Genomic DNA, 43,011 nt, shown 5'->3' with positions numbered 1-43,011 from the left:
GAATTGGCAATGGGTTTATTTCATTTTCCGCATCCATTAATGTTAAATAATAAGTGACAGCATAATCTGTATTGCCTCCTGTAATCTCAGTGTTTTTTACGTTTAAATCTATAATTGTAAATCCATCTGGAACTGTATCATCACAAACTTCTAAGGACGTTGGTGGAACTGATAATGGATTAGGGTTAAAGTTTACTGTAAAATTTATTGTAGTTATAAAACATCCCGTTACATTATTAGTAACTCTAACAAAGAAATTTTGACTATTAGAACTTGTTGTGAATGGATTAGTAAGTGCATTAGAATTTGCATTTGCATCTGATTGATTTTCAAAATAAGCTATTGTAAAATCTAAAGGGTTCTGTGTTCCTAAAATGTCAGAATCAAATTGACTTAAATCTACTACCGCTGCATTTGGAGTATCACTACAAAGTGTAAAATCGTTTATTAAATTGTTTTGGGGCAAAGGGTTAACTGTTAAATCTATAGAGCTTATTCCAAAACAATCGTTAGCATTTTCTACACGAACAAAAATAGTTTGAAGAAATGGAACTGTATTAGTGTAATTATCAGGAAGTTGATTTTGCTCTAATTGAGCATCAATAGTAGATTCATAATAATCTACCGTTAAACCAGGCGGCAAAGAGGCAAGTATTATGGCATCTGCTTCGGTTAAATCAAACTCTACAAAACCATCATAATCATCATCACATTCATCTAAATCTGCACCGCTAATATCTGTTGCTGTAACATCTAAAGTTATCTCTGCATAATTAACACAACCTGAAGTGTTGTTTTGAACTCTAATTATTATTGTTTGAGGATTTACAGTATTAGTAAAAGGACTTGAAGCTAGAACATTCGCTTGAGCCTGAGCATCTGCTAAATTCAAGTAATGTTCAAACAAATAATCTCCCACAACTCCTGTTGTAATTACGTTTTCGTTACCTTCATTTAAATTATATACTGTAAAACCATCTGGCACTCCATCTTCATCACATTGAACCAAAGTTGCATTAATTAAAACTGGGATTGGATTAACAACTATATTAAAACTTGTAACCTGACTACATAAAGTTACCATATTTGTTAATCTTACAAAAAGCTCTTGAGTATTTGCTGTTGTATTTGTGTAGGTATTTGGATTTAGTATAGGATTTATGTTGTTATTTGCATCCGTAAAATCTTCAAAATAAATAACTTGAGTATTTGCCTGACCATTAATAACAGTAGCATCTAATGTCGTTAAATCAAATTCTACAAAACCATTTGTATTGCTTCCATCGATATCATTATCACATAATTCATAATCTGGAATTGCAACTATTGTTGGAAGATCATTAACAATTAAATCAAAAAATGTTGTTGAAAAACAAGACTGAGAAACATTGTTTTCAACCCTTATAAATACTCTTTGAGGATTACTTGTGTTTTGGTATGGACTAACTAAAACTCCGGTATTAGCATCTGCTCCTGCTTGTGTTAAATGATATGTAACTGTGTAATCGGCAGCTGACTGAGTCCCTAGAACAGTTGCAGTTTGAGATTCTAAATTAAAAAACTCAAAACCATCGCCAGAAGAATTATCATCGCAAAGTACCAAATCAGCTACTACTTCTGTAGTAGTACCATTTAAACTTAGAGTAAAAGTGTCGGTTACAAAACAACTTTGTGTAGAGACATCTTCAACTCTTACATAAATAATTTGTCCATCTGTACCAGAAAAAATTGTTGGATTTGGAATAGGATTAGCATCGTTATCCGCATCTAATTGGCTAATATGGTAGCTTACCGAATATTCTGTTATAGATTGTGTTCCTAAGGCTAGTGGTGTATTTACAGATAAATCAAACTCTTCTGTTGCATTTTGAGAACATTCTGTTAAGTTATCTAATACCCCAACTGTTGCTGGAGTTACAAACTCTACAACAATTTCATCATTAGCTGTACAAGTAACGTCAAAAATAACATCTACTGAATATATTCCTGCATTAGAAACATCTATAGTTGAACTTACTTCTCCTATAATTTCTACTCCATTAAAATACCAAATATGTGGCACTGTAGAATCTGCTTGTGTGTCTAAAGTTAACGAATTTCCTAAACAAGTAGAATTTCCAGCAGCAATAGTAATATCATCTCCTAAATCTCCTCCCAAATTAAAACTTCCTGCTTCTAAAAAAATTGCAGAATCCCAAGCTGAATCTCCCTGGTCAGCAACGACTAATTTTATTTCATAAGTTGTTCCAGCAACCACATTAGCTGATGCTGTTAAAACCTTAGTTCTTCCATTATAATTTGTCTGACCAACAGTATAACCTTCAAAAAAGGCAGGATTAGACAGACATCCAGGGGCATTATTTATATTCAATACACTTACAGGCGTACCATCTGGAAGCACTGCCAAATTTTGATAAGCAGGAGTACCAACTTCTCGCAACAAAAAGGCAAAACTATCAGCAAAATTACACTCTGTACCTCCATCATACTCTTCTGAAGCCATTATATATCTAAAACTTATATTATCTCCTGTTGGCACAAAATCAAACTTAACAAAAGTTGCATCATTAGTTCCTGTTTGACCTAAAGCTGTTTCCAAATCAACATCTCCACCTTGTCCATTACCAACATCGTTTCTAACCCCTCTAACTGTATTACCTGCCAAACTAGCATTACCAGTAGACAAAATAATTCCTCTTTCAAAAGGAAATCCTAAAGCTCCACCTTGAGTAAAGTAACCATAACTTTTTGTAACTAGGTCATCTGGTTGACCAAAAACTTGTGAACTAAAATTACTAACACCTGAACAACCTCCAGAAACTAAAACCTGATCAATTAGTTCTTCAATAGAAAAACTTGACTCAGGAAAAGCAGCATTGTTTGAGGTAATAATTGCTTCTAAAACCAATACTTCAATCTGAACACTCTCTGAACACCCTAGAGGATTATCATCTGAAACTGTATATGTAACAGTAAACGATCCCGAAGTAGGATAGGTAAAACTTGCATTTTGCGTATTTGCATCTGCACCTGTACCAAAATCCCAATTATAATTAGCGTTAGCTGGAGAATCTGAAAATATCGCACTTCCAAAAAAATCGACATTAACACCAACTGGAACCTCTACAATTCCTGATGCTTGAGCCACTGGACTTGTACTATCTATTGAAGGAGTTATAGTTTGACAAGGTGCAGCACACTGAATATCTGCTGTCCAACCAACAGAATTAACACTTGCATCACTCGTAAAATTTATTGTAAGACAACCTGAAGTATTTGTTGGAGAAGCTATAACTAAACCTGGAGAGCTTGTTGGTCCGCCTGAATAAGTTCCCAAAACTGGAGAAGCAGTAGAATCACCATCATAAATAGTTAAAATATCTGCATTTGCCTGTGTGCTAAAACTTGTAAAGTCTAAAGACATCACTGTTCCTGATGTGTCTGGGCAAATTGTTATTGTAAAATTCTCATCATTACCGTAATTTCCTCCAGATCCTGAATCTGTAAAAACACCAGTACATTGATTAAATGTACCGTTCTGCATAGAAACATCTTGAGAATACATTAGGAATGAGTTAAATACCAAAAAACAAATAAGTAATTTTTTTTTCATAATAATGTTTTCAAAATGATTAACAAAAAGCAATTTTACTTACAAATATAACTTTTTAAGTTGTAACACCATCTTATTTTATAGAGCAAACAACAACAAAAAACGATTAAGTGTATACTTTCAATGTTTTTGATGTCAAATTCAAAAAAGAGCATTTGGGTAAAAAAAAGAATTATATCAAACAAATTTATTAAGTTTGACACTTAATTATATTAGAAAATAAATTTTATGGAATTACAAAAATGGATTGATAAAGGTTACGAGATAATTATAGATTTTGGACCTAAAGTGATTGCTGCTTTTTTAATTTGGATTATTGGATCTTGGATTATAAAAAATGCTCTTAAAGGAGTTAGCAATGTGATGGATAAAAAAGATTATGAAGCTAGTTTAAAAAAATTCTTACTTAACCTTTTAAGTTGGATCTTAAAAATTGTTTTAATATTAGTTGTATTAGGCACACTTGGTATTGAGACCACTTCTTTTGCAGCAATTTTAGCAGCCGCAGGTTTAGCTATTGGAATGGCATTACAAGGTAGTTTAGGTAATTTTGCTGGCGGCGTTTTAATAATGATTTTTAAACCTATTAAAATTGGAGATTTAATTGAAGCTCAAGGCGAAGTTGGAGTTGTTAAAGAAATTGAAATCTTCACTACTAAACTAACTGGGTTATCTAATCGTGAAATCATTATCCCTAATGGTTCTTTATCTAACGGAAATATTATTAATTATTCTACAGAAGGTACACGTAGAGTTGATTTAACCTTTGGAGTTGGTTATGATTCCGATATAAAGAAAACCAAAGAGGTTTTAATGAGTGTTTTAAACAATCATCCTAAAGTATTAAAAAATCCTGCACCAACAGTAAACGTTAGTGAATTAGCAGATAGCTCTGTTAACTTTGCTGTACGTCCTTGGTCTACTTCCGATGATTATTGGGACGTCTATTTTGATATTACAGAACAAACAAAAGAAGCACTTGATGCTGCTGGAATTGAAATTCCTTACCCTCATAGTGTTGAAATACAAAAAGAAGGATAAAAAAATCTATTTCTATAAATAAAAACACCTAAGTTCATTGAACTTAGGTGTTTTTATTTATAATACCAAATTTTAAACTTTTGGTTTAGGCTTTATAGCAACAAAGTCTTTTAAATAGTAAGGTTCAAAATAGGCAACATCTTCAAACATTTTAGATGCAAATTTTTTATATGCTAAACTACTCATTTGATTTGCTGAAGGTAATTTATCATCAATAAATATTGCGTTTTTAGATTTCAATAATGTTTTCATTTTTTCTACACCATTTCCAATAAAAACTACTTTTTGATTTTGTAACTCATTTAAAAATGAGTTTTGATCTAAAACCTGGGCTTTAACCTCTCTTTTTTCTTTTAACTCAAAAGAATATACTGCGGAATACACTTCCATACGTCTTGCATCTAACATTGGCACAATTAAACCAGAGTCTATCTTAACTTGATGCGCTAAAGATTCTAAGGTAGAAATTGAAATTAATGGTATATTTAAAGCATAACACAAACCTTTTGCCGCAGAAACACCAATACGCAAACCTGTGTAAGATCCAGGACCTTTACCAACTGCAATTGCATTTAATTCTGATTTTCCTATACTAGCTTGCTCTAAAACCTCTTCTATGTAAAGATGTAATCTTTCTGCATGAGAATAACCATTTCCATAATTCTCTTTTAACAGCAAAGTCTCACCATTTTTAGATAGTGAGACTGAGCAATTTGTTGTAGATGTTTCTATACTTAATATATAAGCCAAAATATTATTGTGTTATTGGTTTACCAAGATAAAAATCTAATACTTTTGTTTTAAACACAAAATCGTACTTTGCATTAATTGATGCTGTTTGTGCATTTACAAACCTTAAACGCGTTTGCTCTAAATCGAAAGCATTAAATGCTCCTAGATTATATCTATCTTGTGCATTTTGTAAAGCCAACTCTTGAGCTAAAAGTGCTTTTTTAGAAGCTTCAAAAGTCCTATAAGATGCTTTTGCATCTGTAAAAGCTCTTTGTATATTAGACTCTAAAGTTAGTTTAGCTTGATCTAAGTTCAATTTAGCATTCTCCTCTTGTATCTTTGATTTAGCTACACTTGTACGGTTTTGAAATTGAGAAAAAATAGGAACACTTAATCTAAGTCCAAATCCATGACCTTTATTATCGCTAATTTGTGTAAAAAACGAGTTCTCCAAATTTGTTAGATTAGTATAAAACGCATTAGACCCATAATTATAATTCCCAGTCAAAGAAGGGTAATAACCTGATTTTGATATCTCTGTAGAAAGCGCTGCATTTTCAATTTGCTTTTCAGCTAATTTCACTTCATTTCTATTTTTATAGGCATAGTCTAATATTGGCTGAATATTTTCATATAAAACATTAGAACTTGGTTGATTTACATCAATAATTTGCACATCAAAATTAGCAACTGGCAGTTGTAATAATTGCGCCATAGATAGCAAAGATAAATCATAATTATTTTTTGCAACCGTTACATTTTGTTCTTCTTGAAAAACATTAGCTTCTGTATCTAACATATTTGCTCTTGGCTGAACACCTGCATCCACCAATTCTTTTACTTGATCAAATTGTTTTTTTGAAAAGCCTAATTGAATTATTGCTGCATCTAAGTTTTCTTTATTAAATAAAATATTCAAATAAGCGTTTACAACATTTAATGAAATATCGTCTTGAATTCTTGCTAACTCTAACTGATTAATTTCGTTACTTAGTTTAGATTGCTTATAGAGATTTAGAGTTCTAAAACCATTAAATATGGTTTGATTAATTCCTGCACCTAAACTAATAGTGTTAGATGTTCTATCTACAAATTGACCAGCAAACAATTGCTCTGTCCCTATATTTAAATTATAATTAGTACTAAAACTTAAAGTTGGTAAAAATTGTCCTTTTGCAGCAATTACATCTTGTTCTCCAGACAAAATTGCATTTTGACTTTGCTTTACAGATATATTATTCTGAAGTGCATACTCAACAGCTTCTTGCAAAGTCCACTGTTTGTTTTGCGCATAAATTGTAAAACTAAAGCACAGCGCTAATACTAATAAAATTTTATTCTTCTTCTTCATCATTATCGTCTTTTGAAGCTTTGTTCCAAACTTTTATTTTATCCTCTTCTTTTACACCTTCAGTAATCTCTACATTAATCCCATCAGAAAGACCTAGTTCTACATCTTTCTTTTCGAATTTGCCAGTGCTTGTTTCAATCTCTACAAATGGTTTTTCTGTGAAACGATTAAACTGTAATAATGATTCTTTTATAACCATTACACTATCTTTTTGCTCTAATTCTATTTCTGCATTTGCGCTATAACCAGCTCTAATTTTTGTAGACTGTTCCACTTCTACATCTGCTTTAATTGTAAATTGTACTGCTCCATTTACTTCATTTCCTTTTGGAGCTACAAATGTTAGTTTTGCAGGAAACTCTTTTTCATTTATTGCGCCAAGAATTACCTTAATAGCTTTCCCTTCTTCAATTTTTCCAACTTCAGCTTCGTCAACTTTTCCTTCAAAAATCATTTTTCCCATATCAGCAATAGTTGCTATAGTTGTTCCTGCATTAAAACTATTAGACTCTACTACTTGGTCTCCTTCACGAACTGGAATTTCAAGAACAGTCCCAGAAATTTGAGCTGTAATACTTGTATTTGCTGATCCACCACCAGAAAGAGAACCCTTTTTAATAATCTGATAATTATTTTGAGCTTGCCTATATGATTCGTTAGATTGATTTAAAGATAATTCGCTATTTTCAAAATCTTGTTTAGAAATTACACCTTTTTCAAATAAAGCTTTATTTCTATCGTATAAAGTTTTAGCATTATTGTAAGCTAATTTTGCAGTATTAATTTGGCTATTTGCACCAACTAAACTTTGTTCGTTAGGAACAACTCTAATTTTAGCAATTAAATCGCCTTTTTCTACAATGTCTCCTTCTTCTACAAAAATCTTATCTATAATACCACCTATTTGGGGTTTTAACTCTATTTCTTCCTCTGGATTTAGTTTTCCAGTAGCTACAGTTTTTGTGTTAATAGAAGTGAAAAATGGTTGAGATGTTTTAAACTCCTCTACAGATTTTGAGTTTGCATTTTTAAAGTAAATTAAAACTGCAATTAAGGCTACTGCTAAACCTATAATTAAAGTGAATTTAAGTGCTTTTTTCATTGTATTTATTTTTGGTTGTTCTATTCTATTTATTGATTTTTTATCTTTATTCTTCTCTTAAAGCTTCTATTGGTTTTATACTTGTAGCTTTAAATGCAGGAATTAATCCAATTAAACTACCTAAAACAACTAATATAATTAAGGCTACAAAAACCACAGCAATGGAAACTGATGCATTTACTAATACCGCATCTGACCCTTGACCAAAAGCTGAATCTATTGCTATTAAGATCCAACCACCAGTTATTATACCTAATAAACCAGCTAATAAGGTTAAAAAAACCGCTTCAACAATAATTTGTCTTTTAATTTCAAATGGAGTAGCACCTAAAGCCCTACGAACACCTATTTCTTTAGTTCGCTCTTTAACGGTAATTAATAAAATATTTCCAATTGCAAATACTCCAGCTATTAAAGTGGCTATACCTACAAACCAAGTTAAAAACTGCATTCCAGTTAAAAAACCAGTTATTTTAGCAAATTCTTTCCCTAAATTAAAGCTTCCAAAAGCACGTTTATCTTCAGGATGTACTTTATTCAAATTCTTTAATAATAATTTTGCATCTTCTTCTACTTGTTTAATATCTGCTTCAGGTTTCCCTGTTAGCATCATCCAACCAATTCTTTCTCCTTGATTATATATTTGTTGAAATGTAGTAAACGGAATATGTAAATCACTAGTTGGACCCATATTTTGATTTCCGTTTTTAAACATTCCAATAACTCTAAAATTAATACTATTAATTTGAATATATTCTCCGATTACATCTGCATCTTTTTCAAATAATTGTAAATAAATATCTTCTGATATTACAGCTACTTTCTTATTATCATCTATATCAGATTGATTTAAAAATCTCCCGTGAATTAATTTCTTTTTTTGTACCTTATCTAACAATGGATAATCTCCATTTACAGAAAAGGTACCAGATTGAAAATTTCTCACCACTAAACTAGAGTTTTGATTTCTTGGAACTACAAACTCTATTCCTTCAACATTTTCTTCAATTTTTTTAGCATCTGTTAATGTAAGGTTTACCATTCTACCTTCTTGAAAACCTTTAAATGGTTTGCTTGTAGATTGTCCCCAAACAAAAACACTATTAGTAGCAAAATCTCCAAATAACCTGTTAAACGAATTTTCTAGACCTCTTGCTGCTCCTAAAAGACCGATCAGTAATAAAATCCCCCACCAAACACCAATCATAGTCAGTATTGATCTAAGCTTATTTTTAGTTAAACTATCATAAACTTCTTGCCATGTATCTCTTTCAAATAAAAACATCATAATTAATCGTCTCTTAGTGCTACAATAGGTTTTATCTGTGAGGCCTTTTTCGCAGGTAAATAACCAGCAATTGTTCCTGCTATAATTAACGTAATAGTTGCAGAAATAACCAATGTAGTACTCACGCCTGGATCCTTAATAAAATATTCTTTTAAAACTGGTGTAACCAATTCCAAAACTCCAACACCTAACAATAAGCCTATATAACCAGCAATTGTAGTAATAATTATAGACTCAATTAGTATCAAAGACACAATAGATTTTGGTGAAGCACCTAAAGCCTTACGAACTCCAATCTCTTTGGTACGTTCTTTAACAATAAAAATCATTATATTACTAATACCAACTACTCCAGCAATTAAAGTTCCGAAGCCAATAATAACTATTATAACACCTAAAGCACCAGTCATTTGATTAACTTGTTGAGATTCGTTTGCTAAATTTCTAACACGAATAGCACGTTGATCTATTGGAGAAACACTAAATCTATCTTTTAATTTCTCTGTTAATGATCTTGAAAACCCTAGAGCTTGATCAAAATCCAACTCAGGATTATAGGTTAGATTAATTTGATCCACATAATCGTTATTACCATAAATCTGTTGAGCAGTTGTTAATGGCATATAAATCATACGTTCTTCATTATCACCTCCATCATCTTCAAAAATTCCTACTACTTTATATTGTATTCCATTTAGATTTATATACTTTCCTAATGGGGTAGTTTTTAGAAACAAATCTTCATCGACTAAACGACCTATAACGACTACTTTTGTTTTATTAATAATATCTGATTGATTAATATACCTACCAGTTACTACATTTGTTTTTTCTAAAAACTGATGATCTGGATTTACCGCTCTTAATTGGTAATTATTTTGTTCATTTTTGAATGAAGCGCTTACATTTTTATATATTCTAGATGTAATGTATTGTACCTTATTACCATATTCATCTAAAATAAAATCTTGGTCTTCGTTTTTAAGCTGAATCTTTCTACCTGCTTGTAAGCCTTTATGAGCTTTAGTGGTAAAGCCTGTATAAACAAAGATAGAATTAGTCGCGTCGTCTACAAATGCTTCTGCAAATGTATTTTTCAAACCATTTGCAATTCCAAAAAGTATAACAAATAAAAGTATGGCAAATGCTACCGTAAAACCAGACAACAAGCTTCTAGTTCTATTTTTATTTATACTCTGAAATATTTCTCGCCATAGATCTATATCAAACATATTGAGAGGCTCTTACTTGGGTTACAAATTTATCTTCCATAATAACACCATCTTTTAACCTAACAATACGCTTACACATACTAGCGATATCTTCTTCATGTGTTACCATAAGTATGGTTTTCCCTTCATCGTTCAGAGATTGAATAAACTCCATAATTTCATGAGAGGTTTTTGTATCTAATGCTCCAGTTGGCTCATCTGCCAATAATAACTTAGGGTTTGCTGCTAATGCTCTTGCAATGGCCACACGTTGTTTTTGTCCACCAGATAATTCATTTGGCAAATGCTTAGCCCAATCTGCTAAACCTACTTTCCCTAAATGAAACATTGCTTTTTCTATTCTCTCTTTTCTCTTTAAACCTTGATAATACAATGGAAGTGCAACATTTTCTACTGCATTTTTATAATTTATCAAATTAAAAGATTGAAAAATAAATCCTAGAAATTTATTTCTATAAATAGCTGCCTTTTTTTCGGTTAGATTAACTATTGGGACGTTATCTAAAACATATTCGCCTTCATCAGCTTCATCTAACATACCAATAATATTTAATAGTGTAGATTTACCTGACCCAGAAGACCCCATAATGGCAACCATTTCTCCACTTTCAACAGAAAGATCAATCCCTTTTAATACATGAAGACTAGAATCTCCAATTGGATAAGACTTGTGAAGCTTACTTATTTTTAGCATAATTAGTGGTTTTTAGCATTGATTTTTTACTATCAATACCAATTAGACTACAAAGGACTAAATTTGTTACAGTCTTTTTACCAAAAATTTGTTAAAAAATTTAATTAGACTTCTTATTATACTTTTTGTACATAAAATAAGCAAATCCAAAAAATAACACATAAGGTATTATCATTAAATAAACAATACCATCGTTTATTCCCTTTGCGGTAGACTGTCCCTCTTCGCTTTCTAGTACAGCTCTACACATAGCGCATTGCGCACTACTTTTAAGAGTAAAAAGTAAAACTGTAACAAAAAGTATTAATTTATTATTCATAAGACATAGTTCTAGAATGCACCCGAATAGACATTAAAAAAATAGAATTTCTAGTTTTACACGTAATAAGGTGAAATCATTATATAAACCACAACTCCTGTAATAGCAACATACAACCATAAAGGAAATGTTATTTTTGCTATTTTTTTATGACCTTCTATGTTATTAGTTATTCCACGAACAAATGTGATTAACACGAATGGAATAACTGCTATTGACAAAACAATATGTGTAATTAAAATAAAGTAATACACATATTTAATTAATCCTTCTCCCAAAAACTTAGTAGAATCACTTGTCATGTGATAAGCGATATACATTAATAAAAAAGAAATAGACAACGCTATAGCGACTTTAACTAAGCGCTCATGTAAAACTCTATTACCTTTTTTTATTGCCATTACAGCTAAAACTAAAATTATAGCTGTTAAACCATTTACGGTTGCGTAAATTGGCGGCAAAAAAGTTAGTGGTACAACATCAAAACCTAAATCTTTAAGATTAACTCTAAATAGCAGTGCTACTGCTAATGGTATAATAACTGAAAGTGCTACAATCCATTTATTATATTTTTGTTCGTTTTTTATGTTTTCCATTATTAAGTTTTTAATAGTTATTAAACTTTCCTAAATTTTATTAAAAGGTTTAGACTGCGTAAACCAGACATCAATTATTTATTCTTTTAGTAAACTTTTTATATCCTCAACAAGCATTGTTATTTCTTGCTCGTTTCCGTCTTCGTCTATTTTTTCTTGTTCTGATATTATCCCTTTATAAAATATTTTAGGATTACCAAAATTGTCTTTTCGAGACCTTAAATAACCTTGTTTATCTACTAAAGCAAAATCTCCTGAATGTTCAAAATTTTCTGTATCTACAAAAATATTAAACCCTACATTAGACAAATCATAAACTTCGTATTTAGATTTCCCGGTTAACATATGCCAATTAGGATTTTCTACTCCATAGTTGTCTGCATAGGTTTTTAAAACTTCTGGCGTATCTGTTTCTGGCATTATAGAAAAAGACGCAACTCCAAAATCTTTAAACTCGTTTAAATCTTTTAATTTATCTTGAATAGAAACTAGGTTACGATTCATCCTTGGGCAAATTGTAGGACACGTAGTAAAGAAAAATTCTACAATATAAACTTTACCTAAATAATCTTTATTAGTTATCGTCTTACCATTTTGATCTATAAAACTAAATTCTGGAACTTTTTTACGATTACCATTTATTACTAAATACTCTAAATCTGAAGCTACTTTAGTAAACGTTTCTTTAGAGACATCGAAACTTCTAGAGCCATCTCTAGTAACGTCTTTGTTTTTTATACGATCTACAATTTTAGGGACAAAAATAATTCCAAAAAGCAAAATAATAAACGCTATACCAATGTAAGAATAGTTAGATTTTTTCATAATTAATTCGCTTTTAAATCGTCTGCTCTTCGTGTTGTTGAATTAAACTCTCCTTTACGTTTTTGTCTATATTCTGTAAAAATAACTCTAACATCTTCGCTCATTTTATTTTTAAGCACAGCAACTTCAGACATATTATAAGATGTTAATGGATAAACCTGAGCTTCTTTTTTTATTTCAACTTTAGATCTATCATCTAATCTACCACGTTGATTTAACTCTTTATCAATAACATAAACTTCGCTCACAAAACCTTCAAAATTTAAATATTTAGAAGTTCTCAATGTACTAAATAACTTATTTATATCTTCTTGAGATGCATAAACAAACTTCCAGTACTCTAAAGGTTTGTACTTAGTTAATTCTTTACGTAAGCGTTCTGCTTTTTCTTTTGCTTCAACTGGAACTAACGTTACAATTTGAAACTTTTTAAAACCTGTAAATTTATCGTAAACTAACTCTTTAAGATTAGAGGCTTCAGTAATATAATTTTCGGGATTATTACCAATAAAATTTAAAACGGTAATATTATCTTTTAACTGAACTGAGTCATCTTTATTTGAAAGTAAATTTGTTACATCTAAAACATCTGTCTTTACAATCTCCAGAGGTATATAATTATGTTTTGCCGGATATAAAAACAATAAAAAAGTGACAGGAAGAAAGAATAAAATTCCTAAAACAAGATTACGTTTAATAGTTTTTTTTTGCATAGTACAAAAATAAAAAAGGTGGCTTAATTAAACCACCTTTTTAACTCTAATTTTTACACCTAAGTATAAGTATATTTTTTATTTAAAAATCTCTCTTAATAAAACCGTCTTGATAAACATTAAAAACATATCCACCTTCTTGTAATAATATGAATATTAAGTAACAGATTAAGAAAATCCCTGTCCAAACAACTGCACGTCTTAATCCAACAGTTTCATCACGCATATGCATAAAATCCCAAGTAATGTAGTAAGCTTTTACTAATGTTAAGATAATAAATATCCAATTTAAACCTTTCATCCCTAAAATTTGACCTTCTAAAGATTCTGGCTTGTAAATACCTAAAACAACTTCTACTGCTGTAATTAAAGATAAGAAGATTAATACACCCCAAATTTTTTGAGTGTTAGATTTGAATTTCAATAATCCTCTAAATATTGCTAATTTATGTTCGTGTGCCATTTTATATGCTTTTTAGATTCCGACATTAATAATCGAAATGAAAATAATTTTTAATTATACTAAGTAGAAGAATGTAAATACAAATACCCAAACTAAATCTACAAAGTGCCAGTAAAGACCAACTTTTTCAACCATTTCGTAACTCTTACGTCTTTCATAAGTTCCAATAACAACATTAAAGAAAATAATGATATTAATTATAATTCCAGAAAAAACGTGAAATCCGTGAAAACCAGTAATAAAGAAAAAGAAATCTCCAAATAAAGGCGAACCATATTCATTAACTTCCAAATTAGCACCGTGAACAGTACGAACTCCATTTTTAGTTATGGTTTCTACAGAAGCCTCGCGAGATAAAACTAGTTTTTTACCATCTTTTATTTCTTGAGTACGAACGTAAACATTTGGATGAGATTTTATTCCCTCAACAACATCAGACATTTGAAATTCTGGTAAAGATCCTTCGCCAACAAACCAAAGTCCATTTTTATTTTCGTGTTGTACACGTTCTGTAGCAGCTGCAGTAGTAAAATCTGAAATAGCTATACGCTTAAAATCTTTTTTACCATCAACTTCTACTTCTTCAACAAACTGTAAGATATTTCCACCTTTAGTTTGTATAGCTCCATATTCTCCTTTTATAAATGTTGCCCATTCCCAACCTTGAGAACCAACAAATATAATCCCACCAATAATGGTTAAGAACATATAAACAGCAACTTTTTGTTGTTTTAAGTGATGTCCTGCATCTACTGCTAATACCATAGTTACAGAAGACATAATTAATACAAACGTCATAAACGCAACATAAATCATTGGGAAATTCCCATGAAAGAATGGTATGTGCGTAAACACCTCATCGGCTATTGGCCATTCTTTAATAAATTTAAATCTTGAAAATCCGTAAGCGGCTAAAAAGCCTGAAAACGTTAAAGCATCAGAAAGAATGAAAAACCACATCATCATTTTACCATAACTAGCTCTTAGAGGTTCATTTCCTCCAGACCAAGTCTTCCCTTCTGTTCCAGCAGTTGCAACTGTAGTACTCATATATCGTTAATTGGTTCGTGAATATTTAACAAAAATAATCATTTTATTTTTCAAAAGAAACATAGAATCGTAATTTTTAAAATTGTGTTAAAAACTACGCGTAATTAAAGGTATATCTCAATTTTTAAGCGGTAGCTATTAAGCCATAAAATATAAAAACAAAAATAGGTAAACCCAAAGTATATCTACAAAATGCCAAAAAATAGCAGCGACTTCAAAGCCAGTCATTTCATCTGCCGTATACTTTTGTTTAAAATGATTATAAATTACAACTAACAAACAAATTAATCCTGCTACAACGTGTGCAATATGCACCATAGCTATTAAATAGATATAAGACATTGTAACATTACTAGTTGGACCAGTAAAGTTATAACCCATCTCAATAATTTCAGAGAATCCGTTAAATTGATTTATTACAAAGTAAATTCCCAAAGCAAAAGTAAGTAACAACATAGTGGTTGTTAAATTTTTATTGCCTTGTTTTAATCCTTGTCTTGCTACAAATAATGTAATACTACTTGCTAAAATTACAAATACACTAATTATAAAAGCTGTTGGCATTTTAAAATCTACTAACCAATCTGGTCTAGAACTACTTACTATAAAAGCACTTGTTAATCCTCCAAAAGACATAATTAAAGATGCTATACCAAAGTACATCATCATTTTTTTTGATCTATTTGTTTTCTCTTGTAATGTTCCTTCTGTTAAATCCATGATTATCTTATAAATTTATCTAAAACGTAAACAATTTGTATTAATGAAATATAAATAACACTTGCTAACATTAATTGTCTAGCTGCTTTAACACTTCGCTCTTTAAATAATCTTAAAGCGTAATACAACATAACTAATCCTAGTAAAAAGACAATTATTGCAGCTATTATAGTTAACTTAAGTTCTCCTGTAACTCCAAACACAGGGACAATAGAAACTAAAATAGTCCAAATTGTATACATTATAACTTGCACCGCAGTACCTTTATCTTGTTTTCCTGTTGGCAACATAAAAAAGCCGCCACGTTTATAATCTTCAAATAAAAACCAACCTATTGCCCAAAAATGTGGGAATTGCCAAAAAAATTGCAAAGCAAATAAAGTACCTGGCTCAATACCAAAATTATCTGTAGCCGCAACCCAACCTAACATAAATGGAATTGCGCCCGGAATTGCACCTACAAAAACAGCCAAAGGTGTTTTTGTTTTTAATGGCGTATATGCACAAGTATATAAAAAGATTGAAATTGCACCAAATAAGGCTGTTTGCTTATTTATATTATAAAGAATTATTAAACCTAATAAAGTAAAAACTGTAGCAATTACAAATGCAGATGTAACCGACATTCTTCCCGCAGGAATTGGTCGATTTTTTGTACGATTCATTAACGCGTCTAAATCTTTTTCTATAATTTGATTAAATGCATTACTTGCTCCAACCATAAAATAGCCTCCTAAACTTAATAACAAAACCGTAGTCCAATTAATTGCTTCTGCACCTAAAAAATATCCTGCTACAGATGAAAAAACAACACTTAATGCTAAACGCATTTTAGTGATTTCTTTAAAATCTGAAATAATTGAAGGTTTCACTTCTTTTAAAACGTTAGTATTCAAAATATAGGTTTGTTTTTTGCTGGTGCAAAGATACGCCTTAATAGGAATTTGACATAAAAAAACCACAATTTTTAAAATTGTGGTTTTTTATTAAAACTTTTCTAGATAGTTTCTAAAAATCAGAATACCAATTAAACAAGTCAGCTCTAACTCCAAAATTAAACCAAACTGTACTATTATTAAACGCAGATAATGTTTCTGATTCTGGATTAAAATTTCTGTAATTTACGTTTACAAATGCTTTTAAATTAGACGCAGGATTTACCAAATAGCCTATTTGAGCACTCGCATTAATTGTGGTTGTTTTTATCCCTTGACCTATTTCTACTCCAGAATCAAAAGGTCTATCGTCATAATCTTGGTATACGTTTCCTCCATAACTAAAGTTATCTGTTCCGTTATTGTAATCTAATCCTCTAATTCCCCCAACTAACTTTGCTTCACCTAGCCAACGCTTATAATTATAACGTGCTATTAGGATAGCTTCTCTAAAATTTGCTCCCCATAAATGTGCCATTGGCTGATTGTTATGTGCATAATTTAAAACAACTGTATTATGAGAATATGTGTATGGTCTTACTTGATTATATTCAAACTGAAGCATTAAATCTTTTACTTTAAAAGCATTATAATACTTTACTCCTAATTGATAACCAAATTTATTTTTCCAACTTTTGTTTCCTGCTTTTATATCATTTAAAGAAAATTCATCTAAAACAAATTGAGAATAGATATTTATATTATCGTTTATTTTATACTTAGCAGATGCTCCAACAATAGCATTTCCAGCATCTTGTCCTGTCTCAAACTCTATAGCTCTGTAAAAAATTACTGGATTTAAATAATTAACATCAAAACCTCTATCGTTAGTATTTGCCCAAATAACAGATTCAAACAAACCAACATTTAAGCGCTTATTTACATTCCAACTTAAATAATGATTAGCAATATATTTAGTTAAAAATGCACCATCTTCAGTAACTTCTGGCCTTACATCTCTTAACCAAGTCCATGTGTTAGTGTATTGAATATTCCAGAACTTTGTATTCAGTTTTAAATATGGATGTGGACTTGCTACATCACTTTGAAATAAACTTCTATATCCATCTCCAATAAAATTCTTCCCATGTCCAAATTGCACATTTAAAAATTTAGCAGGAGAATAAGACAAATAACCTTCGGCAACAGGATAATCGTAAGCATCTGTTTTAAATCGTTTTGCAATTCCACGACCAGGAATTATAGCTGGATCTGGACCAAAGGCCTTTAAACTTTCCGCATACTGATTAAAGTATTGCGCAAAACGACCTTGACTTTCAAAAACAGAAGCCGAAAAACTAAATTTCTTTCCTAATCCACCTTGAATATATACTCCTCTAGTGTTATTATATGTGTATGAAAAATCCGCATCTGTATCTTTTCCTACCTGTAAATCTAAAACAGGATCTACCGTAAACCAATAATCTGGACCTTGTAATTGTACTAAATGCTCATTCCAAAGTTTACGACCACTCCATGTGTTTGTGCTTTTTTTAAGCGAATCATTTAAAACATTAAAGTCATAATAATCAGCAACCATTTCATATCTATAGGGTTTTGCGGCCGTATGATTGTTTGTTCCTATTAAATTTAATGACCTATCAAATCTTGAATAATTTTCGTGACTAAATGGGATATTAATCTGACTCTTATAAGCATTTCCTTTATATGGTTTAGTTGCTTTTTTAACACTATCAAATTCTTGCTTTGCTTTTTGCTCTAAAACAGTCAACTCATTTATTTTTTTCTCTTTCTGTTGTTCTTCTGAAAGATTATCTACAACATTTACAGGTTGTGATTGATCTTGAAGTGGAATCAATAATTTTATTGAAAATTGTTTGTATGATGCATTTCCGTTATAAGTAGCTGGCTCAATTTTTGGAAATTCTGAAAACACACGTTTTGCTTCATCTTTCAAACTTGTATAAGCTGCATCTACATAAACCACATTAAAAGCTCCTTCTTTATCAACCTCAAACATAATATGTACAGAACCTTTATAATTTAAATCTGTAATCTCTTGAGGTATTTTAAATGTTGTAAATAATGTATTATAAATTTTATTATTAAAACATAGCTTTAACGCTTGGTCTGTTTCATTTTTACATTCTTCAAACTTTGGGTAGATTTCATAGTATGAATCGTTCTGACCAATTAGAACCGTAGAGAATACAAAAAATAATATATATAAATGCTGCTTCATATTGTTTTTAATTAAAGTAGAAATATAAGACTTTTTAAGAACTCCAAATATAAAACTAAAAAAGCTGTTACTATAGTAACAGCTTGAATATTCCTAAGCAATTTAAATTAATTATTGTACATCAAATATAATTGGCAAAGTATACAAAACAGCTACAGGTTTGCCGTTTTGACTTCCTGGTTTCATTTTAGGGATTTTTGATGTAATTCTTGCTGCCTCATTTTCTAATGCAATATGCGGTGCTCTTGAGTTAACTAATTGGATTTCCCCGTTCTTCTTTATTTTAAATTGAACATATATTTTTTGTCGTCCTTCTAAACCTTCATCAGCTGCAATATCTGTATCAAACTTTCTTTGAACTAATTTCGTTAATTTATCCGACATACATTTAACGCGTTGCTTATTATTACTTGCTTTTTCACATCCAGGATATACTGGTACATTTTCAACAAAAGCAACAGGAATAACAACAGGTTGCTCTACAGGTGGAATATCTAAATCGTTTGGGTCTAATGACTTTACTTTTGTTCCTTTATTAACAACCTTAACAAGCACATCAACAATATTATCTGTTTCAGGTTTATCTTGATCGTCATTTTCAATAATTTCAGGATCTATTAAAACTGTTGGATTAGCTTTTTTAGGCTCATTCATAGCCACGTCTTTAATAACAGTAAACTTAGTTGGCACATACATTGTGTCATCATCATCATCACAATCTTGTATTAGTGCTACAGTTGGTATATTGTACTGCTCAAAATTATGCTCTAAAGCAATATAAGCTCCTAATAAGCATACAATTAAACCTATTTGAAAGTACAATGTTGAGTTTTGTTGTAAATTAGCATCATGCTTACCTGATTTCTCTGAAACAGTTGATTGACTGTTTTGATCATTTTTTTGATTTTTCATGTGTTTATAGTTTTATCTTAAACACTAAAAATTAAAAGAGCAATTTACAATTAAGCGTTTGGCTTAGGAATTAAACATTAATTGGTATTTGCTAGATCTCATAATTTTTTAATGTTTAAAAGGTTAATGTGATGAAGAAATATCAAGAAGCATACCAAAAAAAATCCCGTTACACATTGTAACGGGATTTTATATTTTATACTAAAGCTTTTATTACTCAACTTGAAATCTAATAGGAAATCCAAAAGGTACTTTAACTGCTTTACCTCTTTGTTTTCCTGGTTGCATTTTTGGTAAAAGCGCAACAACTCTTTGTGCTTCTTTCTCTAAAGCTGGATGTGGTGCTCTAGCTCTAACATTAATAACATTACCTGTTTTATCAACAACAAAACCAATAGAGATTTTCATTACACCTTCTAAACTATTATCAGCTGCAATATCTGTGTTGAATTTTTTTGAAACAAATTTTTGTATTTTATCAGACATACACTTTCTACGTGCATCATTGTTTTTTTCTCTTTCGCAACCTGGAAAAACTGGTACATTTTCAATAATTGCAAAAGGAACAGAAATATCTTCTTCTACTTCCTCAACTTCAACATCTTCAACTTCAGCAATCACTTCGTCTTGAGTTGTCTCTGTTGATTCAATTACAGTTTCCTCAACCTCTTCTTCATCTTCTACTACCTCAATAACTTCTGGAGCTGCTGGCGGTGGCGGTGGCGGTGGCGGTGTATTTAATATTTCAGTAATTGGAATTTCCTCGTCATCTAAATCTCCAAGATCAAGTAGTCCAATGTCTACAGCTTCTTTATCAAAAGTTTTATAGTTAATACTAAAATAAGATAGTGCTAACATTAATGCTAAACCTACCGCTAAGTATAAAGAACTATTACGTCCTATGTTTGCATTTGGATTTTTTTTAGGTTCCATAATTATAAATGTTTTTAACCGAATGCTAAAATAACCATTATTTTGTCAAAAAAACAAGGTTAATGAAACATTTATCGATCTTTAAATATTAAATTTAACATAAACACTGCTAAAATTGTACCAAAAGTATTTGCTACAACATCAAAAACATCTGCTTGTCTATTATTTGTTAATTGCTCCTGTAAAACCTCTATAATAATTCCAAATACTACAGATAGAATAAAAGTATTTATAGAACTCTTTTTCTTATTAAAATTAAAGAAGAATTTATATGATAAATACCAGAATAGACTGAAAACAAAATAAGCCAAAACGTGAAGTAACTTATCAGTTTGGCTTGGTAATTTTATAGATATTGGTTGTTCTTTTAAAGAAAAAAAAGTTAGTATAGCTGAATAAACTATACTAACAAATACTATTTTGCTTTTATGCGCCAATAAGTGCTTTATAATCATCTGCTGATAAAAGTTGATCTAATTGAGATGCATCTGAAAACTTAACTTTAACCATCCAACCATCTCCATAAGGATCTGTGTTAACTTTTTCTGGCTCATCTTCTAGAGATTCATTAAATTCTATAATTTCTCCAGACACAGGTAAAAACAAATCAGATACTGTTTTAACAGCTTCTACTGTTCCAAAAACCTCTTCTATTTCCAAAGTTTCATCAACAGTTTCAACTTCAACATATACAATATCTCCTAATTCGCTTTGCGCAAAATCTGTAATTCCTACAGTTAAGACATCTTCTTCTATTTTAATCCACTCGTGATCTTTAGTGTATTTTAATTCTGCTGGTATATTCATCTTTTTTTATTTAAATAATATTACAAATGTATTTAATCGATTTGTAATATTATAAGATTGGTGATTTAATTTCCAAAATTATATCTAATTGTAATTCCAGATCTAATTGTTGTTTGAGGAAATGCTGTTGATATAGCATATTCTGAAAATGTATAATCAAAATAAAAAATCCCTGTTAAGTTTTTACTAAAAGAATAATCGGCATTAAACCTTGCTCCCCATATAGTTTGACCATTTGTGATTTGATTATTATCAAAATCTAGATAACGAACTATTGTTTTATTATTTCTAACAGAAACATCTGCTTTTAGATTTAAATCACTTACAATTTTCTTTTTTGATCCTGCCATTTTTGATCGTATTGTTACATCTTTAATCCTATAACCTAGTCCTAAAGTGTACTCATTACCAGTAATTTCAGTCAGCAAATTATTATCAAAACTTAAAGATAACAACCTATCCTTTTTTAACTCTGCTAAAATTTTAATAGAATTTTTCATTTCAAAATCTACTCTAACTAAAGGTGTAAAAAGTTCGGCTATAGTAACATTTCCAAAAAGAGTTTCATTTGTAAAATTACCAGACTGATCTAAATCTTCAGCTGGTTGAGAATCATAATCTAAGGTGTAATCTACACCATCATAATTTAAGTTATTTCTAAACTGACTAATTGTGTAAGTCGATCTATATCCATGTGTTAGAGAAAATCTTTTAAAGTGTTTTTTAAACCATTTCAACTTCATTAACCCAGAATATTTAATATCCCAATTTGGCAATGGCACATCTTTAAAAGCTTTTAACTTTGTTTTTTCAGCATTCTGACCTGAATATGCGCTTGTAAAGGCCGGCAGCAATACTGCTTGACTATTTTTACCAAAACCTTTAGGATAACCTTCTGTATCTAAATTATTAGGATCAGAAATATCTATTCCTCTTTCTAAAGCTAAACGGTTAGCAATTATCAATCGATTAGACCTAAAATCATTAAATGCCTGAGAGCTTATTTCATCACTTTTCCCAAATGCAGTTGGTAATGTAAATACTGAAATAGAATAGTTTCCTGATATATTTGGTGTTAAAGATTGATATTCTAAAGAACCATCATTCTCTAAGTCTTTAACAATATAATTTTCAGAGAAGTTCTTAGCATAAATTCTACTACCAATAATGTCTATTTTGAAATCGTTAAAAGGTTCTAAGCTTGCTGAGACATCTAATTGTCTAGTTTGATTAACAGAGTATTGTTGGTTAAATTCTGGAAACTGAGTTAACCATCCATTTCTTGCTGCTAAATTCCTTACATCACTTTGTCCTCCAAAAGTATAACCTAATGTTGGTTTTAAAGTTCCTAAAAACCCTGGTGTATTTAAATATCCTGGTAAGTATGTACCATTATTTTGAGAATAATTTACTTGTATTCTTTTTATACTTGTCAGTAAACCTATTCCAAAATTACCTAGTTTAGATCCTTTTTTCTTTACTTTAGCTATAGGCTGCTTCGCATTTGATTCAGGGCTAGGAATTGCCATTGCTTTTGGTGTTGCTACGCTATTGTTCTTTGTAACTTTAGACTTTTTAATTCCTAGATATTTATACAACTTACTCATATCTAAAGAAGAATTAAGATTGTGAGTGCTTCCGTTAGAAATTGAATTTCCTAGATCGTAACTCTGTCCATCAGAAGCTGTAATATCACCAAATAAGTCTGACCCCTTTTGCCACTGAAATGTTCCTTGGTAGCTGTAAGTTGACTTTAAAAAGCTAAAAGTTGGAATTTTATGAATTGGAATTTCGTAATTAATCCCTAAGGTTTGAGATTTAAAATTTGGATCTCCAATATCTAACAAACCATCCCAAACCCCTAGCGATGGGTCTTGTTCTCCACTTATTAAGCCTTCTTTAAAATAATTTCTAACTATATTATTATTTGATGAAGTAAAGTTTAAACTTAGTGCTTGTGTTAAGTTCCAATTTATATTATATTGATAATCAAAAGTATAATTTCTTCTAAATAATTCTTCTAATTGAATATTTCCGGCTCCTAGCTCTAAGTCTCTAAATTTTTGACGATTGAATTGTCTATTAAAATCTGTATTTACTGAAATACTAGTAGGTACAGGATTAAAATTAAACTCCTTAAGAAGTCTCCAATATTTCCCTGTAAACAATGAATCTTTCTTCTTGAAAGGTTCTATAGACATAGGTTGAAAATTATATGCATAATTGACACCAGTTCTTAATTGTTTATCCTCTGAATTTTCAATCTCAAAATCCCTATGAATTTCTTTATTATATGAATAATTAAAAGTCAAATTTTCAACATCATAAAAACGAGGCTTAGCATCTCCTGTTCTATTCTTTTTAACACCAATAAAATTAACACTTTGCCTTTTAGTGAAATCCTCAGATTGTTCTCTAATCTGATCAGCTTCTTCAACTGTTTCAGCATTATCAATACGTGTTTGTAATGGAATATCTTTATATTGTTGATCGTATTCTGGTGTAATTAACTCTACACCTTGTCCATAATTAAAAGGCACTTGTATTCCCCATTTTTTTGGTAATAATTGACCTAAATTAATATTTGTAACTACATCATACTGCTTAATATCTTCTCGACTACGTTCGTTTGGCCCTTGGTCTATAGCTCCAAAACCAGCTGTACTCATCCTACCTGAAGCGCTTACATTTGCAAAATCGGCAAAATTAGTATCCATACTTAAAATAGCAGCCCAACCACCTTTATTATCCATATCAGCCAAACGCAATTCGTTAAACCAAGCTTCTCCACAAATATCTCCTGTAGTTCCATTTTTAACACCAACCATTAAATTTCTAACAGCTCCAAAGTTAGGATTACCTTTAATAGCTACACGATGCTGACCTAACACATAATTCTGAAACTCTGTACCTGTTATTGGAACTGGAACTCCATCAATAACATCATAAAATGTTGCGTTCAAACTCGTATTACCTATACTTAATGCTTTAATTTGTTCTAAGACACTTAATGTTAAGTTTATCTCATTTTGCAATGGCCAATAACCTTCTGCAGAAGTAACACCTTGGCTTACTTCTAAAGGTAATTCTATTTGGTAATAATTTTCTGTTAAGTCATTTCCTAAACGAATAAAACCAACCATTTCACCATCATTTAAAGGCGTAGATCCTTCAACAGAATTGGCATGCATAAACATACGCACCTTCTTATATTGGCGCATATCTACATCTAAATTCTTAAAAACACCTCTTGAATCTTCTGGTTCTAATCCACAAACATTAACAACTAAAGCTTGCTCATCTTGATCTATAATAGTATTATTATTATTTAATTGCTCTGGCACTACTCCTGGTGGCGATATATAATCTCCACTATTAATTTGATTACTTACAACTCCAATACTAAAATCTGTTCCATCATCTGTATTGTCTAAATCTCCATCTTGTAATGACAAATCAAATCTTCTCCAATCACTTCTTACTAAATCAAATGTACCAAAACGCATTGTAGTTTGTTCTGTGAAATTTGTCAATGCCAATCTAGCAAATCGAATAGATCTTAAGTCTGAGATACCGTTAATAGATTGCACATGTGTTCCTTCAATTGGTATTCTAAATTGATACCAATCAACATTAAGACTTGTTCCATTTGGAGTAGATCTTTGCGTTGTTTTTTCACTTACTATAAATTGGTTATAGGTAGGTAAATCTGAATCTAAAGTTGCTGGAGTAATATCTAATTTATACTCGAAATAACTATCAATAGTATTCATTGTATTATCTCTATTCACATCTTCAACATCTGGTTCTGCTGTAGAACCTCTATTAGTATCACTAAATGTATCTGGTGAATTTCCATCTACACCATTGTAATTCTGGTAACGTTCTAATACATTTCCTTCTGTATTTAAAAAATATGTGTAATTATCTGCAGATGGATCTTCAGCTGGAAAGCCTGATGGAAAAACTACTTGTTCTTCTTTATCATCATAACCATCAAAACCAACATCTTGATTTATTCTTTGTTCACCTGTTGAGTCAAACGCATAAATTAAAGATTGATTTTGCGGCACTACAGTTCCAAAATCAGTTTGCGGTAATAGGGAAACATTACCATCATCTGGTAAACCATTTTCAAACAATTTACGTCCATCTTTTAAAACATCTTCTGAAATATTCCCTAAATGGATTAACAACTCTCCTCCTGCATTAGTGTTTCCTTCTTGAAAAGGATCTTGTAACCAAAACTCAATATATTCTACATTTGATTGTTCAAAATCAGATGATGTTATTTGTCTTGTAATTCCAGCCCAACTATTATTTGGATTATCTAAAATACCGTCTTCTGCTCCTGGTTCAAAATTATAAGGACCACGTTTTTCAGGGTAATATGTTAAATCTAAAGTATTAACAACAGCTGTTTGTCCTTGTGCAACTTGCTGTGTTGTTATTTCATTTAAAAAAGCACGACTTGTATAAAATCCAGAAACATCTTCATCAGAAATACCACTTGGCCTATTTCCTGAATAAAAAATTTGGTCAATAGAATACCAATTTAATAAAGCTCTACCGTATCCATTTTCAATACCGCTATCATCAAATGCTGTCGTTCCATTTAGGTTTAAAGGTCTACTTGACAAATTCCAAGATAAAGGAGACTTTAAGTCTATTCCTGATTGAGAACCTTCAAAATCATCTATATAAGAAGTTATTTCTCCTTGAAAATCTGTTCCTTTTGGTGCTCCTGGCAATAAATATGCAAATTCTCCTCTTACTGATAGATTAGACGGTGCATCTGTATCTACATTAGGTAATTTATTAGCTAAACGTGTGAAAAACGGGACTTCTGTTGAGTAGTTTCCATTAAAACCAATAATTGTATTATTTATTGGCTCTGTATTATAATTTGCCTTTTGAGTTATTGGTCTTTCGTTTAGGTTTACATATGTAGCTCCTAATAAAAAATCTTTATTAAATTGATGCTCTATATTAAGTCCTGTAAATCGTTTTGTTTGTTGACCAAAAATCGAACTATTTTCTGTTGATATTTCTATTGGTGTATTAGATGCTTTTAAAGCTGGATCAATAATATTTACACGACCTAACTGATAGTTTACGGTATAATCTACTCCTTCGACCAAAACACGTCCGCCGGCTGTTACTTTTACAGAACCTTGTGGTATATTAAATCCTCCTATAGGTATTCCATCGCCTGCTTCAGCTTTATATTTACCCTTTAACAAAAACTTATTTTTCTCTGCTTGGTCTAACGCTTCGGTTTTTGTACTTGAGTATAGAATATCATAAACATACTTAGATTGATTGGCATTAAAAACTGCGTTATTATAATCGGATTCATTATTAAATTCGCCATCGTCATCTAAAATATCAAATAAATAACGCCCAAATGGTTCTGCTTTTGTAAACACAATTTTACCATTTTGGGTTATAACGGTTACACCTGGAACAAAATCAAAAAAACCATCTCCATTGTCTTGAGGATCATTATTAAAATTTAATCTGTCAAAATTAAATAATTTTAGAAGGGTTAACTCTTCTATAACAACATCATCTGACGTATTTCCTGGTGTATTATTTATATCGAAAAGTGGAAATGTAGTTCCTGAAACTGGCTTTATATAATTTAATGGTGAAGCTTCGTTGTAAAAAATATTTAGTCTAAAATCTTCTTGTGATAATTGATAAGCACCAGTATCGTATATGTTTTTCATCATTAAATCCCAAACACGTTGATCTGCATTTGTAATACTACTTTTTAGCATTTTAACGACTAATGCATTATTAGTTACGTTTGTTACTTCTCCATCTGTATTAGTCTCGACATCAGTAGCCGTAACTCCATCATTAGCAAATTCTCCTACTTGATAAACTGTTCCTCCAACTGTATACTGAAATGCAACAGCTAAAATTTCATCATTATTTAAACGTTGATTTAAAGATATATAACCTAACTGAGTATCTAAAATATAATCTTGATTTAGTGTTAATTGTCTTGCATTCTCTAGTTTTGAATAATCTGTACCTTCGTTAGCTGTGTAATTAAATCCATTGTCTGCGGTAGCAATCTCTCTTATATTATTATTAAGTTGAGAACCGGCTCCTCCAATATTTTCTGGATTTAATTGGTTGTTTGCATTGTTTGGATATGCTCCAGGTCCGTTGTTAGGGATTACATTAATGTTCTCTGTTTTGTCTGTTTCTCCTAAATCTTGTAATGCCACAAGATTTCTAACGTTTTCTACTTGATTAGCTCTATTAGTAACCCAAACTTCTGCTCTTGTAATTTGAACATTTGAATTAATAAATGGATAGTTCCCTAACGCTTCATCGTAATTATCTCTAAAGTATTGCGCTAAGAAAAAGTGTCTATTTTCATCGTAATCTCTTGCAAAAAACTCAAATTCATCCACAGTTCCTCCACCTTGAGCTGTTACTGATCTCGAATCTGATCGTTGCTCAGAGAATACTCCAGTAACTCTTGTTTTTCCAAATTGCAACTCTGCTTTTACCCCAAATAAACTTTGCGCTCCTGTTATTAAAGAGGTGTTTAGAGGCATGCTTACATTACCAACTTCTAATTTTTGGAGTATAGAGTCTTCTCCTCCTCCAAGTGTTGGGTTATATTCTAACTTAATTAAATTTTGAAAATCGAAAGTAGACTGCGTATCATAATTTGCATTTACCTGTAAACGTGTTCCTACTTTACCTAATAGACTTAAGCTTATACGTTGATCAAAATCAAACGTAAAATTACTCCTGTTTTGGGGTGAAAATGATGGATTATCTTGTTTTGTAAATAATATACCTAAATCGATTTCTACAGATCCTTGAGGAATAAACTCAATTTTATCGCCTCCGAAAATGGTCTCAAAAAGGCCAGATTTTACATAAAATTCTGGAAGTAAGTTTTTTTGTTTTTCTTTAGCTTCGTCAGTTTTACCTTCAAAAGTTTCAATTTTTTCTTTATAATAACTTTTTTGATTTTCTTTATCTACAAGTGCTTGAAATTCTTTTGGAGTTAATATTATTGGATAATTAATATTAAAGTCCCCCAAAGTTTCAGAATAAATATAACGATCTGTAGTTGGGTCATAAGTGTATTTTGTAATAATACTTTGTGGATTAGGCAAACTTAAATCACTAAAACTATATGTGGTTTTTACAGAATCTTGCTCGATTTCTGTAGTCTCTTGCGCATATAAACTAGAAATACTTAATAATACTAAAGCTAAGACACACCTTAATTTTAAACGTATATTTAAATGACCTTTTATTGACCTCAAAATAATTATAATTTTTTTAAAGCTAACTTAATTAGCATTTCTACAGTGGCTTCTGGTTCAGACACTATAATTTTGTCTAATATTTTATCTGCTTGTTTTTTATTAAAACCTAACACTTCTAAAGCAGATAACGCTTCATCTTTATTAGTATTGCGTTCTTTAACAGAAACTTCATCTAAATCGTAAATTTTTAAAACTTTATCTTTTAAATCTATAATAACACGTTGCGCTGTTTTAACTCCAATACCTTTTATAGATTGGATTAACGCGACATCTTCTGAAGCGATACCTTCTCTTACTTGTTTTGGTGTCAATGATGACAACATAGTTCTAGCAGTATTTGCACCAATACCAGAAACTGAAATTAACAACCTAAAAATTTCTCTTTCGGAAATAGATGAAAACCCATACAATATGTGTGCATCTTCTCTAATTTGCAAGTGTGTATATAACTTAATTGTTTCTTTATCTGGGATATTTGAAAAAGTATGTAAAGACACATTTACAAAATAGCCAACACCATTGCAATCTAAAACTACATGTGTTGGATTTTTTTCAGCTAATTTACCTTGTAAATGCGTAATCATTTTTGTTCTTTTAAAAAGTTATAAAACTACATTTTTTTTTTGATATTCGAAGAAGTCTTAAAAACAGATTTCAAATAATTAAATTTGATTCATTTTAACTTCTTTTTCATTTCTCCATTTTTCTTTTTGTTGCGAATCTACAACTGCAATTGCAGTCATATTTACTATTTCGTCCACACTTGCATCTAGCTGCAAAACATGCACTGGTTTTTTCATCCCCATCATGATTGGACCAATAGATTCGGCTTTATTTAGTTCTTTCAATAACTTATAAGTAATGTTGGCTGAATCTAAGTTTGGAAAAACTAATGTATTTACTTTCTTCCCTGCTAATTTTGAAAACGGAAACACATCTTGAAGCATTTCACTATTTAAAGCGAAATCTGTTTGTAATTCACCATCTACAATCAAATCAGGATAATTTTTATGAATAAAAGCAACTGCTTCTGTTACTTTAGATGCTTGCTCGTGTTTAGATGACCCAAAATTAGAATAGGAAATCATTGCCATTACAGGTTCCACTCCAAACATTTTGACAATTTGTGACGTCATTAAAGCAATACGAGATAAATCTCTAGAGGTTGGATCTATATTTATTGATGTATCACTTAAAAACAAAGGCCCACGTTCTGTCATCATAACATTAGCTGTCGCAATTCTGGAAGCTCCTGGTGCCATACCAATAACTTCCAACATAGGTTTAACAACCATTGGATAACTTTGAGAATATCCTGAAATCAAAGCATCCGCATCGCCTTCATTTACCATCATTGCTGCAAAGTAATTTCGTTCTCTCATTCTTTTTTGTGCAGAAAACAAACTAATTCCTTTGCGTTTACGCTGTTTCCAATATACCTCTGCATAACGTTCTAAACGTTCTGCTTCTTCATCAGATTTTGGATCTATTATCAAAACATCTGCGTCAAACTCTATTTCTTGTTTTAATTGCTCAATAACATCTCTTCTTCCCAAAAGAATTGGAATTGCTATTCCTTCTTCATAGGATATTTGTGCTGCTTTTAAAACATCTAATTGATCTGCTTCTGTGTACACAACACGTTTAGGGTTTAATCTTGCTCTATTTAATAACAAACGAACTAACTTGTTATCTGAACCTAACCGTTTTAACAGCTCTTCTTTATACTTATCAAAATCTTCAATTGGTTCTTTAGCTACTCCACTTTCGTGAGCTGCTTTTGCAACTGCTGGTGGTAATTCTGCAATTAATCTTGGATCAAATGGTTTTGGAATAATATAATCCTTCCCAAAAGTCAACCTAGTTTCTCCGTAAGCAATATTTACTTGTTCTGGCACAGGTTCTTTAGCTAATTGTGCTAAAGCTTTTACTGCAGCCATTTTCATTTCTTCATTTATCTTAGTCGCTCTAACATCTAAAGCTCCTCTAAAAATAAACGGAAACCCTAAAACATTATTTACTTGATTAGGGTTATCACTTCTACCTGTTGCCATTATGATATCTTCTCTTGCATTAATTGCAATCTCGTAATCAACTTCAGGAGTAGGATTTGCTAATGCAAAAACAACTGGGTTTTTAGCCATAGATTGTAACATCCTAGCGCTTACAATATTTCCAACAGACAAACCTAAAAAAACATCTGCACCAACCAATGCTTCTGCTAAATTCTTGTATTGTTTTTTTGTTGCAAAATACATTTGCTTTTCAGTTAAATCAGTTCTTTCTTTATGAAGTACTCCATTAACATCAAACATTATAATATTACTTGACTTAACACCTAACTTTTCATAAAGTGAAATACAAGCCATTGCAGCAGAACCTGCACCAGAAACAACCACTTTAACTTTTGATATTTCTTTTTCTGCTATTTCTAAAGCATTTAATAAAGCTGCTGAAGAAATAATTGCTGTTCCGTGCTGATCGTCATGCATTACCGGAATATCTAATTCTTCTTTTAACCTACGTTCAATTTCAAAAGCTTCTGGCGCTTTAATATCTTCTAAATTTATTCCTCCAAATGTTGGCGCTATGTTTTTTACAGTAGCTATAAATTCTTCAATGTTTTCTGTTCCAATCTCAATATCGAAAACATCAATATCTGCAAAAATTTTAAACAGTAAACCTTTACCTTCCATTACTGGTTTCGAGGCTTCTGGCCCAATATTTCCAAGACCTAAAACTGCTGTTCCATTAGTGATTACAGCAACTAAATTTCCTTTTGCGGTATACTTATAAACGTTATTAACTTCTTTTGCTATTTCTAAACAGGGCTCTGCAACTCCTGGAGAATAAGCCAATGCTAAATCTCGTTGTGTTGCGTACTTTTTAGTAGGAACAACTTTAATTTTTCCTGGATTGGGTTTTGCGTGATAAACTAAGGCTTCTCTTCTTCTACTTGACTTGCTCATAACACTATATTTTTAAAAGGTTTATTACCTTTTTCTTTTATTTTGACTTACAAATGTAAGGGATTCATATTTTAGTACATAGAAAAAAGTTATTTATACCTTAACTGAAGTTTTACCTTTTAAGAAATTTTATATTTCTATTTAACCCAGAGAATTTTGTTCTTTTAACTGCAGATTTTTGAAATACTTTTTTAAAAACATCTTCTGTTATTTCTTCCCAATCTTTTTTTGTTAAACTCAATAATTCTGGGTTTGGATTAAAAAGCGGTTCGGAATGCGGTTTAGAGAATTTATTCCAAGGACAAACATCTTGACAAATATCGCATCCAAACATCCAATCATCAAATTTACCTTTCATTTCATTAGGCAACTGATCTTTTAACTCTATCGTAAAATAAGAAATACACTTACTTCCATCTACTACATATGGATCTGTGATAGCGTCTGTTGGACAAGCATCTATGCAAGCAGTACACGTGCCACAATGATCTGTTGTAACATTGTCATATTCTAATTCTAAATCGATTATTAATTCTGCTACAAAATAAAAAGAGCCAACATTTTTAGTAATTAAGTTTGAGTTTTTACCTATCCATCCTAAACCAGATTTTGCAGCCCATGCTTTATCTAAAACTGGAGCAGAATCCACAAAAGCGCGTCCTGAGACATCGCCAATTTGAGTTTCAATAAAATAATGAAGCTCTTTTAGTTTTGATTTAATAACATCATGATAATCCTTACCATAAGCATATTTTGATATCTTATAAGAACCTTCTATTTGTGTTTCTTCTGGATAATAATTTAATAATAATGAAATAACAGATTTTGAACCTTGAACTAATTTTGTAGGATCCAATCGTTTATCAAAATGATTTTCCATATAAGCCATTTCCCCATGACTATTATTTTTTAACCATTTTTCTAATCTTGGGGCTTCCGTTTCTAAGAAGTCTGCTTTACTTATTCCACAAGACAAAAAACCCAATCTCTTAGCTTCTTGTTTTATTAATTTTGAATATGTTGAGGCGTTATTCATTTTACACTAACGACTACTCGTTATTATATTTTAGAAAGAAATAATGATTATTCTATAACTGTTTAAAATAAACCACCTTGAATTGGTCCTTTTACTTTTCCTAGGTGTTTATAAGCTAATTCTGTAACTTCTCTACCTCTTGGCGTACGTATTATAAAACCCTGTTGAATAAGAAATGGCTCATATACCTCTTCTATAGTTTCAGAACTTTCACTCACTGCAGTTGCAATAGTAGAAACACCAACTGGTCCACCTTTAAATTTATCAATAATGGTATTTAGAATTTTATTATCCATTTCATCTAAACCGTAAGCATCTACATGTAATGCTTTTAATGCAAATTTTGCAATTTTAATATCTATTGTTCCATTACCTTTTATCTGTGCAAAATCTCTTACACGTCGTAATAATGCATTAGCTATTCTTGGTGTTCCACGACTTCTTCCTGCAATTTCTATAGCAGCTTCCATTGTAATTGGCATATCCAAAATATCAGAACTTCGTTGTACAATAGTTGTTAATAATTCTGTATTGTAATATTGTAATCTACTTTGAATTCCAAAACGTGCGCGCATTGGAGCTGTAAGTAATCCTGAACGTGTAGTTGCTCCAACTAATGTAAATGGATTTAAATTAATTTGAACAGATCTAGCATTAGGTCCAGATTCAATCATTATATCAATTTTAAAGTCTTCCATTGCAGAGTATAAATATTCTTCTACAATTGGACTTAGTCTATGGATTTCGTCAATAAAAAGCACATCTCTTTCATCTAGATTAGTTAATAAACCTGCCAAATCTCCAGGTTTATCTAAAACTGGTCCAGATGTTATTTTTATACCTACTTCTAACTCGTTTGCCAAAATATTAGCTAAAGTTGTTTTTCCTAATCCTGGAGGACCATGAAATAAAGTATGATCTAACGCTTCGTCTCTTTGGTTAGCTGCTTGAACAAATATTTGAAGATTCTCCAACACTTGCTCTTGACCAGCAAAGTCACTAAATGAAAGTGGTCTTAATTGCTTTTCAACATCAACTTCTTCTGGTGTGAAATTATCGTTAGTGGGATCTAAGTTTCCGTTCATAAGTATAGAAAATGACTTTATCAAATATACTAAAAAAGCCTTTCTAAATTAGAAAGGCTTTTAATATTGTTTAGATTGAAAAGATTAGTGTTGTAACTCTTCTTCTCCTTCGTACATAGGTACATCTTGAGGTACAAAATCTGTATCGTGACCTGGCTTAGAATAATCGTAAGCCCAACGATGAACTTCTGGAATTTCTCCTGGCCAGTTACCATGAATATGTTCTACTGGTGTAGTCCAATCCAAAGTATTTGATTTCCAAGGGTTTTGTACTGCTTTCTTTCCGAAGAAAATACTTGAGAACATATTATATAAGAATACTAATTGAAAAACTCCACCAATTAAAGCAAATACTGTAATAACAACATTTACATTAGCTAAGTCATCAAATAATGGGAAATTAGAATTTGTATAATAACGTCTTGGTAATCCTGCCATTCCAATAAAATGCATTGGAAAAAACACACCATAAGCACAAACTGCTGTTACCCAAAAGTGAATGTATCCTAATTTTTTATTTAACATACGTCCAAACATTTTTGGGAACCAATGGTAAATACCTGCAAACATACCATAAAGAGCAGATATACCCATTACTAAATGAAAATGTGCTACAACAAAATAAGTGTCATGTACATTAATATCTAAAGCAGAATCTCCTAAGATAATTCCTGTTAATCCTCCTGTAATAAAAGTAGATACTAATCCAATAGAGAATAACATTGCTGGATTCATTTGCAAATTACCTTTCCATAACGTGGTTATATAATTGAAAGATTTTACGGCTGACGGAATAGCAATTAATAATGTTGTAAATGTGAATACAGATCCTAAGAAAGGGTTCATTCCTGAAATAAACATATGGTGACCCCAAACAATTGTAGATAAAAATGCAATTGCTATAATTGAAGCAACCATTGCTCTATAACCAAAAATTGGTTTACGAGAGTTTGTTGCAATAATTTCTGAAGTTATACCTAATGCTGGTAATAATACAATATATACTTCTGGGTGACCTAAGAACCAAAATAAGTGCTCAAATAAAACAGGAGAACCACCTTGATAATGTAAAACTTCACCTTGAATAAATATATCTGATAAGAAGAATGATGTTCCAAAACTTCTATCCATTATTAATAATAATGCAGCTGATAATAAAACTGGGAAAGAAACAACACCAATAATAGCTGTTACAAAAAATGCCCAAATAGTTAAAGGTAAACGCGTCATAGACATACCTTTAGTTCTTAAGTTAATTACTGTAACAACATAATTTAATGATCCTAATAAAGAAGATGCAATAAAAATAGCCATTGAAACTAACCATAAAGTCATTCCCATTCCTGAACCACCTTGTGCCATTGGTAATGCACTTAAAGGTGGATAAATTGTCCATCCTGCTGCTGCTGGTCCAGCTTCAACAAAGAAAGAAGACACCATAATTACAGAAGAGATAAAGAACAACCAGTAAGATACCATATTAAGGAATCCTGAAGCCATATCTCTTGCCCCAATCTGTAATGGAATTAACAAGTTACTAAACGTACCACTTAACCCAGCGGTAAGTACAAAGAAAACCATTATAGTACCGTGAATAGTTACCAATGCTAAATAAATATCTGCATCCATAACTCCTTCTGGCGCCCATTTACCTAATAATGCTTTAAAAATTACATTAGGCTCTTCTGGCCATGCAATTTGCATACGCATCATTAAAGACATGATTACACCAATAACTCCCATAATGGTACCAGTAATAAGGTACTGCTTGGCAATCATTTTGTGATCCTGACAAAAAATGTACTTTGTGATAAAAGTCTCTTTATGGTGATGACCATGATCGTCGTCGTGAGCGTGAGTATCTTCTACGTGTGCTGCCATAATTTTTTATATATAGTTCTTTTTGTTTATCTAATTAATTTGCTGCAATTAAAGACCCTTTAAATACTTTTTGAGTCTTTAACCAAGCGTCATATTCTTCTTGTGTTTCAACTATAATTTTCATTTGCATATTATAGTGAGATTTTCCACAAATTTTATTACATAATAATAAGTAATCAAACTCATAACGCTCTAAAGCATCTTCTCCTTTAGCAGTAAGATCTTTACTTTTTTCAACTCTAATCCTATTAATGTTAGCTATTTTATCTATCATTTCAGGAGTTTCACGCATTTCTGTAGTTGTCTTTGTTGGCGTAAAACTAAATTGAGTAATCATTCCTGGTACACAATTCATCTGTGCTCTAAAATGTGGCATATATGCCGAATGTAATACATCTTGAGAACGCATTTTAAATAATACAGGTTTACCTACAGGTAAATGTAGTTCTGTTGTGATGATATCATCTTCTGCATTAGGATCTGATTCATCTATTCCTAAAATATTAGCACGATCAATATCAATTAATCTTACGTTAGCTTTACCTAGAGTATTATCTTCACCTGCATATCTTGCTTTCCAGTTAAATTGTTGTGCATAAAGCTCAACAACAATAGGATCATTTCCTTTATCTGGATTCATAATACTAGTCCATGTAAATAAACCAGATATTACTAATCCTGCTAAAACAATAACAGGTATAATAGTCCAAACCGCTTCTAACATATTGTTGTCTGCAAAAAATACTGCCTTTTTTCCTTTTTCTCCCCTATACTTAAAAGCGAAGTAGTGTAATAAAAACTGAGTAATGGTTTGTACAAAGAAAATAATGATCATAGAAATAATCATTAACCTATCTAAACCTGGTCCATGTTCTGATGCAGAGTTAGACATTAATGGTAAATCGCCAAACTTAACAAAACAAATAATTGTAATTACATAAATGAAAACTAAAAAGCCTAACATTAAGTAACCGTTAATTTTGTTATCTGAATCTGTTGCTACCTGAGATCCTGACTCAGAGTTTCCGATTTGTGTTAAATCATAAATCTTCACCATTTGCCATATGGCAACAAGTATAAATACTAAAACTAAAATTGATAATAAAGCAGTCATTGTTGTCTTTCTCTTTATTTATTATTAATAATGAAAGTGTTCACTTTCCTTAACTAAAGGATTCCCTTTAGCAATTAAAGGTTGTTTTGATAATGCATAGAATACAATGAATATAAATAAACCTGCAAAGAATAATACAGAACCAATTTCTGGGTAACCAATAAACCATCTATCTCCAACAGTTGCAGGCATAATCATATTAAATATATCAATATAATGTCCTCCTAAAATAACAACTCCTGCCATAATTACAAACCAAGATAGACGTTTGTAATCACTATTCATTAATAGTAATAATGGGAATAAGAAATTCATAACAATCATTCCAAAGAATGGTAAATTATAGTCTTCTATACGCGTAATAAAGTAAGTTACTTCTTCTGGAATATTTGAATACCAGATTAGCATAAACTGAGAGAACCATAAATATGTCCAGAATACAGAGATACCAAACATAAACTTAGCTAAATCATGTATATGGCTATCGTTAACCATTGGTAATAATCCTTTTGATTTTAAGTAAATAGTAATTAAAGCAATTACTGTTATACCACTTACAAACATACTTGCGAATACATACCATCCAAATAATGTAGAGAACCAGTGAGGATCTACAGACATTATCCAATCCCAAGACATCATAGATTCTGTATAAATAAAGAATACTAAGAATGCTGCTGCAATACGGAAAGATTTTTTATAATTTCTAATATCTCCTTTTTCAGCTTTATCTTGAGCTAAAGAAAATTTACGCGCAAAAAATCTATATAAAGACCAACCTGCAATAAAAATTAAACCTCTAATTAAAAACCCAGTAGAATTTAACCAACCTGATTTTCCTTTTATTAATTCATCATGCTCTACTACTTCTGGATCCATCCATATAAAAATATGTGAACCACCAAAATATCCAATCAATAAAACTATAATTGCTCCAGGCAATAAATAGTATGTAATTGCTTCCATTACTCTAAATAATAATGGAGACCAACCAGCTTGAGCTGCAAATTGAATCGCATAAAAAGCTAAAACACCTAATGAAATCATCATAAAGAAAAAAGCTGCAACATAAATTGCTGACCAAGGTCTATTGTGTAATTGATGCATTACGTGCTCTGCATGTTCATCTTCATGAGAAACAGCATGAGTTTCTTCTCCGTGCGAATCATCCGAATGATGAGCTACTTCTTCTTTGTGAGTATCATGTGAATCTACTTCGTGTCCACCACCATGATGATCACCTTCGTGAGCTAACATTTCTTTTACTTCCTCAACAGTATTAAATTCGTGAGAATTTGCAAAACCAATACTAGTAAGAATTGCCCCTACCAGAATAAGTAAGGCTGCAAATATCTTTAGTCTTTTTGAAAATGTATACATATCTATAATATAAACTTTATCTAAATATTATTTTTTTAAATCTGCCCTTAACGCCATAACGTATTCAGCAACTTGCCAACGTTCTTCTTCATTAAGTTGGTTTGCATAAGACCCCATTGAATTTTTACCATAATAAATAGTATGATAAATTGAACCAATAGTAATATCTCTATCTGCATAATTAGGAATACCTAATATTTTTTCACGTTTTACAAGTTTACCTTGACCTTTACCTTTAGTGCCATGGCATATCCCGCAGTAAATATCATAAAGCTCTTTACCTCTTGCAGTATCAATAGACAACGAATCTAGTTTAGAAACTAAAGATGTTTTAGCTAATTCGTATCCTTCGTTTGTATTATCAATATCAAAAGGAGTATATCCTCTTGGTATGGTTCCGTCTACTGGCAATTGAGATTCAACACCATTTGCAAAAGCATCTGATTCTTGGTATGCTTCATACCCTACCGATTTATACATATTTGGCATAAACTCGTAATTAGGTCTTGAATTCTTTTTACAAGAAGCGAATGACACTAAAATTAGTAAGGCGATTGTTATGTGTTTTAAATTCTTCATTGTATCTAATTAATGTTCTTTATCAATTAAATTAATTTCAACTGCTCCAGTTGTAGCGATAAGCTCTTCTAATGCTTTAGCATCTCCTGAAACTGGTATTTCCATTAAAAAATGATCATCTGTTGTTCTTGGATCTGGGTTTTCAGCATCTTTAAATGGCCACATTCTACTTCTTAAGAAAAAAGTAATAACCATTAAATGAGCTGCAAAAAACACAGTAAGTTCAAACATAATTGGTACAAATGCTGGCATATTTTCTAAATAACTAAAGCTTGGCTTACCTCCAATATCTTGAGGCCAATCTTCAATCATAATAAAATTCATCATTAAAGTTGCAACAGCTAAACCAACACATCCATACATAAATGCACAAATAGCTAATCTTGTGGGAGCTAATCCCATAGCCTTATCTAGTCCATGAACAGGAAAAGGTGTGTATATTTCTTCGATGTGATATTTAGCGGCTTTTACCTTTTTAACGGCATTCATTAAGATATCATCATCATTATAAATAGCGTGAATTACTTTTGAAGCTTCCATAGACTATTGTATCGTGTTTGAATTGTTAGCATTAGTTATGTTAGATGTTCTTGCATCTGCACCTGATCCAACTAAACTCTCTCCAGAATCTCTTAAGTTTTTATACTTATCTCCAGAAGACTTTAATATAGTTTTAACTTCTGCCTGTGCAATTACAGGGAAAGTCCTAGAGTACAATAAGAATAGCACAAAAAAGAAACCTATTGTTCCAATAAATATTCCAATATCAACGAATGTTGGTGAAAACATTGTCCAAGATGAAGGCAAGTAATCTCTATGTAATGATGTTACAATAATTACAAAACGTTCAAACCACATTCCAATGTTTACAACAATTGAAATAGCAAAAGAGAACATAATACTTGTACGTAATTTTTTAAACCACATAAACTGAGGAGAAAACACATTACAAGACATCATTGCCCAATATGCCCAAGCGTATGGTCCAGTTGCTCTATTTAAGAAAGCATACTGCTCGAATTCTACACCAGAATACCAAGCTACAAATAACTCTGTTATATAAGCTACACCAACAATAGAACCAGTTAACATAATTACTATGTTCATTAACTCAATATGTTGTACCGTAATGTAGTCTTCCATATTACATACTTTACGCATAATAATAAGAAGTGTATTTACCATAGCAAATCCAGAGAAAATCGCTCCAGCAACAAAGTATGGGGGAAAAATTGTGGTATGCCAACCTGGAATAACAGATGTTGCAAAATCAAAAGATACAATTGTATGTACAGAAAGTACTAAAGGAGTTGCTAAACCAGCTAATACTAAAGATACCTCTTCAAAACGTTGCCAATCTTTTGCTCTACCTGTCCAACCAAAACTTAATAAACTATAAATTTTCTTTTGGAAAGGTCTTACAGCTCTATCTCTTAGCATAGCAAAATCAGGTAATAAACCTGTCCACCAGAAAACTAATGATACAGATAAATACGTTGAAATTGCAAATACATCCCAAAGTAATGGAGAGTTAAAGTTAACCCATAGAGAACCAAATTGATTTGGAATAGGTAATACCCAATAAGCCAACCAAGGTCTTCCCATGTGTATTACAGGAAATAATCCCGCTTGAACTACAGAAAATATTGTCATAGCTTCCGCAGAACGGTTAATAGCCATACGCCATTTTTGACGGAATAACAATAGTACTGCAGAAATTAATGTACCTGCATGTCCAATACCAACCCACCAAACGAAGTTAGTAATATCCCAAGCCCAGTTAACTGTTCTATTTAATCCCCAAGTACCAATACCTGTGGATATAGTATAAATCATACAACCTATTCCCCAAAGGAAAGCTACAAGTGCAATTGAAAAAACAATCCACCATTGCTTATTCGCTTTACCTTCTACAGGTGCTGCAATGTCCAATGTTACATCGTGGTAAGATTTACCTCCGGTAACTAAAGGTGTTCTAATAGGTGCTTCGTAATGAGACGCCATAATCCTTTTTTAAGTTATTACTTTGTTAATTATTCTTTTATTTAATGTTTCTTACTTTCGTATGATACATTACGTTAGGTTTTGTTCCAACACTTTCTAATAAATGATACATACGATCATCTTCAGTTAATTTGGCAACCTTACTATCTTTATCGTTGATATCTCCAAATAACATTGCACCGTTACTACAAGCTGCAGAACAAGCTGTTTGGAATTCACCATCTTTAATTTCACGTCCATCACGTTTAGCATCAAGAATAGTTTTTTGTGTTTTTTGAATACACATAGAACATTTCTCCATAACACCACGAGAACGAACTGTTACATCTGGATTAACAACCATACGACCTAAATCATCGTTTAAATGATAATCAAACTCATCGTTACCAGCATATAAGAACCAGTTAAAACGACGTACTTTATAAGGGCAATTGTTAGCACAATATCTTGTACCTACACAACGGTTATAAGCCATATGATTCTGACCTTGCTTCCCATGAGCAGTTGCAGCAACTGGACAAACTGTTTCACAAGGTGCGTGATTACAATGCTGACACATTACTGGTTGAAATGCTACTTGAGGATTAACCGATGGATCTTCTAACTCACCAAATCCACCTAAAGAACCTTCATCTCCAAATAAACCTGTAAATCCATCTTTTTTAGCATCATCTTCAGCAAATGTTTCTTCAGAAGAATAGTAACGATCAATACGTAGCCAGTGCATATCTCGACTTCTACGTATTTCCTCTTTACCAACTACTGGCACATTATTTTCTGCATGACAAGCAATAACACAAGCACCACAACCCGTACAAGCATTTAAGTCTATAGAAAGGTTAAAATGATGACCTATACTTCTATCAAACTCATCCCATAAATCAACTTCAGGAGATGTTACTTCAGTTTCTTGGTGATTTAAAGATACCACAGGAACAGCGTTCCAATGCTTCTTATCTTTAGTGTTAAATACTTCTAAAGTCGTTTCTTTTATAATATCACCACGACCCATTAAAGTATTTTGCAACTGTAAACAAGCAAATTCATGCATACCAGATGCTTTTTCTACTGTTACAGTTTGAACTGTGTTAAAATCAGCATATAATTCATACGCATTAACTCCAGTTTTCATTTCATCTTTAAGACCAGTAGTTCTACCATAACCTAATGACAAACCAACAGTTCCTTTAGCTTGACCTGGCTGAATAATAACAGGTACGTTTTTTAAAGTCTTATTACCAACTTTTAAATTAACATAACTACCATTTAAAGCTCCAGTTGCATCATGATTATTAACTAAAGCCCATGCAGCAGCATCAGCTTTAGAAACAGTTACATAGTTATCCCATGAAGCTCTTGAGATAGGATCAGGAAATTCTTGTAACCAAGGATTATTTGCCTGTTGTCCATCACCCATTCCAGTTTTAGTGTAAAGCGTTAACTCAACACCTTTAGAACTAGCTGAACTTGCTAAATCACTTGCAGCGTTAGATGAAGGTATTTCTACAGTTTCTTCTTCTAAAGTAGCAGTTTCCTCAACTACAACATTAGATTTAGTAACAAAAACACCATCGTGTAACGCTTGATTGAAAGAAGCACCATTTAAAATAGTTTCTTTCCAAGTCGTTTTAATATAATCGTTTAAAGTCACATCATTTGATGTCCACTTTAATAATGATTCTTGAAATTGTTTTGTATCAAATAAAGGACGAATAGTTGGTTGCATTAATGCAAAATGACCTTTCTTTATCTCTACATCTCCCCAAGATTCTAAATAATGAGGTGCAGCAGCAATATATTGTGATATAGCAGCAGTTTCATCTTCCTTAGAAGTGAAATTAACCGATAATTTTACTTTTTTAATTCCAGTAGCAAAGTCTGAAGCATTTGGCAATGTATACATAGGGTTTACACCACTCATAATTACAGCACCAACTTTCCCAGCTTTCATATCGTTAATAAACGATTGAACTGTTGCATCGTTACCTTGACGTGTTTTAATTACGTTTTCAGTATCGAAAGCTTTACTCTTTAATTGTTCGTTAATCTCTAGAACAACCATCTGAGCATTTACATCTTGTAATCCTGTTACAACAACACCATTACTTCCAGCTTTATTTAATTCTG

Annotated in this window: 33 protein-coding genes; 1 reads left to right on the top strand and 32 read right to left on the bottom strand. The window is 31.3% G+C overall.

The features are described 5' to 3' along the window. Positions 1–3,613 (bottom strand): choice-of-anchor L domain-containing protein (locus ACFDSN_RS03505; protein ID WP_375238443.1); only part of this gene is annotated, 3,613 nt, incomplete at its 3' end. A 228-nt stretch (positions 3,614–3,841) separates the two neighbouring features. Here ACFDSN_RS03505 and ACFDSN_RS03500 point away from each other — a divergent pair. Then, positions 3,842–4,654 (top strand): mechanosensitive ion channel family protein, encoded by an 813-nt coding sequence (locus ACFDSN_RS03500; RefSeq protein ID WP_375238442.1) that lies wholly within the window; start codon positions 3,842–3,844, stop codon positions 4,652–4,654. Positions 4,655–4,726: 72 nt separating this feature from the next. Here ACFDSN_RS03500 and tsaB read toward each other — a convergent pair whose 3' ends face one another. The 31 genes from tsaB to ACFDSN_RS03345 form a co-directional block, all read right to left on the bottom strand. Next, the gene (gene tsaB, locus ACFDSN_RS03495) at positions 4,727–5,404 is read right to left on the bottom strand and encodes a tRNA (adenosine(37)-N6)-threonylcarbamoyltransferase complex dimerization subunit type 1 TsaB (RefSeq protein WP_375238441.1); all 678 of its coding nucleotides are present in this window, start codon (positions 5,402–5,404) and stop codon (positions 4,727–4,729) included. A 4-nt stretch (positions 5,405–5,408) separates the two neighbouring features. After that, positions 5,409–6,740: a TolC family protein gene (locus ACFDSN_RS03490; protein ID WP_375238440.1), complete on the bottom strand. Its 1,332-nt coding sequence runs from the start codon at positions 6,738–6,740 to the stop codon at positions 5,409–5,411. Next, positions 6,721–7,839, bottom strand: a complete 1,119-nt coding sequence (locus tag ACFDSN_RS03485; protein WP_375238439.1) for an efflux RND transporter periplasmic adaptor subunit — start codon at positions 7,837–7,839, stop codon at positions 6,721–6,723. Before ACFDSN_RS03485 ends, ACFDSN_RS03490 begins: the two co-directional genes overlap by 20 nt. A 46-nt stretch (positions 7,840–7,885) precedes the next feature. Next, on the bottom strand, positions 7,886–9,127 hold the full coding sequence (locus ACFDSN_RS03480; RefSeq protein ID WP_375238438.1) for an ABC transporter permease: 1,242 nt from the start codon (positions 9,125–9,127) through the stop codon (positions 7,886–7,888). A 2-nt stretch (positions 9,128–9,129) separates the two neighbouring features. Then, positions 9,130–10,359 carry an ABC transporter permease gene (locus ACFDSN_RS03475; protein ID WP_375238437.1) on the bottom strand — a complete coding sequence of 410 codons (1,230 nt, stop codon included), beginning with the start codon at positions 10,357–10,359 and terminating at the stop codon, positions 9,130–9,132. Further along, positions 10,352–11,053, bottom strand: a complete 702-nt coding sequence (locus ACFDSN_RS03470) for an ABC transporter ATP-binding protein (RefSeq protein ID WP_375238436.1) — start codon at positions 11,051–11,053, stop codon at positions 10,352–10,354. The genes ACFDSN_RS03475 and ACFDSN_RS03470 overlap by 8 nt, the downstream gene beginning before the upstream one ends. Positions 11,054–11,153: 100 nt before the next feature. Then, complete coding sequence (locus ACFDSN_RS03465; RefSeq protein WP_375238435.1) at positions 11,154–11,372, bottom strand: hypothetical protein; 219 nt, start codon at positions 11,370–11,372, stop codon at positions 11,154–11,156. A 56-nt stretch (positions 11,373–11,428) separates the two neighbouring features. Beyond that, the gene (locus ACFDSN_RS03460) at positions 11,429–11,968 is read right to left on the bottom strand and encodes a DUF420 domain-containing protein (protein WP_375238434.1); all 540 of its coding nucleotides are present in this window, start codon (positions 11,966–11,968) and stop codon (positions 11,429–11,431) included. 78 nt (positions 11,969–12,046) lie between these two features. Beyond that, complete coding sequence (locus ACFDSN_RS03455; RefSeq protein ID WP_375238433.1) at positions 12,047–12,793, bottom strand: SCO family protein; 747 nt, start codon at positions 12,791–12,793, stop codon at positions 12,047–12,049. Positions 12,794–12,795: 2 nt separating this feature from the next. Then, positions 12,796–13,506 carry a hypothetical protein gene (locus ACFDSN_RS03450; RefSeq protein WP_375238432.1) on the bottom strand — a complete coding sequence of 237 codons (711 nt, stop codon included), beginning with the start codon at positions 13,504–13,506 and terminating at the stop codon, positions 12,796–12,798. A gap of 82 nt (positions 13,507–13,588) precedes the next feature. Beyond that, positions 13,589–13,969 (bottom strand): cytochrome C oxidase subunit IV family protein, encoded by a 381-nt coding sequence (locus ACFDSN_RS03445; RefSeq protein ID WP_375238431.1) that lies wholly within the window; start codon positions 13,967–13,969, stop codon positions 13,589–13,591. A gap of 54 nt (positions 13,970–14,023) precedes the next feature. After that, the gene (locus tag ACFDSN_RS03440; protein ID WP_375238430.1) at positions 14,024–15,019 is read right to left on the bottom strand and encodes a cytochrome c oxidase subunit 3; all 996 of its coding nucleotides are present in this window, start codon (positions 15,017–15,019) and stop codon (positions 14,024–14,026) included. Between the two features lie 138 nt (positions 15,020–15,157). After that, entirely contained in the window at positions 15,158–15,739 is a 582-nt protein-coding gene (locus ACFDSN_RS03435) for a heme-copper oxidase subunit III (protein ID WP_375238429.1), read from the bottom strand. 2 nt (positions 15,740–15,741) lie between these two features. Then, positions 15,742–16,635, bottom strand: a complete 894-nt coding sequence (cyoE, locus tag ACFDSN_RS03430; protein WP_375238428.1) for a heme o synthase — start codon at positions 16,633–16,635, stop codon at positions 15,742–15,744. 112 nt (positions 16,636–16,747) lie between these two features. Beyond that, complete coding sequence (locus ACFDSN_RS03425) at positions 16,748–18,877, bottom strand: gliding motility protein RemB (RefSeq protein ID WP_375238427.1); 2,130 nt, start codon at positions 18,875–18,877, stop codon at positions 16,748–16,750. A gap of 111 nt (positions 18,878–18,988) precedes the next feature. Continuing rightward, complete coding sequence (locus tag ACFDSN_RS03420) at positions 18,989–19,789, bottom strand: energy transducer TonB (protein WP_375238426.1); 801 nt, start codon at positions 19,787–19,789, stop codon at positions 18,989–18,991. 213 nt (positions 19,790–20,002) lie between these two features. Beyond that, positions 20,003–20,722 (bottom strand): energy transducer TonB, encoded by a 720-nt coding sequence (locus ACFDSN_RS03415; RefSeq protein ID WP_375238425.1) that lies wholly within the window; start codon positions 20,720–20,722, stop codon positions 20,003–20,005. Between the two features lie 71 nt (positions 20,723–20,793). Then, a complete protein-coding gene (locus tag ACFDSN_RS03410) occupies positions 20,794–21,177 on the bottom strand; it encodes a VanZ family protein (RefSeq protein ID WP_375238424.1) in 384 nt (127 codons plus the stop codon). After that, complete coding sequence (gene gcvH, locus ACFDSN_RS03405; RefSeq protein ID WP_375238423.1) at positions 21,149–21,529, bottom strand: glycine cleavage system protein GcvH; 381 nt, start codon at positions 21,527–21,529, stop codon at positions 21,149–21,151. Before gcvH ends, ACFDSN_RS03410 begins: the two co-directional genes overlap by 29 nt. A gap of 65 nt (positions 21,530–21,594) precedes the next feature. After that, positions 21,595–28,833, bottom strand: coding sequence for a cell surface protein SprA (sprA, locus tag ACFDSN_RS03400; protein WP_375238422.1), 7,239 nt, complete (start codon positions 28,831–28,833; stop codon positions 21,595–21,597). Positions 28,834–28,838: 5 nt separating this feature from the next. Next, on the bottom strand, positions 28,839–29,420 hold the full coding sequence (gene ruvA, locus ACFDSN_RS03395; RefSeq protein ID WP_375238421.1) for a Holliday junction branch migration protein RuvA: 582 nt from the start codon (positions 29,418–29,420) through the stop codon (positions 28,839–28,841). Between the two features lie 78 nt (positions 29,421–29,498). Then, positions 29,499–31,805: an NADP-dependent malic enzyme gene (locus ACFDSN_RS03390; protein WP_375238420.1), complete on the bottom strand. Its 2,307-nt coding sequence runs from the start codon at positions 31,803–31,805 to the stop codon at positions 29,499–29,501. A 112-nt stretch (positions 31,806–31,917) separates the two neighbouring features. Continuing rightward, positions 31,918–32,841, bottom strand: coding sequence for a tRNA epoxyqueuosine(34) reductase QueG (gene queG / locus ACFDSN_RS03385; RefSeq protein ID WP_375238419.1), 924 nt, complete (start codon positions 32,839–32,841; stop codon positions 31,918–31,920). A 62-nt stretch (positions 32,842–32,903) separates the two neighbouring features. Next, on the bottom strand, positions 32,904–33,926 hold the full coding sequence (gene ruvB, locus ACFDSN_RS03380; protein WP_375238418.1) for a Holliday junction branch migration DNA helicase RuvB: 1,023 nt from the start codon (positions 33,924–33,926) through the stop codon (positions 32,904–32,906). 84 nt (positions 33,927–34,010) lie between these two features. Beyond that, positions 34,011–35,807, bottom strand: a complete 1,797-nt coding sequence (locus tag ACFDSN_RS03375) for a cbb3-type cytochrome c oxidase subunit I (protein ID WP_375238417.1) — start codon at positions 35,805–35,807, stop codon at positions 34,011–34,013. Positions 35,808–35,841: 34 nt separating this feature from the next. Then, positions 35,842–36,921: a cytochrome c oxidase subunit II gene (locus tag ACFDSN_RS03370; protein ID WP_375238416.1), complete on the bottom strand. Its 1,080-nt coding sequence runs from the start codon at positions 36,919–36,921 to the stop codon at positions 35,842–35,844. A gap of 24 nt (positions 36,922–36,945) precedes the next feature. Next, the gene (locus ACFDSN_RS03365; RefSeq protein WP_375238415.1) at positions 36,946–38,301 is read right to left on the bottom strand and encodes a quinol:cytochrome C oxidoreductase; all 1,356 of its coding nucleotides are present in this window, start codon (positions 38,299–38,301) and stop codon (positions 36,946–36,948) included. A gap of 27 nt (positions 38,302–38,328) precedes the next feature. Next, on the bottom strand, positions 38,329–38,880 hold the full coding sequence (locus tag ACFDSN_RS03360; RefSeq protein WP_375238414.1) for a c-type cytochrome: 552 nt from the start codon (positions 38,878–38,880) through the stop codon (positions 38,329–38,331). A 9-nt stretch (positions 38,881–38,889) separates the two neighbouring features. Then, entirely contained in the window at positions 38,890–39,420 is a 531-nt protein-coding gene (locus tag ACFDSN_RS03355; RefSeq protein WP_375238413.1) for a DUF3341 domain-containing protein, read from the bottom strand. Between the two features lie 3 nt (positions 39,421–39,423). Then, complete coding sequence (gene nrfD / locus ACFDSN_RS03350; protein ID WP_375238412.1) at positions 39,424–40,884, bottom strand: NrfD/PsrC family molybdoenzyme membrane anchor subunit; 1,461 nt, start codon at positions 40,882–40,884, stop codon at positions 39,424–39,426. A 37-nt stretch (positions 40,885–40,921) separates the two neighbouring features. Then, on the bottom strand, positions 40,922–43,011 hold a 2,090-nt coding region (locus ACFDSN_RS03345; protein WP_375238411.1), incomplete at its 5' end, for a 4Fe-4S dicluster domain-containing protein.

The organism is Aurantibacter sp. (genome assembly GCF_042094015.1).
In the GTDB taxonomy this organism is placed as follows: Bacteria; Bacteroidota; Bacteroidia; order Flavobacteriales; family Flavobacteriaceae; genus Aurantibacter.
The sequence above is the reverse complement of the archived record's forward strand: the minus strand, read 5'-3'. Positions and strand labels throughout refer to the sequence as shown.

Bases quoted from the DNA above. Each gene is read 5' to 3' on its own strand.
- nrfD (WP_375238412.1), bottom strand. From the start codon at position 40,884: ATGGCGTCTCATTACGAAGCACCTATTAGAACACCTTTAGTTACCGGA.
- ACFDSN_RS03420 (WP_375238426.1), bottom strand. From the start codon at position 19,789: ATGAAAAATCAAAAAAATGATCAAAACAGTCAATCAACTGTTTCAGAG.
- ACFDSN_RS03445 (WP_375238431.1), bottom strand. From the start codon at position 13,969: ATGGCACACGAACATAAATTAGCAATATTTAGAGGATTATTGAAATTC.
- ACFDSN_RS03465 (WP_375238435.1), bottom strand. From the start codon at position 11,372: ATGAATAATAAATTAATACTTTTTGTTACAGTTTTACTTTTTACTCTT.
- ACFDSN_RS03460 (WP_375238434.1), bottom strand. From the start codon at position 11,968: ATGGAAAACATAAAAAACGAACAAAAATATAATAAATGGATTGTAGCA.
- ACFDSN_RS03455 (WP_375238433.1), bottom strand. From the start codon at position 12,793: ATGAAAAAATCTAACTATTCTTACATTGGTATAGCGTTTATTATTTTG.
- ACFDSN_RS03365 (WP_375238415.1), bottom strand. From the start codon at position 38,301: ATGTATACATTTTCAAAAAGACTAAAGATATTTGCAGCCTTACTTATT.
- ACFDSN_RS03375 (WP_375238417.1), bottom strand. From the start codon at position 35,807: ATGGCAGCACACGTAGAAGATACTCACGCTCACGACGACGATCATGGT.
- ACFDSN_RS03425 (WP_375238427.1), bottom strand. From the start codon at position 18,877: ATGAAGCAGCATTTATATATATTATTTTTTGTATTCTCTACGGTTCTA.
- ACFDSN_RS03390 (WP_375238420.1), bottom strand. From the start codon at position 31,805: ATGAGCAAGTCAAGTAGAAGAAGAGAAGCCTTAGTTTATCACGCAAAA.
- queG (WP_375238419.1), bottom strand. From the start codon at position 32,841: ATGAATAACGCCTCAACATATTCAAAATTAATAAAACAAGAAGCTAAG.
- ACFDSN_RS03470 (WP_375238436.1), bottom strand. From the start codon at position 11,053: ATGCTAAAAATAAGTAAGCTTCACAAGTCTTATCCAATTGGAGATTCT.
- ACFDSN_RS03485 (WP_375238439.1), bottom strand. From the start codon at position 7,839: ATGAAAAAAGCACTTAAATTCACTTTAATTATAGGTTTAGCAGTAGCC.
- ruvA (WP_375238421.1), bottom strand. From the start codon at position 29,420: ATGATTACGCATTTACAAGGTAAATTAGCTGAAAAAAATCCAACACAT.
- ACFDSN_RS03440 (WP_375238430.1), bottom strand. From the start codon at position 15,019: ATGAGTACTACAGTTGCAACTGCTGGAACAGAAGGGAAGACTTGGTCT.
- ACFDSN_RS03490 (WP_375238440.1), bottom strand. From the start codon at position 6,740: ATGATGAAGAAGAAGAATAAAATTTTATTAGTATTAGCGCTGTGCTTT.
- gcvH (WP_375238423.1), bottom strand. From the start codon at position 21,529: ATGAATATACCAGCAGAATTAAAATACACTAAAGATCACGAGTGGATT.
- ACFDSN_RS03410 (WP_375238424.1), bottom strand. From the start codon at position 21,177: ATGATTATAAAGCACTTATTGGCGCATAAAAGCAAAATAGTATTTGTT.
- ACFDSN_RS03450 (WP_375238432.1), bottom strand. From the start codon at position 13,506: ATGCAAAAAAAAACTATTAAACGTAATCTTGTTTTAGGAATTTTATTC.
- ACFDSN_RS03360 (WP_375238414.1), bottom strand. From the start codon at position 38,880: ATGAAGAATTTAAAACACATAACAATCGCCTTACTAATTTTAGTGTCA.
- ACFDSN_RS03435 (WP_375238429.1), bottom strand. From the start codon at position 15,739: ATGGATTTAACAGAAGGAACATTACAAGAGAAAACAAATAGATCAAAA.
- ACFDSN_RS03475 (WP_375238437.1), bottom strand. From the start codon at position 10,359: ATGTTTGATATAGATCTATGGCGAGAAATATTTCAGAGTATAAATAAA.
- ACFDSN_RS03415 (WP_375238425.1), bottom strand. From the start codon at position 20,722: ATGGAACCTAAAAAAAATCCAAATGCAAACATAGGACGTAATAGTTCT.
- ruvB (WP_375238418.1), bottom strand. From the start codon at position 33,926: ATGAACGGAAACTTAGATCCCACTAACGATAATTTCACACCAGAAGAA.
- ACFDSN_RS03370 (WP_375238416.1), bottom strand. From the start codon at position 36,921: ATGACTGCTTTATTATCAATTTTAGTTTTAGTATTTATACTTGTTGCC.
- ACFDSN_RS03480 (WP_375238438.1), bottom strand. From the start codon at position 9,127: ATGATGTTTTTATTTGAAAGAGATACATGGCAAGAAGTTTATGATAGT.
- ACFDSN_RS03500 (WP_375238442.1), top strand. From the start codon at position 3,842: ATGGAATTACAAAAATGGATTGATAAAGGTTACGAGATAATTATAGAT.
- ACFDSN_RS03355 (WP_375238413.1), bottom strand. From the start codon at position 39,420: ATGGAAGCTTCAAAAGTAATTCACGCTATTTATAATGATGATGATATC.